Raw genomic sequence first — 54,188 nt, forward strand, 5'->3', positions numbered from 1 at the left:
TCGTACGCGAGTCTGTTGCCCAGGTCAACCGTTGACGAACACCCGGCGCCGATAGCGCGCGTCGTCCGGGCCTGGGCTCGCCCGTCCGGCCTGGGCTCGTCGTCCGGGCCGGGGTGCGGCCCGGACGACGGGTGCCGTTACCAGATGCGGACCCGGTCCTCGGGGGCGAGCCACATGGCGTCGGAGTCCGTTGTTTTGTAGGTGGTGTGGAACGCGTCGATGTTCTTCACCACCGCGTTGCAGCGGAACTCCGGCGGGGAGTGCGGGTCGATGGTGAGCCGGCGGGCGGCTTCTTCGGGGCGCGTCTTGGTGGCCCAGGCGTGCGCCCAGGCGGCGAAGAAGCGTTCGGCGCCGGCCTGTAGTTCTTCCGCGGACTCGGTGCCGTCGAGGGACAGCTGGTAGGCGACGTACGCGATGGACAGACCGCCCAGGTCGCCGATGTTCTCACCGAGCGTGAGTTTGCCGTTCACGTTCTGGCCGGGGACCTCGGCCGGTTCGAGGGCGTCGTACTGCGCGACGAGTTTGTCGGTGCGCTGCTCGAACGCGGCGCGGTCCTCGTCGGTCCACCAGTCGTTCAGGTTTCCGGCGGAGTCGTAGCGCGAGCCCTGGTCGTCGAAGCCGTGCCCGATCTCGTGGCCGATCACCGCTCCGATCGCGCCGTAGTTGGTGGCGTCGTCGGCGTCCAGGCCGAAGAACGGCGGCTGCAGGATGCCGGCCGGGAAGACGATCTCGTTCATCCGCGGGTTGTAGTACGCGTTCACGGTCTGCGGCGTCATCCGCCACTCGTTCCGGTCGACGGGCTTGCCGAGCTTGTCGAGGTCGCGCGCGGTCTCCACCGCGACCGAACGGCGGACGTTGCCGAACAGGTCGGCCGGGTCGATCTCGAGCGCCGAGTAGTCCTTCCACTCGTCCGGGTACCCGATCTTCGGCATGAACGTCCCGAGCTTCTCGAGCGCCCGCTGCCGGGTCTCCGGGCCCATCCAGTCCAGCGCCTCGATCCGCTGCCGGTAGGCGGCGACCAGGTTCTGCACGAGCTCGACCATCCGGGCCTTGGCGTCCGGCGGGAAGTGCTCGGCGACGTACAGCTTGCCGAGCGCCTCGCCGAGCGCCGACTCGACCGCGCCGACGCCACGCTTCCAGCGCTCGCGCAGCTCCGGCGCACCGGTCAGCGTCTTGCCGTAGAAGGCGAAGTTCTCGTCGACGAAGGCCTGGCTCAGCAGCGGAGCGGCGCTGTGCACGATCCGCCAGCTCAGCCACTCCTTCCACCGGTCGACGTCGACCTCCTGCAGCGCGGCGGCCGCGGCGGTCAGGAAGTCCGGCTCGCGGACCACGACCTGCTCGAACGCGCTCTCCGGGACCCCGGCACCGGCCAGCCAGCTCGACCAGTCGAAGCCCGGCGTGAGCTTGTCCAGCCCGGCCCGGTCGAGCTTGTTGTAGGTGAGCTGGACGTCCCGCTCCTTCACCCGGTCCCAGTGCGCGCCGGCGACCCGGGTCTCCAGCTCGAGGATCCGCTCAGCGGCACCGGCCGGGTCGGCGATCCCGGCGAGCTCGAGCAGCTTCGCCACGTGCGCGACGTACGCCGTACGGATCTCGGCGAAGCTGTCCTCGCGGTAGTACGACTCGTCGGGCAGGCTGAGGCCGCCCTGGGTCAGGTGGACGATGTTCTGGTCGGACTGCTTGGCGTCGGCGTCGACCCAGTAGTGGAAGACGCCCGGCACGCCCTGCAGCTCGAGCTGCCCGAGCACGGACACCAGGCCGTCCGCGTCCGTCACGCCCTGCACCAGCGCGAGCTGGTCGGCGATCGGCTCCGCGCCGAGCCGCTCGATCGTCTCGGTGTCCAGGAAGCTGGTGTAGAGGTCGGCGATCTTCCGCGGCTCGCTGCCCTCCGGATGCCCGGCCGCGACGGTCTTCTCGACGATCGCGCGCACGTCCTGCTCGGCGGTGTCCCAGAGCGCGTGGAACGCGCCGTGGATCGCCTTGTCCGCGGGAATCTCGTGCTCCGCCAGCCACGCACCGTTCACGAACCGGTACAGATCGTCCTGCGGGCGCACCGCGGCCGACCCTTCGCTTCCTGCTGTCATCCCTGACCCCTTCTCCCAGATGGAGTTGCTGCCAGCGAACATACCCGTTCCGGGTTCGCGCCGGCCGGGGATATCCACAGGGAGCGGAACCGTTCCCACCTGCAGCTCGCAGATCTACGGTGGGCTCAGTGGAGGACTCATGAACATTCGTCGTGTCATCGCCATCCTCGCCCTGCCCGTCCTGATGCTCGGCCTCGTCACCACCTCGGCGGCCGCCGGCACCTCGTCACCGGCACCCGCGATGGTCAAGCACTCGGTCAAGCACTCGGTCGACCACGAACGCTGCGACCCGATCCGCTTCCTCCCCAAGCAGCCCTAGTTCACAGCCCGTCGCGGTCGTGCCAGTGGTGTTGCCAGCGGGCGTCTATCGCGGCGTCGGCGCGCTGGTAGCGGATGTCGGTCGAGAGCCGGAGGTCGTCGGAGACGTTGTCCAGTGCGGCGTGCACGGTGTGCGCGGTGTGTACGACGACGTCTCCGGCCCGGTAGTCCGTGACCAGCCAGTTGGCGTCGTACTCCTCGGCCAGTGCGGGCAGGTCGGCCGTGATGGACGCTGCAGGGCGCTTGAGCCGTCCAGCGGCCTCTTCGGCGAGCACCCGGTGGTGGCTGCGCTCGAGGTACGTCAGTCCGCCGCGACTGACCGGGCAGTCACCCAGGGGGATCCACGCGGACAGCACCTGGTCACTGCCCTCGCGTAGGTACACCAGGTCGTAGTGCGCCTGCGTCGCCGTACCAATGCCGTTCTCGCCCGGTGCGGTCTGCCGGATGATCTTCCGGCGATGCAGGAACGGCTCCCCGTCCAAGAACCACTCGAACCACCCCTTGAGCGCCGGCTGCCCGCAGAAGGCGGCGTACTCCGGTCCAGGCACGATCTCGTCGAACAGGACCTTCCTGTACGTCGCCCTGTCCGCAGCGGCACCCGTACGCCCGAAGTAGTACTCACGGAACGCCCACACCACTGCTGGGTCCAGCAGACCGCTTAGGTACAGGTATCCGTCCCGCTGCAGACGCGCCCGCAGTACACCCCGATCAGCCCGCTCCTCCTCAGGTACCGCGACCAGGTCCCCCAGCCGCCGCTCATCCAGTACGTATCCGTTCGACGTCAGCACCCGACCATTCCAACGGCAGCCGCCGGCGAACGGAATGGACGTCCGTGACCGGATTCTTGGACTCTCACCGGCGATCTGGTTCGCTCCGAGGGCCGATTTCCTCCCTTCGGAGGAGGCGCCCGCTACTTTCCGACGTGTAAAACCGTTCAGCGGGGTGACGTGTTCGGCGCCCGGCACCGATACGGTCGTGGCCATGAGTGAAACGCAGCCCATCGACCCGCGATACGCGAACCCGTCGCCGCGACGCCCCAAGAAGCGGCGCAACTGGTTCCTCCGGACCGTCGGACTGATCGTCCTGCTGTTCGTCCTCATGTTGATCGGTGTCCCGTTGTTCGCGTGGAGCCGGATCGACAAGATCGACGCGATGCCCACCGGCGACCGGCCGGCCAAGACCGCCGGTACGACGTACCTGATGGTCGGGTCGGACGCCCGCGAGGACCTGTCCCGGGCCGAGCGCGCCCGGCTGCACACCGGCGGCCTCGCCGGGCCGGCGCGGACCGACTCGATCATGCTGATGCACGTCCCGAAGTCCGGGCCGACCGTCCTGATCAGCATCCCGCGGGACAGTGCGGTCAACATCCCGGGCGTGTCCGGCAAGCAGAAGATCAACGCCGCGTTCGGCAAGAGCCCGGCGCTGCTCATCGAGACCATCGAGAACGTGACCGGGCTGCACATCGACCACTACGTCGAGGTCGGCTTCGGCGGGTTCGCCTCGGTCATCGACAGCATCGGCGGGATCAAGATGTGCTTGCCGAAGGCAATGAGCGACCCCAAGGCGCACATCAACCTGCCGGCCGGGTGCCAGAAACTGGACGGCGTGAACGCGCTCGGGTACGTCCGCTCCCGGCACGCCGACAACCAGAACGATTTCGGCCGGGTGGAGCGGCAGCGGCAGATGGTCGGCGCGATCGCGAAGAAGGCCAGTTCGCCGTCGACGTTCCTGAACCCGTTCCGCTACTACAACGTCGCGACCAAGGGCGTCGACGCGCTCACGGTCGACAAGGACATGAGCCTGTTCGACTTCGTCCGGTTCGCGCGCGGCATGCGGGCGATCTCGGGCAGCGGCGGCGTCACCCTGACAGTGCCGATCAGCGACGACAACTACCAGCTCGGCCACAACCGCGGCGTAGCGGTCAAGTGGGACACCGCGAAGGCCAAGGCGCTCTTCGACGCGATCAAGAACGACAACACGAGCGGCCTGAAGAGCAGTTGATGGTGCCGGCGGGGAGCGTGTCTTGAAGCTGGACGACTTGGCCGAGTTGGGGTTCACGTACGACGACGTGGGCTGTACCCGGTACGACGAGACGCCTGAGGGGTTTCACCGGCTCGAGCACAGCGAGCGGATCGGCCGTGGGGACGAGGTGTTTCAGCGGGCTGCGGATGCGTTGCTCGCGTGGCGGATGCAGCGGGCGGCCGGGCTGCCGATGACCGCTACGGACACACCACCTGAGGTCGGCACCGACGTACTGGGCCTGCTGGGTGCCGGCATCCTCAGCAAGCGGCTGCGGACCCGGCTGGGCGTACCTGTCCCCTGCCGGATCGTCTGGACCGTCAACGAGCAGAACCGCATCGGCTTCGCGTACGGAACCCTTGAAGGCCACCCCGAGTCCGGCGAAGAGTCCTTCCTCGTCACGCGCGACGGTGACGACGTGTACGCCACCATCCGCGCCTACAGCCGCGGTGCCAGCTGGTACGCACGCCTTGGCGGCCCTGTCACCCGCAAGGCCCAGCACTACGCAGCAAAGCGCTACGTCGCCGCCCTCCGCCGACTGGCGACATAGCAAAGGCCCCGCAAGCTCATACCTTTGCGGGGCCGCGACCTTTTTACCTCGGGCGTGGGAACCCCGGGTTGAGCGACACGCGAACAGTGGTCGACAACCCGGGGCGGCACGTCACTCGGTGATCTTGAACGGGCCGGCGCAGGTGCTGCTGTCGACGGCGGTGCTGCTCTTCTTCGTCAGGCACACCGTGACGTACAGGAACTGACCGGGCTTCAGATCCGGCAGGTACTGGTAGGTGTCCTTGCCGGAGCCCTTCATGTTCCTGACCGTGTAGCGGCCGCTCGGGTGCTCGATGCGCACGTAGACACCCCGCTTGTCCGCCTTGGTGTCCCACACGTCGATATCGTCGGCGTCCTCGTAGCCGCCCTCGCCCGCGGGCCGCTGCTTGATGTCGAACCACTGGGCATAACCGCCGCCGCCCTTGGCGTAGAACTTCTTCAGGTACGGCGTACCGGCCGCGTCGGCCGTGACGGCCCCGGAGACGGCCAGACCGAGGGCAAGAGGCAGGACGAGCGCAGCTCGTCTCAACAGCGACATAGTGCACCTTTCGTGATGGTGAAAAACGCTGGAAAGACTACTGGCCCGACAGGGGCAGTACCTGTCCGTGAGCGTGTGCGAGACTGTGGCGGGTGAGTCCTAAGACGTTGGCGGATCTGGTAGCGCCGGACTGGGCTGAGGCGTTGGCTCCGGTTGAGGACACTGTCGCGCGGATGGGTGAGTTCCTGCGCGGGGAGATCGCTGCAGGCCGCGCTTACCTTCCAGCCGGCGAGAACGTACTGCGTGCGTTCCACCGGCCGCTCTCACAGGTGAAGGTGCTCGTGGTCGGCCAGGACCCGTACCCCACACCCGGCCACCCGGTAGGGCTGAGCTTCTCGGTCGCTCCCGACGTACGGCCGATCCCGCGCAGCCTGCAGAACATCTACCGCGAGCTGATGGCGGACGTTGGCGTACCGGCGCCGTCGAACGGCGACCTGACCCCGTGGGCAGACCAGGGCGTGCTGATGCTCAACAGAGTGCTCACCGTGCAGCCCGGGAAGTCCGGCGCGCACCGCGGCAAGGGCTGGGAGTCCGTCACCGAACAGGCGATCCGCGCCCTGGTGAACCGCGGCGGCCCGCTGGTCGCGATCCTGTGGGGCCGCGACGCGCAGACCCTCAAGCCGATGCTGGGCAGTACGCCGTACGTCGAAAGCGCCCACCCGAGCCCGATGTCCGCGGACCGCGGCTTCTTCGGCTCCCGCCCCTTCAGCCGCGTCAACGCACTACTGGCCGAGCAGGGCGCGGCTCCAGTGGACTGGCGCCTGCCCTAACCCCCTCCACCGAAGCGCCGGGAGCCGAGCGATCCCGGCGCTTCGTCATGTTCAGGTGGAATTTGTTCGAATGATCCATTGCAGGATCGTTCAACAATCTCCTATGGTGAGCGGAATCGCCCTGTTCCCCCGGGAGGAACCATGTGGGTTCTGCTCGCCATCGCGGTGGTGGTCGTCGGGTTCGCGCTCCGGATCAACTCGATGCTGGTCGTCACGGCGGCCGGGATCGTGGCCGGCCTGATCGGCGGCCTGTCTCCGGTCAAGATCCTGGACGCGTTCGGCAACGGCTTCGCCGGCAGCCGGTCCGTCACCGTCTTCATCGTCACCCTGCCTGTCATCGGACTGATCGAGCGCTACGGCCTGCAGCACCAGGCCCGCAAGCTGATCAGCAGACTCAAGGTCCTCACGACCGGCCGCCTGCTCGCGCTCTACATGGTGATCCGGCAGGGCACCGCCGCGGTCGGCCTGACCAGCATCGGCGGGTACGCGCAGGCGGTCCGGCCGCTGATCCACCCGATGGCCGCCGGCGCCGCCGAGCGCAAGTACGGCAAGCTGCCGGAGAAGATGCAGGAGAAGATCAAGGGCTTCGCGGCCAGCGCCGACACGGTCGGGGTCTTCTTCGGTGAGGACATCTTCGTCGCGATCGGCTCGATCCTGCTGATCACCGGCTTCGTGGACACGACGTACGGCCTGAAGCTCGAGGCGATCGACATCGCCGTCTGGGCGATCCCGACCGGCATCTGCGCGCTGCTCATCCACGGCACCCGGTTGTGGCTGCTGGACCGCCAGCTGGACAAGCTCGCGGCCGAGGCGGACCTCGAGGCGAAGGAGACCGCGCGATGATCAAGGTCGAGTGGTTCTACTGGCTGTGCGGGATCCTGTTCGTGCTGATCGCGCTGCAGGCCGGCAACGACCGCGGCAACCCCAAACGCCTCGGCAGTGCCGCGTTCTGGGGGCTGCTCGGACTGTCCTTCGGCTACGGCACGTTCGTCGTCCACAAGCAGGCCCCGGCCTGGGTGCTCGGCATCGCGGTGATCGTGATCGCGATCCTGGCCGGCGCCGGTTTCCCGGCCCGCGGTCAGGAACGGACGACGACCCCGGCCGAGCGCGAGCACTTCGCGAACAAGTTCGGCAACAAACTGTTCCTGCCGGCGCTGGTGATCCCGGTGGTCGCCGCGATCTTCGGCGCCTGGCTCGCCAAGGTGAAGCTGGGTAGCGGCAAACCGCTGCTGGAGACCGGTTCGGCGACGATCATCGGTCTCGGCGTGGCGTCGATCCTGGCGCTCGTCGTCGGCATGGTGCTGTTCCGGCCGAAGTCCCCGGCGGTCCCGCTGCACGAGGGCCGGCGGCTGCTCGAACACATCGGCTGGGCCGCGATCCTGCCGCAGATGCTGGCCACGCTCGGGCTGCTGTTCACCGCGTCCGGCGTCGGCAAGGCGGTCGGCAACGTCACGAACCACCTGATCCCGAAGGGCTCGCTGATCGCGGCCGTCGCGCTGTACTGCATCGGTATGGCGCTCTTCACGATCATCATGGGCAACGCGTTCGCGGCGTTCCCGGTGATGACGGCCGCGGTCGGCTGGCCGCTGCTGGTGCAGCAGTTCCACGGCACCCCGGCGGTGGTCTTCGCGATCGGGATGCTGGCCGGCTTCTGCGGCACGCTGTGCACACCGATGGCCGCCAACTTCAACCTGGTCCCGGCGGCGCTGCTCGAGATGAAGGACCAGTACGGCCCGATCAAGGCGCAGATCCCGACCGCGATCCCCTTGCTGGCCTGCAACATCGTCCTGATGTACGTCTTCGCGTTCTAGAAGGAGTCCTGATGAAGTACGCCGCCGCGTGGGCCGACATCGCCTGTCAGGTACTCGACACCACCTACCCGTACGCCACCCAGCACGCGTCGGCCGGTCCGGACGACGTCGACGTGACGCCGGACCGCCTGCACCCGGCGTTCCACGGGTCGTACGACTGGCACTCCAGTGCGCACATGCAGTGGTCCCTGGTCCGGTTGCTGACCCTGGCGCCGGAGGAGGTCGGGCAGCGTCCTGTCGACCTGCTGGACCAGCGGCTGACGCCGGAGGCGATCGCCGTCGAGGCGGCGTACCTGCGCGAGCGGCCGTCGTACGAACGCCCGTACGGGTGGGCGTGGGCGGCCATGCTCGTCGCAGCGACCCGCAAGACGCAGTGGGCGGATGCGCTCGCACCGCTCGGTGACGTGATCGCGGACCTCGTCCTTGCCTGGCTACCGAAGCAGGCGTACCCGGTGCGGCACGGCGTACATCTCAACTCCGCCTTTGCCCTGGCGTTGTTGCACGAGGCGTACGGCGAGCTCGGCCGGCCGGATGTGGTCGAGGCGATCCGCCTGCGGGCGCTGGAGTGGTACGGCGCGGACACGGCGTACGACACGCGCTTCGAGCCGTCCGGTACCGATTTCCTGTCGCCTGCGCTGACAGAGGCGGAGTTGATGCGGCGGGTGCTGCCTTCTACTGAGTTCGGCGACTGGTTGACGTCGTTCCTGCCGGGGCTTGGCGCAGACGCACATCAGCACCTGTTGGAGGTGCCGGTGACGGACGACTCGGGTGATGGCCAGCTGGCGCACCTGGCCGGGCTGGCGTTGTCACGGGCCTGGCAGCTGCGGACGATCGCTCCGGCGCTGCCGTACGTTGCTGACGTACTGCGAGCCGGTGCGGATCGCCAGGTGGACGCCGTACTGCCAACGGTCACCGACGGGGACTTCATGTCGACGCACTGGCTCGTGTCGTTCGCGCTCCTTGCCTCGGAGGCGTAGCGATTGACACCTTCGCCCGTCCGCCGTACGGTCTCGCGTTAATAGGAAGCTTTCCTAACAATCGTGAGATTCAGCGCGGCGAGTACCCGCGGGCGGCGAAGGGAGGCAGGGTTGGCTCATGGCAACGACACCCGGAACGCCGCGCCTGCTGCGAGCGATGAACGACCGCGCCGCCCTGGACCTGCTGCTCAGCCAGGGCCCGCTCTCCCGTACCACGCTGGGCAACCTGACCGGGCTGTCCAAACCGACCGCGTCGCAGCTGCTGGCCCGGCTGGAGGCGGCTCACCTCGTGCGCCCGAGCGGGACCAGCGCGGGCCGTCCGGGGCCGAACGCGCAGCTGTACGAGATCAACGGCGAGATCGCGTACGTCGCCGGACTGGACGTCACGCCGGCGCGGATCCGGGCCGCGGTGGCGGACCTGACCGGGAAGGTAGTCGGCCGGTACGAGATGGCCACCCCGGGCCGGAGCGCCAAGGGCACGGTCGACCGGGTGGTCAAGGCGATCGAGGGCGCGGCCGGCGAGGCGGGCCTGAGCCGGGACCGCCTGCGCCGGGTCTCGATCGGTACGCCGGGCGGTTTCGACCCGACGACCGGCCGGCTGCGGTACGCGACCCATCTGCCGGGCTGGCACGCGCCGCGCCTGCTGGAGGAGCTGGCCGCAGCGATCGCCGTACCGCTCGAGGTGGAGAACGACGTCAACCTGGCCGCGATCGCCGAGCAGCGGATCGGCCACGCCCAGGAGTACGAGAACTTCGTGCTGCTCTGGGGCGAGGAGGGCATCGGCGCGGCGATCGTCATCAACGGCCGGCTGCACCGCGGCGCGACCGGTGGCGCCGGCGAGGTCGCGTTCCTGCCGCTTCCGGGTACGCCGCTGATCCGCAACGTCGGCCGGAACAACGCCGGCGGCTTCCAGGAGCTGGCCGGTGGCGAACCGGTCCTCGAGCTGGCCCGGGAACACGGCCTCAAGGCCCGTACGGCGGAGGCCGCGATCACCCTCGCGCTGCAGACCGAGGGCGCGGGTGACTCCGTACTGAACGAGTTCGCGCACCGGCTCGCGGTCGGTCTGGCCGCGATCGTCGCGGTCGTCGACCCGGAGCTGATCGTGCTGGCCGGTGGCGTGATCACCGCGGGCGGCGAACGCCTGCGGGGGCTGGTCCAGGACGAGCTGGCGGATCTCGCCGTACCGAGGCCGCAGCTGTTGATGACCGCGATCAGCACCGACCCCGTGCTCTCCGGGGCACTGCAGTCCGCACTGAGCACCACCCGCGACGAGGTCTTCGACACCGCGGGTCCACCCATCACGTAGGAGACAAAGGTGAAACTCGCAGTCGTCGGTGGCGGATCCACCTATACGCCCGAGCTGGTTGACGGGTTCGCTCGGTTGCGGGACACGTTGCCGGTGACGGAGCTGGTGCTGGTCGATCCTGCCGCTGACCGGCTGGAGTTGGTTGGTGGGTTGGCGCGGCGGATCTTCGCCAAACAAGGGCATGCGGGTCGGGTGATCACCACGTCCGACCTGGACGCCGGCATCGACGGTGCGGACGCGGTACTGCTACAGCTGCGGGTCGGTGGGCAGGCTGCACGCAACGAGGACGAGACGTGGCCACTGGAGTGCGGGTGCGTCGGCCAGGAAACCACAGGTGCCGGCGGTCTCGCCAAGGCGCTGCGGACGGTTCCGGTCGTGCTGGACATCGCGGAGCGCGTACGGCGTACCAACCCGGACGCGTGGATCATCGACTTCACCAACCCGGTCGGCATCGTGACGCGGGCTTTGCTGTCACGCGGGCACAAGGCCGTCGGGCTGTGCAACGTGGCCATCGGGTTCCAACGGCGGTTCGCCGCGCTCCTGGGCGTCACGCCCGAGGAGGTGTCGCTGGATCACGTCGGACTGAACCACCTCACCTGGGAGCGCGCAGTACGCGTCAACGGCGAGGACGTGCTGCCTCAACTGCTCTCCAAGCACCTGAGCGACATCTCGGACGACCTGCACCTCCCTGCGGACGTAGTGCAGCAGCTGGGCGTCGTGCCGTCGTACTACCTGCGCTACTACTACCAGCACGACGCTGTGGTGCAAGAGCTGCTCCACAAGCCGTCCAGGGCAGCTGAGGTCGCCGCGCTCGAGAAGGAACTGCTGGAGATGTACGCGAACCCGCAGCTGGACGAGAAGCCTGCGCTGCTGGAACAGCGCGGCGGCGCGTACTACTCCGAAGCTGCCGTAGCGCTCGCGTCTTCGCTCTTGAACGACACGGGCGATGTACAGGTCGTCAACACCCTCAACAACGGCACCTTCCCGTTCTTGGCCGACGACGCCGTGATCGAAGTACCGGCGACGGTCAGCGGTGAGGGCGCTAAGCCGCTGCCGGTGTCCCCGCTCGAGCCCTTGTACGCCGGACTGGTCGCACACGTGACCGCGTACGAGGACCTCGCACTGCAGGCCGCCGTACACGGTGGAGCAGAGCGGGTGTTCCAGGCCTTGCTGGCGCATCCGCTGGTCGGGCAGATCTCCACAGCACAAGAGCTGACGGACAAGCTGCTCGCACACAACAAGGCGTACCTCTCGTGGGCGCGCTAGTCCCGGGCGGCGTACTCGCGTTCGACGCCGGTAACAGCAAGACCGACGTCGCACTGGTCGCCGCAGACGGCACAGTGCTCGGTACGGCACGTGGTGGCGGGTTCGAGCCGCACAAGATCGGTGCGGACGCCGCGGTCGACGCACTCGAACCACTGGTCGTGGCTGCGGCCGCAGCAGCCGGATTGCCGGTTGGCGACGTACCGCTCGTACAGCAGGTGTCGGCGTGCCTGGCGAACGCCGACCTCCCCGCCGAGGTCGAACAGCTGACCACGGTCTTCCAAGAACGCGGCTGGGCGGAGTCCGTGTACGTCACCAACGACACGTTCGCGCTGCTGCGGTCAGGGGTGGACGAGCCTCGTGGTGTGGCCGTGGTGTGCGGTGCGGGCATCAACTGCTCAGGCATGCTGCCCGACGGACGTACGGCGCGGTTCCCGGCGCTGGGGAAGGTGACCGGCGACTGGGGAGGTGGTGCACAGCTGGCGGAGGAGGCGTTCTGGTCGGCGTCGCGTGCGGAGGACGGTCGTGGTCCGGCGACCGCGTTGGTGACTGCGCTGCCGGCGCACTACGGTCTCGAGTCCTTGGACGCGGTCATCGAGGCGTTTCATTTCGGAGAGCTGGCGAGTGAACGGCAGCTCGAAGCCGGACCGGTGCTGTTCCAGGTCGCGGCGGCCGGCGATACCGTTGCCTTGGGCATCGTTCAGCAGCAGGCCGAGGAGATCGTCGCGATGGCGGCGAGCGCGTTGCGGCGTCTCGATCTGCTCGGCGAGCGGGTCACCGTCGTACTCGGCGGCGGGGTGCTGACGGCAGGGCACTCGGTACTGCTCGACCGGGTCTGCCGGTTGCTCGCCGAGGTCGCTCCGAAGGCGGTACCGCGAGTCGTCGACGTACCGCCGGTGGTTGGTGCCGCGTTGCTCGGACTTGATCACACCGCAGCCGGAACGGCGGCGCAGGAGCGGTTACGCGCTGCGTTCGGACCACCATCAGCGGCTTGATATTGCAACCGTGTTGCGGCGGCAAACTCCCGGGGGCGATCCGGCGTCCCACCAGTAGGACCACATCCACTCGGGAGGTCGATGATGATTCGAAGGATCATAGGTCTCGGCGCCACCACCGCTCTCGCCGTGAGCGCGCCGATCGTGCTGACCGGAGCGGCCGCACCCGCCGCCGCAAGCACCACCAGCTGCGCCGGGCTCGCGTCTGCCGGCAGCGTTTCAGCGACGACGTACGCCGACCGGCTCGTCCGCGCGTGGGGCGGCGGAAACCGGGCGGCCACGAACTGCTACGCCTCGACGGCCACCGCACGCACGCTGTTCGGGCAGGCATGGCCGGGCGGGATCCACTGGCGGCGTGTCTCCACCGAAGGGGCCGCCGGGACGATCTATGTGACGTACCACGACGACGCGCGTGGCGGGAACCTCACGATCGGCGTACAGAACGTCGGTCTGCGCGCGGCCGGCGGCTGGCACGCGGCGTACACGGCCAGGTTCAGCCACGAGCCGAAGGCGTGGAACGCGGTGCAGTGGTCGGACAACCTGGTCCGGGCCTGGGGTCGCGGCGACACCAAGTGGACGGCGTACTACGCGACGCCGGCCGCGGTTCGGCAGCTGCATCACGTGGCGGCCGTGGGCGGCTCGCACTGGACGCGGATCGCGTCGGAGGGCGCTGCCGGTACGACGTACGTGACGTACCGGAACACCGTCACCCGGCACACGCTGGTGATCGGCGTGTCCAACGTCGGCCTGTCGCAGGGCGACGCGCACGCGGCGTACACCGTGCAGTACCACTGACCGCTTGAGCTCGAACTGCTTGGGTGTAATCATGATTACATGAGTACACAGACCGAGCACGAGAAGGTGCGGGGCTGGCTGACCGGGCGGTTGCCGGGCGACTGGTTCGAGGGTGAGACCGAGCTGTCGATCGACCGGGACGAGATCCTGATCGTCGGCCGGATCCCCGCACCCGAGCAGAACCAGGACGTGAGCGCCGCCGAGCGCTCCGCCGCCGAGGAAGGCCGGATCAAGCAGTTCCGCGAGGACACCCGCGAACGCCGGATCGAGATCGCCCGCGAACTCGAGCACGCCGCCCGCCGCAAGGTCGCCTGGGGCGTCCACTGCGGCGACACCAGGACCGTCTTCACGTCGCTGTCCGCCCCCGTGATGACCCGCCTCCGCCAACCCGAACGCCAGGTCCTCGACACCCTCGTCGACGCCGGCGTGGCCCGCTCCCGCAGCGACGCCCTCGGCTGGTGCGTCAAACTCGTCGCCCAACACAGCGAAACCTGGCTGGCCGACCTCCGCGCCGCCATGACCAAAGTAGAAGACGTCCGCCGCGCCGGCCCCGACACCGACCAGGACTGAACACAGGTGACGGGCGGCAACCGGTTGGATTGCCGCCCGCCTGTTGGAAGGGTTACTGGCCTTGTTGCCAGTTGCCGTTCTGGTTGCCGTTGGACCAAGTGCCGGCGCTGTGGGCTGCGGGGTGTTGTTCGGGCTGGGTCGGCTGCTGGTAGCCGCCTTCGTAGTTGCCCTGCGGCTGGCCCTGGTAGTTGCCCTGGGTCGGGTAGGTGGTCGTACCGTCCATGGTGCCGTTCTGGGTGGTCGGCTTGACCATCTTGTCCTTGTCGAACAGGTTGGCCAGTGCGCGGCCGGCCATCTCGCGGCCCCCGAGACCGAAAGCGAGGCCGAGAGCGAGCGCTGCGCCCGCGAGGACGATCAGCAGGGTGTTACCGGTCAGCTGAACCGCCACACCGAGCTGGGTCAGCGCGGCGAACGCGGCGTACACGAGAACGGCGTACCGGGCCACCTTGGCCAGGGTCTCGTTGCCGGTGGCACCGCGGATGATCGCGGCCAGGAAGTTCGCGAACAGCGCCGCCAGGCAGACGATCACGATCGCGGCGAAGATCCGCGGGATGTACGCGAGCATGTCGCTCATGAAGTTCGAGATCTCCGGCACGCCGAGCGCCGAGGCGAACATCGTGAAGCTGATCAGGAACACGAACCAGAACACGACCTTGCCGAGTACTGCCGAAGCGGTCAGCCCCGTGCCCGACCGTTGCAGGATGCCGGACACACCGGCGCGTTCCATCCAGTGGTCGAAGCCGACCCGGCCGAGCAGCTTGCCGACGAGTTTGCCGAGCACCTTCGCGACGAAGTACCCGATCACCAGGATGACCAGGCCGCCCAGCAGGTTCGGGATGAACGACAGCAGCTTGCTGAAGGCGTCCTCGAACGGCTGGGTGAAATCGATAGCTAACGCTGACATCGGATGAACCCTTTCAGGACTGGCCCGCATCCGCTGTCGGCGCACATGACTGCCCCAACCCCGGCACGGGCGGATGCAGTGGTGTCCAGTATGACTCGTACCCGTTGATGCCTGAGGCAAACAACGCAACCCGGCGAGGCGCGCAACGAAAGGTGTTTGCGTAAGGCAATCACCTTCGCGGCACTTCGCTCATTACCCCCGGTGGACTGAACCGCTTCAGGTGTTTGCGATCCTGTGCACATGAACGATCTCGTCATCCGCCGCGCCACCGCCGCCGACGTCGGCCCGATCGTCGCGATGATCGCCGACGACCAGCTCGGCGCGACCCGTGAGTCCACCGCCGACCTGACGCCGTACCTGGCCGCCTTCGAGCAGATCGACGGTGACCCCAACCAGCTCCTCGTGGTTGCCGAACGCAACGACGAGGTGATCGGCACGCTGCAGCTGACGATCATCCCCGGCCTGTCCCGGCGCGGCTCCACCCGCGGCCTGATCGAGGCCGTCCGGGTCGCCGCCCCCGCCCGCGGCTCCGGCCTCGGCACCACGCTGATCGACTGGGCCGTCGAGGAGTCCCGCACCCGCGGCTGCACCCTCGTCCAACTCACCTCGGACAAGTCCCGCACCGAAGCCCACCGCTTCTACACCAACCTGGGCTTCGAAAACACCCACGAGGGCTTCAAACTCAAGCTCAGCTGACCTTGGCGGGGGTGGCTGTGAAGGTGTTGCAGGAGGCCGGGGTTGCTGATGTGAAGGCGCGGGTTGTCCAGTAGCCGTGGTTCTTGCGGGAGCCGTGGTCGCGGACTTTGCTGTACTCGTCGCCTACGTGGTTGACGATGTAGCGCCAAACGCTGAGGCGTTCGCCGGACAGGCCGAAGAGCTGCTTGTTCGCGCCGAGGAACGCGGCACCCAGGCAGCTCGCCTGCAACTCCTTGCGCCGCATCACCTCGTACTGCCCGGCCACGGACTTTCCGCGCATGAGCTCGTCGTACAGGGTCAGGATCCCGACCGCGTACTGGACGTGATGCCCGTACTCGTGGGCGATCAGCTGCTCGAAGTCGACCAGGTTGAACTCCTGGTCGCGCGTATCCAGGAAGACGTCCGCGTCGAAGCAGATCTTCCCCGTGAACCCGCCGAAGTAGTAGAACGCGTCGGCACTGGCCGGCGGATCCGTGCACGCCGGCGTGGCCTTCGGGTGCCGTGCGCTGTACGCGATCAGCTCGACGTCGGTCAGGTAGGCGTCCGACTTCTCCACCAGCGGCGCCCACGCCTTGCCCATGCAGGCCACGAGCACCCTGCCGTACGCCAGCAGACCGGCCTTCGTCGTCAACTGCGGCCGCGGCAGCGCGCACTTCGTCACCGGCACCTTGCCGGCCGTGTAGAGCTTGCTGTGCAGGACGCCGCCCGTCATGTCGAACGTGATCGGATCCGACGGCGTCGTCACCTTCCCCGAAGTCGGAGCCGCTGACGGAGTGGAGGTCGGAGTGGAGGTCGGAGTGGAGGTCGGCGTCAGTGACGAAGCGACCGGCACCCGCGGCGTGTCCACCGCGACCAGCGCCGCACGGCCGCAAGCTGTTGCGGCCAGCACGACGAGCAGCCCCACCGCGCCCCAGCGCACTATCAACTCACCTTCGCAGCCGGGGCCGTGAAGGTGTTGCAGGACTTGGGGTTGGCGGTGGAGAACGCCGGCGCGGACCAGGCCCAGTTGTTCTTGCGGGAGCCGTGGTCGCGGATCTTCTTCGGGTTGTACTCGTCGCCGGTGTGCTGGGCTTCCCACTGCCAGATCTTCAGCTTGTTGCCGGACAGGCCCAGCGACTTCTTGTTCGCCCCGAGGAACGCCGCACCGAAACAGGTCGCCTGCAGTTCCTTACGGCGGGTCCAGTCGAGTTCCTCGGCCTTGGTCTTCGCCCAGCCTTCGCGCGACCAGGCCGCGGTGAGCATCTCGGTCATCTCCTGCACGTGATGGCCGTACTCGTGCGCCATCGTGTCCATCATCCACACCCGTGCCGCGAGCGGCTCGCTCTTGTAGTACTTGAGGTCGTTCTTCCAGCTGATGTTGATGCTCTCGTCGACGCTGCAGTAGTAGGCAACGTTCTCCTCGCCGGTGCACCCGGTGTTGGCCCCGGCCTGGTTCGACTGCAGTACTACCTTCGGCGAACGGAAGGTGTACCCGGCGCGCTTGATGACCGGCGCCCACGCGTTGTCCAGGCAGGGCAGCAAAGCCTTGTAGTACCGCAGAATCGCCGACTGTGAATTCGGCTTGATCGCCGGCTCTTTGCAGCTGACGGCCGCCACCTGACCAGCGGCGTAGATCTCGTTCTGACGCAGGCGCTGCACATCCGGAGTGGTGGTCGCCGTCACCGTGACCGTCGGGTCGGGGGGTGTCGGGAGTGGGGCCTCGGACGGCTTGACCGAGGGCTGGGAGAGGGGGCGTTCGACGCCGTACGAGTTGACCAGTTTGAAGCCGCCGATGGTGGCAGCCGTCAGCATCACGACTACCAGGACGGACAGGCCGGCGATGACGGCGCGGGAGATTTGGCGGGGTGGTTTGAGGGGCGGGGGTTCGGAGGTGAACTGGGCGCCGGCCCGGGACGGGTTCGCATGCCAGCCGGACGTACGGGGGCCGCCGGGGCGGCGGGTGCCGGTCAGCAGCGTCGGCGGCGGGGCGGCGAGGGGTGCGACGGGTGGGCCACTGTACTCGCTCTCGGTGCCCGGGTCGGTCGGTAGCGGCCGCGCCTTCCGGCGTACGGACGAGTCGTCGAACGTCACCGAGCGCGCCTTGCCGAGGCGGGCGGGCTGGGCGGTGCGCAGAGTCAGCGGACGGGTACCTGGCGCGGGTTCGCCGGTGCTGAAGTGGCCCGGCTTCGGTACGCCCTCGTCGGAGTCAGGCATCGATCGTTCCCATCTGGCTCAGCTCACCTTGGCGGATGCGGCGACGAAAGTGTTGCAGGCGCCGGGGTTGGTTGTCGCGAAGCCCTGGTTCATCCACAGCGTGACGCTTCTGCCGGAGCCGTGGTCGCGGGTCTTGTCCTTGGACTTCTCGTCACCGCTGCGGCTGATCAGGGCGTTCCACTGCGCCAGCAGTTCGCCGCGCAGCGGGAAGCTGGTCCGCGCCGCGCCGAAGAACACCGCGCCGAAGCAGGACGCCTGCAGCGCGGCCCGCCGGTGTACCTCGAGCTCGGCGGTCTTGTTCGCGGCGGTGTCGGCGAGGTTGTCGGCGGCCTCGGCCATCCCGGTCAGGTTCTGCACGTGGACGCCGTACACGAAGCCGAAGGTCTGCGCCATCTCCGCGCGGGTCTCGGCCTTGTGCTTCGGGTAGTCCTCGACGATCTTCTGCCACGGCATCGTGACGCTGCCGCCCTGGTCGTCCTGACAGTACAGCGCGAGGTTCTGCTGTACGCCGCACGCCGTCTCCTCGCCGTCGTCGAAGACGATCAGCCGCGGCGAGCGGAAAGCGAACCCCGCCTTGGTGACGACCGGCTCCCAGGCCTTGTCCATACATGCGGTCAGCGCCTGGTAGTACGACCGGACGTTCTCCTTGGAGGTCGGCCGGAACGCCGGCTCCGGGCAGTTCGCGACCGGCAGCTTCCCGGCGGTGTAGATCGCGTTCTTGCCGACGACGTCCGCGTCCGGCGTCCCCTTCGCGGCCGGGGCGGTGGTGGCCGGTCCGTCGGTCGGCTTCACCGACGGCGAGCCCATCGGATTCGTGACGTAGTCGTCGAACTTCGGCAGAACCTTGAGTACGAACGTCACGCCGCCGCCGACGAGCAGCAGCGCCGCGACGACGATCAGCGCGACGAGGCCCTTCGAGCGCTTCTTCGGTACGAACGGGATCGGCTCCGGGTGGAACACCTCGCGGTACGCCGCGGCCGCCCGGTCGTCCGCGGGCTGGCCGAGCCGGGTGCCGGACAGGGTCGTTCGACGGGAGTCGAGCCGGCTGCCGGCGAGCTGCGGCTGGACCGGTTCCCGGTCGCCGCTGAGCCGTGGTGTGGGTGCCGCCAACGGCGCCGACGACGTCACGGGTGCTGACGGTGCCGCCGCGCCAGGTGTCCCTTGGTCCGCCGTCGCCTGGTCGCCGTCGCCGCCGGGCAGGAAATGACCAGGCTTGGGTACCGGCTTGTCCGCCATAGTGTTCCGCTTCTCCCCAGTACCGGACGAACGCCGGTCCCCAACAGAATGGCCGGAACACCCCCAGTGCCGGCCGCCGGCTGATATTACGGCCTGGACCGCCATCCGGAGAACCGGATTGCAGCTTTTGACATCGTTTCGCGACCGCCGCTACGGAACGCGGTCAGCCGGCTACCGGCATCCGGTGTCATTCTGAACAGATGAGCCGCTTGGAACCCGGGGAAGCACTGGCTCTGTGGGACCGCTTCCCGATCGAGCGCCGGCCCCGCCCGATCATCCTGATGAGCTTCACCCACGGCCCAGGAGGCCACCCGACGCTCGAGGATCGGGCGTCGGTACTGCGGCACGCGGCCGTCGTGTCGGACGTGGAGATGCCGCCATGGCTGCTGGAGGCACTGCAGCCGGATCCCGCACCGCACTGGCACGTTGAGCCGGTGCGGGTCCGATCGGTACGCCGGGTGTCCCCGGAGTTCCGTACCGATCGTGGGTACCGCCCGTTACCGGCGTACCGGGTCGAGTTCGTGGGACCGCGCTACCCGCCGGGGAAGGCGCCGAATCCGAAGGCCGAAGGCATCGGGTACCCGCCGATGCTCGCCATCGATCCGGCCGTCGACCTCTGGTGGCCGGCTGAGCTGAGTACGAGCTATCGGGGCGGGTTGAGTGGGATGCCGCCGGCGGTACTGGTGGATCGCGGCCGTACGGTGCGGTGGATGGTTATGGGGTCGCCGCCCGAGTACACCGACATGTGGGTGGAGGAGGTGCGCGAGTCGCGGACCGCTGTGGCGATTGTCGTCGCGAGCAGGATCCGGCCGGGAGTCACCGCGGTTCCGTTGGTAGGAGTCGGCCGGCTGATCGTCGCCCACCTGGCCGCGCCGTTGGGCGATCGGGTGCTGTTGCAGGCGGACGGGATTCCGATCGAGGTGCTGCCGGGTTAGCGGCGTCCGTACGCGAGGAAGTGCGGGCTGGCGGCGCGGAGGTTCGGGTCGGATTCGACAAGGCGCGCGAACAGGACTGCGGACGGGAGGAGGTCGTCGATCCGCTCCGGGGCGGCGTTCTGGAGAATGTTCGCGGCAGGGCCTTCCACGCCGAGTACGTCAACGTCCTGTAGCCCGGCGGTGGTCAGTTCGCCGCTCAGCTCGTCGGCGTGATGGAAGTACGCGACAGTGAACCCGTACGACCCGTCGATCGCGCCGGACGCGAACGCCTCGGTGAACAGGTGCAGGTTCTCGTCGGTCAGCGTTCCGTTGCTCCCGGCTTCGAGCAGACCGCCGTACCGGTTGATGCCCGCCGCAACCACGAATCCACCCGGCCGTGTCACCCGTACCGCCTCCGCCAGCGCCTGCGCGCGGTCGGCCGCGTCCACCAGGTGGTAGAGCGGCCCGAGCAGCAAGGTCACGTCGACGCTCGCATCGGCCTGCCGCAACGCCCGCGCATCGCCGACCTCGGCCGCGAAACCCCCGACCTCAGCCGCCGCCGAGACATGCTCCGGCACCGCATCCACCAACGTCACCCGATGCCCGTCGGCAGCCAGCCACCGCGCATGGACGCCGGTCGCCCCGCCGACGTCCAGTACGACGGCCGCCGGCGGCAGCCACCGCCGCAGCAACTCCTGCGTCCGCACTAACTCGAGCCGCCCGTGCCCGGAGACGACCAGCCGCTGGTCCTCGAGGTACCGATCGCGATAGAAGGCCCGGATCACCGGATCAAGTTCAACCATGCACCCACCCTGCCCGGCCAAAATCCCGGGCACATCGCGTTTTCGCGCCGTTACCCTGGCATGCTGGGGGCATGAGTTGGGCTGTGTATGCGATGCGTGGGCCAGGAGGCGTACGGCGCCTCGACGACATGCCGGTCGACTACGAGCCGCCGTCGGTCGGGACTGCCACCGAAGTGGTGGCCGCGGTCCGCGAGGTGGTGCCGGACGTCGACACCAGCAAACCGTCGTGGCTGGCGCTGCGAAGTGCGGACTTCGACGTCGAGATGACGATCGGCAAGGGGGTCGAGGTCCGCGACATCACGTTCTACCTGAACGACGGGCCGCGGTCGATCCCGATCGTGATGGAGATCAGCCGCAAGCTCGGCGTCACGCCGTACGACACCGAGTCGGGCAACTTCCTCACCGAGGAGTCGCGCCCGCCGGTGCCGCCGCCGATGGAGCCGGACGAGATCAAGATGAACAAGCCGAAGTGGTGGAAGTTCGGCCGCAAGTAGGGCTCCAGGTGCACAAGGACAGGAGGTGTCCGAGCATCACCTAGTGCACCTCAGCCGGATCGGGCTCGCGCGTACAACGTCTCACCGGTGCACTACCTGTTCTTCGGTACCCGTCTCAGTCGAGAACAGTCAGCTCGGCCGGGCCGAGACGGAGGGTGCCGGACGTCAGGGGTGTGGCTCGGATTCCACCGCGGTTGCGGAGGGCCTTCATGGCACCCGGGGCCAGGACTTTGTCCATCCAGGCGCACGGGTTCGCGGGGCGGTTCGCCTGGAAGGTGATGCCGTCGAGGGTGAAGCGGCGGCCTTCCAGGCGGGTGCCGTCCGCGGCGCGGCGTGCGGCGAGTTCGTCGATCGGGAAGCCGCGCAGGGCGATGTTGCGGCGGGTCAGGTGCGGGTCCAGCGGGCCGGGAAGGCCGAGTACGCGGACCACTTCGTCGAGGGAGGCTTCGTCGATGAACGTGACGGCGGCGTTCCGGTGGACCGCCTGGCCGTAGTACCGGTCGCCGACGATGCCGAGGCCGGCCCGGACCTCGATCTCGGTACGCGCGACCGGCTCCGGGTCCGGCCGCGGACCGCCGTCGGGCCGTCCCTCGAACGCGTGCTGCCGGGAGACGACAAGCGCGACGATCTCGACTGCGGTCATGTCAGCCCCAGGTGAGTGGGTCGAGCAGGCGGAAGAAGTGTAGGCGGCGCGTGTCCGGGGCGCAGCATTTCGCGTACACGTTTCCTCGGCGGTGGACGGTCGTGTCGGACTCGCCGGCGTCGACCGGCGACCAGCCTTCACCCGGTGGCTTGAGCAATTCTTTCCCTTGTGTGGTTGAGGATCGGAGTGACCGGCCGACCGGTGACCAGCTCGCCGTCGGCGACGAAGCCCTCCTCGCGACCGGTCAGGTCCTGGACGAGACGCGACCGCCACAGGTCAAGCAGTTCGGGCCGGGACGGCACCAGGTTGTGCAGCTCACCCGGATCGGCCTCGAGGTCGAACAGTTGCTCCACGCCCCGTTCCGATCCCCACACGTACTTGATCTTCCCGTCGGTCACCCACTGCAGGGACTGATCGAAGTGCAGATGCTCACCGTGCAACCACTCCCGCACCGCAGGGGCATCCCCACGCAGGAACGGCGCCAGCGACACCCCGTCCACCGACGGCGGCACCGGTACGCCGGCAAGGTCGAGCAACGTCGGCATCACGTCCCGCAACTCCACCACCTGATCTACGACGCCTCCCCGGACCGAAGAAGCCGAGGCACGGTCGGCGACAATGAACGGCACCCGCGCCGACCCTTCGTACGGTACCGACTTCCGGAACATCCGGTGGTCGCCCATCATCTCGCCGTGGTCGGACGTGAACGCGATGATCGTGTCGTCGTACACCCCGAAGTCGACGAGCGCCTCGCGGATCCGGTTGACCTGCAGGTCGAGCTGCGCCATCAACCCGTAGTACCCGGCCCGCGCCCGATGCACCACCCGGTCCGGCAGATCCCCGATCGACGCCTGGTAGTCCCCGTCCCGCCGAAAGGAGTCCCAGTCGCCTTCCCAGTCCCCCAGCTCACGCTCGTACGGCGGCAACGCGTCGTACCGGTCGAACGCCCACGCCGGCGGGTCGTACGGCGGATGCGGCCGATGGAACGACAGGTACAGGAAGAACGGCCGGGTCGGATCCCGCCGGTACAGCCACTCGATCGTCTGCGTACCCACCCAGGACGTCGGGTGCAGCTCCTCCGCCTTGTCCCACGGCCGCGCCACCACCGAGTTGCAGTTCACCCCGTGGTCGAAGTACTCCGCGTCCGGCGACACCCCCGGCTGCCGCCGCAACCACGGCACGTAGTCGTCGAAGAACCCGAACTGCTGCCGATACGAACGCCGCGAGTGATGCAGGAACCCGTCGTGCAGTACGACATCGTCGAACCCGAGCCGCGCCCGCTCCGGCCAGACATGCATCTTCCCGATCGCCTGCGTGTGGTACCCCGCCCGCCGGAACTCGCCCTGCATCGTCACCGGATGCGCGACGCCGAACGGCACGCCGTCGGTGTACCCGACCCGCCCGTGCCGCTCCTGCGACTGCCCGGTGAACAACGCGACTCGAGCCGGTACGCACGTCGGCGTCGCGGAGTACCCGCGGCTGAACCGGATCCCGTTGCGCGCCAGCTCGTCAAGATGCGGCGTCTCGACGTACGGGTGACCGGCGCACGACAACGCGTCGCCCCGCCACTCGTCGACACAGATCAGTACGACGTTGGGCCTCAAGAAGACTCCCGCACGATCAGTTGCCAGGGGAAATCGAATACCTCGCCAGGTGCGCCCTCACGGTCGGTCAGCCGGCCGACGATGATGTTGGCGAGCGCCTCGTTGAAGCCGACCGGCCCGACCGTGGACAGCGACGGGTCCAGCGTCTCGCCCTCGGGCGTGTTCCCGACGCCGACGATCGCCAGGTCCCGCGGTACGTCGATCCGCAGCCGGTGCGCCGCCCGGACCGCGGCGATCGCGGCGAAGTCGGTCGTGCAGTACAGCGCGGTCGGCCGATCGGGCTTGGACAGCAGCGCCATCGCGGCCCGGTACGCGCCCTCCGGGTGCTGCTCGAAGACCTCGATGTGGTCGCTGTCGATCGGCTTACCGGCCGCGCGGAGCGTGTTGACGTACGCGTCGAAGCGGGCGAATCCCGTCGTCCGGGAGGTGAGCGCGCCGACCCGGTCGTGGTGTTCGAGCAGGTGCTCGACCGCGAGGTGGCAGCGCGGCTCGGCGCCGGACCGGATCACGTCGAAACCCTGCGGCTCCAGGGTTTCGCTGAACACGACGATCTGCACGCCCTGTGCGGCGAACGCGGCGAGCTCCTCGGCCTGCGACGGGTCCGGCTTGATGCTGTCGATGAAGATCACGTCCGGCGTCCGGTTCGACAGCACGGTCCGCCAGTCGCCGTCCGCGACGATCAGCGCGGTCTTGCCGAGCGGGGTGACCGCCGTACTCACCGTGGCCGCGACCGCCTGCGACCACGGGTCCGCGAGGTAGCTCAACGAGAGCAGTACCAGGTCCGACTTGCCGGTCCGGATCGCGCGGGCCGCGTCGTTGCGCCGGTAGCCCAGGCGCGACGCGGCCTCGCGGACCCGGTCCGCGGTCGAGTCCTTGATCGTGTGGCTGCGGTGCCGTCCGGACAGCACGTACGACACGGTCGCGACCGAGACACCAGCCTCCTTCGCCACCATCCGCAGCGTCGGCCGTTCGGCCAAAGGTGAGGACATGAACCGAGCTTATGCCCTAGCCCTTGACGGCGCCGGTGATGACGCCCTTGGTGAAGTGCCGTTGGAGGAACGGGTACACCATCGCGATCGGTACCAGGGCGACGACCACGACGGCCATCTGCAGGGACTGGGGCTGCGGCGGCGGGTGCACGCCGAGCTGGTCCGCGGACAGCGACTTGCCCTGCAGGACGTACGTCCGCAGGATCACCTGGACCGGCCACTTCGACGTGTCGTTCAGGTAGAGCAGCGCGTTGAAGAACGCGTTCCAGAACCCGACCGCGTAGAACAGCCCGACGACCGCGATCACCGCCTTCGACAGCGGCATGATGATCCGGCGCAGGATGGTGAAGTCGCTGGCGCCGTCGATCCGGGCGCTCTCCAGCAGCTCACCCGGTACGTTCATGAAGAAGGTGCGCAGGACAACGAAGTTGAAGGCACCGAGGGCGCCCGGGAGGATCAGCGACCACAGGCTGTCCAGCAACCCGAGTTGCTTCACCACCAGGAACATCGGGATGATGCCGGGCGCGAACAGCAACGTGAACAACACCATCAACAACACCGGCCGCCCGAACAGCACCGGCCGCGAGGTCGCGTACGCGAGTGCGATCGTCACCGCCAGCGCGATCGCCGTACCGACGATGGTGACGAAGACACTCACGAGAATCGCCCGGCCCATCAGTCCGCCGGAGAACAGCGTCTGGTACGCCTTGAACGTCGGATGCGACGGCCACAGCACGTAGCCACCCGCGTTGATGATGTCCTTGTCACTCGCGAGCGAGGTGGAGATCACGACCAGGATCGGGATCACGATCGCCAGCGCGAACCCGCCGAGGATGACGGCCTTGATCGCGTTGTAGCCAGGCGACGGGTTCTCTTTCCACACCGGTCTCATGAAACGCCCCGTTTCTGGAAGATTCCGGGTTCGCCGAGGCGGTGTGCGAGTGAGTTCGCACCCCACAACAGGAGCGCGCCGACAACACCCTTCGCCAGGCCGGCCGCGGCGCCGCTGCTCCAGTCACCACCGACCACACCCGCGTAGTACGTGAACGTATCCAGTACTTCGGCGGCGCCCGGGCCGACCGAATCGCGTTGCAGGATGAACTGTTCGAACCCGACGCTGAGGATGTCGCCGATCCGCAGGATCAGCAGCAGCACGATGACGGTCCGCAGCGACGGCAGCGTGATGTGCCACATCCGCCGCCAGCGCCCGGCGCCGTCCGCCGCAGCGGCTTCGTACAAAGACACATCCACAGTGGTCAGCGCCGCGAGGAAGATGATCATCGCCCAGCCGGCGTCCTTCCAGATCAGCTGCGCTACCACGAGCAGCGGGAAGGTGTCCGGGTTGGTCATGAACGGGATCGGGCTCAGCCCAGCGTGCCGGAGCAGGTTGTTGATGAACCCTGCCCCGCCGAGCGACTGCTGGAACAGGGTCACGACCAGCACCCAGGACAGGAAGTGCGGCAGGTACGCGATCGTCTGGAACCATTTCCGGAAACGGTTGCTGACCAGCGAGTCGACGATCAGCGCGAGTCCGATCGGTACCGGGAAGAACAGCAGCAACTGCACACCGGCCAGCAGAAGCGTGTTCCGCAACGCGTCCCAGAAGTCCGGGTTGTCGTAGAGGTTGACGAAGTTCTGCAGGCCGTTCCACTCGCTGTGCATGATCCCGAGGTACGGCTGGAAGTCCTGGAACGCGACCACGTTGCCGATCACCGGCAGGTAGAAGAACACCAGCAGGAACACGACGCCGGGGATCATCAGCAGCACCATCTGCCAGTCCCGCGCCCATTTCGCCTTCAGCGGCAGGCCGTTCCTGGCCTGCCGCTTGTAGGAGTTGGCCTTCAGCATCGATCAGGACCCGGTGACCGGAACGCTCGCCGGCAGTACGGCCGCGAACTCGTCGCGCATCTTGTCACCGCCGCCGGACTTCCAGCGCTTCAGCGCCGCGTCGTACGCGTCCATCTTCTGCCGGCCGGTGACGATGTCGACGATGGTGTCGCGGAACGCCGACGTCAGCTTCGGGCCGACCTTCGAGCTGGTGTCGGAGTACGTGCGCGCGGTCGGGTTCCGCATCGCGAACTTCAGCAGCTTCTGCTCGGTCTCGTAGATCTTCTGGGTGTCGTCCGGGAACGCCGGGTTGAAGATCACGCTTTCCGGCGAATTCATGATCTGCAGCGCGCTGACCAGGCCGGGCGCCTGCTGGTTGCCGGCCTTGGTCAGTACCGGGTTCTTCTGCGCGTCCAAGGTGTACTGCTGGCCCTCGACGCCGAAGTTCTTGATCAGGTACTCCTTGGTGCCGAACGGCGCCGACAGGTAGTCCATCAGCGCGAGCAGCTCGCGGATCCGGCCCTCGTCGGTCTTCTTGAACGGCGTGAACCCGACCGTGCCGTAGCCCATGTCGTAGACCGGCTTCGCCTTGCCGTCGTGGCCGAACGGGATCATCGTGTCCACGAACAGCGTCGGGTCGAGGTTGCGGAAGTCGGCGGTCGCCCGCGGCCCGACCACGACCTGCGCGGCGATCTGGCCGTTCACGGTCTTCGGTGTCGCGTCGGCGAGGTTGAGGTCCGGGTAGAACACCTTCGCGGCCCACAGTTTGGCGGCGTACTGGACGGCGGCCTTGTAGTTGTCGGTCTCGTACATGTGGGTGAGCGACCGGTCCTGGTTCACCCGCCAGCTGGTCGGGGCCCCGAACCACTCGCCGAACATGTGCAGCATGTTGATGATGGCCGGCTCGAGCGCATAGTTCGTACCGTTGGACAGCTCCTTGCACTTGGCAAAGAACTCGTCGGCCGTGGAGCACTGCAGTCCACCGACCTTCTGCCACGTGCGGGGGTTGCCCATCATCACCTGGCCGAACGGCGTGGAAGGGATGGGCGCGCCCCAGATCTTGCCGTTGACAACGGCTGTCCGCCAGGACGCCGGCTTCAGCGCGGCCAGGTTCGGGTACTCCAGCACGGCGTCGCCGGACAGGTACTTGGTCAGGTCCTGGAACTTCGCCTCGAGCATCGGGCCGACGTTCGGGATGCCCTGGTTCGGCGGCAGCCACATCAGGTCCGGCAGCGAGTCGCTCGCCAGCAGCGTGGCGAACTTCTCCGGGTAGCCCGGGTCGGTGCCGATGGTGAGCCTGAGCTCGGCGCCGAGCGCCTGGTTCAGCGCCTGCCACATCGGGTTGCTGCCCATCGGCGGCGGCGGAGTCGCGAACGTCTCCGTGAGCGCGGTCACCGCGTTCTTGAGCGGCGGCGCCTTCACGCTCGACACCGCGTCCGCCGGGAACTTCAGGAACCCGGGCTCGAGGCCTGACTCGGCCCCCGGGAGGTCCGGGTGCAGCCCTTCGAACGGCTTGTACGTCGGCAGCTTGAGCTCGCTCGACGCCTTCGCACCCCCGCTCGAGGCTCCACCGTCCCCGCAGGCTGCCAGCGTCGAGGCGCCGATGGCTGCCCCGGTTACCTGCAGAAACCGCCGCCGACTGATCATAGTTGCTCCAAGTTTCGAAGAAGTGCTCACTAACACTCACTTAAACGTTAACCCGGACCGTAAACCTCACCGCCCCCTCGATGCAAGGCCGTAAGCAACAAACAGCCGGCGACCGCGGGACTCGAGAACCCGCGGCCGCCGGCCGTCGTCGGTGAATCAGTTGGTTGTCAGCAGCGCACGATCAGCCCGGTCAGCGCCGAGCAGGTCTTGCTGGCCTTGTCGTTCGTCGCCACCGGGTCGTCCGGCGAGCTGGCCGTCCGCTGCGCGGTCGCGGTCAGCGAACCGACCGTGAGCAGGGTGGTGTCGGCCGACAAGGTACGAGTCGTACTCGCGCCGACCGCCAGCGACGCGATGTCACAGTTGACCGATCGCGTCGTACCGACCCGTGTACAGGTCGAGCTCGCATAGACCAGTCCGGCCGGATAGGTGCCGACGACCCGGATCCCGGACGCGTCGCGCGGCCCGTTGTTCTTGACCGTGATCGTGTACGTGATCCTCGCGGTCACCAGGTTCCGTACCGACGCGGTCAGCGACACCGCGACGTCTGCCGCCAGCGGCGTGATCGAGATCGTCGGGCCGGCGATCCCCATGAACGCGTAGTTGTCACCGATGAACGCGTGCGCCAGCACGAAGGACCCCGGCGCCGGGCTGTCCTTCGCCCGCAACGTCCACACCACCGTCCGGCTCTCCCCCGGCTGTACGTCGCCGAAGCCTGCGCGGAACTCCTCCCCGTTGTAGACCCCGCATCCCGCCGATGCCCCGGTGCAACCAACCAGCTCGAGCCAGTCGGTCAGGTTGGCCCCGACGGCGTACAGCGCCGCCTTACCGGCCAGGAGCGGGACGGTGGCCGCGTTGTAGACCGTCTGCGTGACGGTGAACGTCTCCCCCGGGCTCGGTGTCGTCGTACTGACGTCGACCGCGCTGGTGGGCGGATCGTCGGCCATCGCCGTCGCCGGTACCGCCAGCGACGTACCGAGAATCCCCGTGATCAGCGCAGCACGTATCAACTTCCAGGCATGCACAGCGTGCCCCCCTCGTTCCCCATGAATCCCCAGCTGCCCCCACAGCCCGCCGACTGGCGGTGGAAGCAGTATGAAGTTCACAACTGTCCGTGGTCAACAACTCGGAAGTCGTACTCAACCTTTCGCCGCTCCAGGGAGTCTCAACGGATGCGCTGCCCAACGGGGGGCCGCGCTGAACTTGGGGGAAACACATGATGAAGCGAATCCTGACCGGTATGGCGGCGCTGGCGGGTGCGGGCGCACTCGTCGTCGGCGGAGCGCTGCCGAGCCACGCGGCCACGCAGTCCGTTGCGACCAGCAACAGCTCGGCCGTGACCTACAAGGTGCGGTATTTCAACCACACCACCGAGGGCAACCACGCGTGGGCCCTCCTGCCGTCGACCTGGCGGCTCGTCCAGCTGTCCACGTGGCACGCGCGTTTCGACGACGCTGCGCACAACCGGATGATCCGGATCGACACGGCGTACAACGGGAACATCGGGACGATCACCGCCCTCAACCAGAAGATCAAGTCGCTCAAGGGCACCCGCGGCCTGCGCATCCTCGGTACGTCGACAGTGACGACGAAGTCGACCACCGAGCAGGGCCCGCTGCGGGAGAGCACGGTCGTCTACACGTACCGCAGCGGCAGCACGACCCGCTGGGTCGCCACCCGGTACGTCGGCTTCGCCGGCCGGAACGCCGCCGACGTCGAGTTCTCGGTGGCCGGATCGCTCCAGGACAGCAAGGTGCTCGGGGCAACGATCAACAAGGCGACCGGCACGCTCACGCTCGCGGGCTGAGTCCGCCGTGTCCGGGCCGCGACCTCAACTCGAGGCGATTCCGGCGACCAGGTTGACGGTCGCGGCCAGGATGACCGTCGAGAACACGTACGCAAGCGCGCCGTTGTGCGCAACACTGGTACGGGGTCCGGCAACGATCGACGAGAGGGTGCGCCATGGACAGCAAGGCGAAGCTGCGGGTCAAGGATGCGCTGCTGGCGCACCTCGAGGCGCACCTGCGCGCGACCGGCGCCGCGGTCGGCCGCGAGGACTCGGCCGCCCGGCTCGACCCCGACACCGTCTTCTCGGTCGACGACCAGTCCCAGTCCGACGAGGCCGCTGACCTCGGTGGGCTGTTCGAACACGTCGAGGAGCGGGAGCACAACACCGTCGCGGTCGCCGAGCAGCTCGACTTCGGTCCGGCGGACGAGGTCCGGCCGGGCGCGATCGTCGTACTGGACGACAACCACTACGTCGTCGGCGTGGTCAGCTCGACGTTCGAGTGCGACGGCGTGACGTACGAGGGGATGACCACGGACGCGCCGCTGTACGACGCGATCAAGGGCCTGCGCGCCGGCGACAGCTTCACCTTCGACGCCACGGAGCACCGCATCAGCTCGGTGGACTGACCGAGATCAACACCCGGGTGACGGCCGGTTTGGGTGAACCGGGACACTGGGTTGCGTGGCAACGACGACCCACGTGGCAGCCAGGCCTGCCAGTGAGCGGTTTGCGGCTTTCACCGGTGCTGTGGTTCGGCGACTCCCTGGGCAGCTGCCACCGAGTCTCGTCGGGTTCGCGCTGATCAACGGGTTCACGTTCTGCGTCGATCTCGGGCTGTTGACGGTGTTGCGGTCGTGGGTGCACTTGCCGTTGTGGTTGGCGATCACGATCGCGTACAGCTCGGCGTTCGCGTTGAGCTACGTGCTCAACCGGGCGTTCAACTTCCGGTCGCACGCTCCGGTCGGGCCGCAGTTCGCGAAGTACGTGGTCGTTGTCGTGGTCAACTACGTCGTCCTGATCCTCGGCCTCGGGACCGGCCTGTCGGCGCTCGGCGTCGAGTACCACCTCGCGCGGATCGCGGCCGGCCTCAGCGAGGGCGTTTTCATGTACTGCGCCCTACGCTGGGTGGTCTTCCGGCAGCGCGGACCTGTTCACTGAATCGGCCGCGATCTGCTCGTGGTGGCGGATGACCTCGCTGATGATGAACCCGAGCAGCTTCTCCGCGAACGCCGGATCGAGCTTCGCGTCCTCCGCGAGCCGGCGCAGCCGCGCGATCTGACTTGCCTCGCGCTCGGCATCGGCCGGCGGCAGTACGTGCTCGGCCTTGAGTCGCCCGACCTGCTGCGTGTACTTGAACCGCTCGGCCAGGATGTAGACGATCGCCGCGTCGATGTTGTCGATGCTGCCCCGAAGCCGCTCGAGCTCGGCCCGAACATCTTCCCTGCTCGTGATCATGACGGCCAGCATAAGGCGGACCCGCTACCAGGCGACCTCGTAGTTGAGGTTCGCAATCCCCTCGCCGATGGTGCGGGTGTCGACGAGGTGCAGCGGCACCTCGGCACCCGTTCCGTCGAACAGGCGCTTCCCCTCGCCGAGTACGACCGGGAGGACGAACAACCGCAGCTCGTCGACCAGGTGATGCTCGATGAGAGCACGTACCAGCTGATAGCTGGCGTAGACGATGATCTCCCCCTCGACCTCCTGCTTCACCTTCGAGACCGCCGCTACGACGTCGTCGTTCAGCACGATGCCGTTGCCCCAGCGCGGATGTTCGAGAGTCGAGGACACGACGTACTTCGGCATGCTGTTCAACTTGTCGGCCCACTCGCCGGTGCGGCTGAGCCACCGCGACGCGAACCACTCGTCGCTGCGCCGGCCGAGAAGCAACGCTTCCGCACCCAGCGCCTCCTCGGTGAGGATGTCGACCCACGGTCCACGGTCCGCTCCCGCGAACTGGTCGAACCAACCGCCGAGCCTGAAACCCTCCTGGCCGTCCGGATCCTGTACGACGCCGTCGAGTGAGACGTTCGTCGAGATCACGATCTTTCCCATGGCAGCTCTCCTTGTTTTCGGTTGCACTGCATGGCCAGACACCGGATCAACCAGGAAGTGAGCGCTGGGGCAGCGACAACGGCAGCCCGAACTGCTCGAAGACACCGTTCTCGAATCGGGCCATCGCGCTGATGTGCTCACCCGCGATCGTGATGACGAACAGCCCGGTCGCGTGACGGACGCCGTCGGCACCCAGAACGTACGCGCCGAAGGCAGGCTGTCCGTTGGCGCGCGTGCTCACCAGGCTGTACTGACGGCCGCTGCCGAACAGCAACTCCAGGAATCGGGCGGCGAGCTCCCGCCCCTCGTACTCGTACGGCATCGGCGGCATCGCCACGAAGACGTCGTCGGTGAACAAGTCCACCAGCGCATCGACATCGGCAGATTCGTACGCCCGGACGAACCGCGCCACGATCGCGTCTTCCGCCGGCGATCCCGAAGCCACCGGAGTCTCCTGCCGTTGCCAGCGCGTACGTTGCTCTTCCAAACTCGTTCGCGCCCGCCTGAGCGCGCTGTTGACCGACGGCAGCGTCGCATCCAGCATCTCGCCGACCTCACTCGCCCGGAACCCGAGGACGTCGCGAAGGATCAGTACCGCGAGCTGGCGCGGCGGCAACACCTGCAACGCCGCAACGAACGCCAACGAGATGGACTCGCTCTGCTCGTAACGGGCCTCCGGGCCGACAGGTAGACCCAGCGCCCCCTCCATCAGCGCATCGGGATACGGCCCGAGCCACACAACCTCGCCGAGCCGGGTCGGCTCAGGCGGCTCGACCCCAGGAATGTCCCACGCCTTCGCCGGGCGCCTCCGCGCCGCACGCAGCGCGTTGAGGCACTGGTTGGTCGCGATCCGGTACAGCCACGTCCGAATCGACGCCCGCTCCCCGAAGCCGTCGAGACCCCGCCACGCGGCCACCAGCGTCTCCTGTACGACGTCCTCCGCGTCCTGCACCGAGCCCAGCATGCGGTAGCAATGCACAGACAATTCGCGGCGGTGAGGTTCGGTCAACGCCCGAAACGCGTCGCCGTCACCACCTCGCGCCCTCGAGATCAAGTCGCCCGTCAACACATCCACCTTCCCGCATCCCGGTCTGGGCCTGCCCATCGTCGTACAGACACCGCGAACGCCGGGAACTAACCCCGCTCGAGCACGGCGACGGACGCCTTCCACCACGCCTGGCCGGGGATCGCATTCGTTTCATACGGGAGTTGTAGGCCGGATCGCCACGCCAGCAAGCGGATGCGTGAACCCGCATCGAGGGCGATCGCCAACCAGCGCCCGTCCGCCGAGAACGCCAGCCCAGGGGAACCCTTCGGAGGTAGCTCGATCCCCGGCACGATCTCCAGCCGACCGCTGTCGAGGTGCAGAACCGCGACGTCGCTCGGCCGCAGCGGGTGGCTCTGGTACCTCGGATCGTTCGCGGCGCGTTCGAGCAGGAAGGCGACCAGCTTTCCGTCGGGGCTGACAACGCCGGCCTCACCGCAGCACGTCGGGCGGGGCAAGCGGTACGTCGTAGTCAAGCCGCTGCCGAGCCAACGGCGGTGGAGATCGCAGGGACTGTCGCTGATCGGCTCGCAGCCGGTTGTCCAGACGACCTCGCCGATCCCGGTCGCGACCGGCTGCGCGTCCTGCCCGAGATCTGCGAGTGTCCGGCCGGTGATCGCGCTGACCAGCACCAATCGGCTGGGCGGCCCCGACTGACTCGGTTCCAGGAGGCCGACCAGCACGTCACCGCTCGCCACGTACGGAGAGAAGCCGACGGGCAGCCGCGTCCAGTGAGCTGAATCCAACCGCCTGACAAAACCGTCCCCATGATCGGTATCAGGAGGGAACGACACCACCCAGGCGCCGCCGACACCAGTCAGCAAACCCTCCAAGGACCCGAGCGAGCCGGCAACACCGACCCGCCGGCCGGCACCGAGCCGCAGGATCCTGGACCCTCCCGGCTCGCAGGTACTCGTCGCAACCAAGCCGCCATCACGAACCTCGCCGAACTCACCCGACCGCAGCCCGTCGACGGCTGCGACAGAGCCGCTGTCGAAGTCGACCGTACGGAGACGATCCCCGCCCAGAAGCACCCGGATCCCAGTTCGCTCCTTCACCGGCGTGCTCGACACGACCGCCAGGGCAGGCTCCGACGCGCAGGCTCCCTGCACCGTCGGCCACGGCGCCGCGGACGTCGGAGATTCGGCGACCGGTTGCGACGGGCCGACCGCGACATGGGGCGCCGTACGGTGCCCGCCCCGCACCCGGACAACGAGAAGCACCACGACCGCAACCGCCACCACCAACAGCCCACCGATCCGGCCCCAGCGCGGCAAACGCGGCCCACCGAACTCAAGGAACTCCTCATCACCCACAAACCCATGACAACACCCAACGACCACCGTGAATACAGCACCGAGGACCGCTGGCGTCGGTCGATGTCAAGGCCACCGGGTCGGCTCCGACCAGTGCGCGTCGGAACAACTTCCAGGGAGCACAACATGTCTGATCACAGGATCGTGGTTTCGGTCCAGGTTTCGCTGGACGGACGCACCGCCGGGCCGGACGGCGAGCTCGACTGGTTCGCCGTCAAGGACGAACTGCACGAACACTTCGTCACCGAGCACCGCGCGGCCGGGGCATTCTTGTACGGGCGCCGGACGTACGAGGGGATGGCGGCGTACTGGCCGACCGCGGACCAGGATCCGGGCAACCATCCCTGGCTGATCGAGTACGCGAAGGTCTGGAAGTCGATGCCGAAAGGCGTGTTCTCCAGGGCGTTGACGACGGCCGACCCGGACACCACCGTGCTGCGCGACCTCGGGGCCCTGGACGGGTTTCGCCGCGGCGTCACCGGTGACGTCTACCTGCTCGGTAGCGGCGAGGTGATCACGACCTTGACCAGCGCGAACCTCGTGGACGAGTTCCAGATCTATGTGCACCCGGCAGCGCTGGGTGGCGGTCGATCCCTGTTCGAAGGTCTTGCGCAGCGTCCCGCGCTGGAACTGGTGGACAGCCAGACCTTCGACCGGACCGTCGTGAAGCTGACCTACCAGCGCACCCAGTGACCCGAACAGGCGGAAGGTACGCGTGATTGACCGGCGCCCGGAATTCGCGTGCTGAGGCCGGAGGGCCGCTGGTATAGTCCAGCGGCTCAAGGATCGGCGGAAGGTTGGACGCACGCGTGACTCCCTGCGCTGGGCACGGCGACCTGCTCCGACAGGCGCGACCGTAATGCCTCCCATCATCGAGGTGTCCGGACTGACGAAGGAATTCTCCCGGCCCGACATCCGGCCCGGGCGTTTCGCGGGGACGCGGTCGCTGTTCGCGCGCACTCGCAAGATCACCAAGGCTGTCGACGGGATCAGTTTCGGCATCGACGAAGGCGAGCTGATCGGATTCCTCGGCCCGAACGGTGCCGGCAAGTCCACCACGATCAAGATGCTGACCGGAATCCTGGTCCCCACCGCCGGTACCGTCACGGTCGCCGGCCAGGTCCCCTGGCGCGACCGGCGCCGGAACGCCCGCAGCGTCGGCGTCGTCTTCGGGCAGCGAACCCAACTCTGGTACGACCTTCCGTTGCGGGCGTCGTTCGAGATCATCAGGGACCTCTACACGATGGATCCGGCGGTCTACCGGACCCGGCTGGGAGAGTTCAGCGAACTGCTGGACCTCGACGAGTTCATCGACACCCCGGTGCGATCGCTGTCCCTCGGTCAGCGGATGCGCGGCGACCTGGTCGCGGCGATGCTGTACGCCCCGCCGATCCTGTACCTCGACGAGCCGACCGTCGGACTCGATGTCGTTGCCAAGGGCAAGATCCGGGAGTTCGTCGCGGAGATCAACGCCGTCCGTGGTACGACCGTGATCCTGACCACCCACGACATGGACGACGTCGAGCGACTCTGCCGGCGCGTGGTGATCATCGACCACGGGAAGATCCTGTACGAGGGCGACGTCGAGACGCTCAAGGCGCAGTACGTGGCGAGCCGGGACATCGTCGTGCACTGCACCGATTTCGACGCGTCGACGATCACGTCACCGTTCGCGCGCGTGGTCTCGGCCGACACGGTCAAGGCGACGCTGCGGTTCGACCCCGGGGCGACGGCCGCACCGAAAGTCATCCACGACCTCACCTCGCGGTACCCGATCATCGATCTGTCCGTACTGGAGCCGGACCTGGAGGACGTGATCAGGTTGCTGTACACGGAGCGGACGTCCGATGCCGACTGACACGTTGGCGACGCGCGTCCGCGGGGTGCGCGGTTTCTACCGGGCGGGGTATCGATCGGTCCTCGTCTACCGTGCCGACCTGTTGTTCGGCGTGGTGGGCATGGTCATCCAGGTCGTGCTGACCGTCGTCGTGTGGCGCGTGCTGTACGACGGCCACGACCAGGTGGCCGGGGTCGGCAGCTCCACCGCGGTCGCGTACGCCGTACTGGCTGCCGCCGTCCAGGCCGTCGTGATGCCCTGGCAGTTCTCGTCGCTGCCGCTGCGCGTCATGCGGGGCCAGATCGGCGTGGACATCATGCGGCCGCGATCGCTGATCAGCCAGAACCTCGCTCAGGCCCTCGGCACGATGGTCGGCAGGCTTCCGATCGGCGCCGCGGGCCTGATCACCGGCCTCGCCCTCGGCGGGGTGAAGGGCCCGGACAACCTGCCCGATCTGCTGGCCTTCATCGTGTCGACGGTGCTCGGCGTCGGCAACATCATGACCATCAACCTGCTGGTGTCCATGACGGCCTTCTGGACCCTCGAGATCGGCGGCATCATGATCCTCTACAGGTTCGGGTCGGCGTTCCTCTCCGGGGCGCTGATTCCACTGTGGTTCATGCCCGGATGGCTGCAACCGATCATCAGCTGGTTGCCGTTCCAGGCGCAGATCTACGCGCCGCTGTCCATCTGGTTCGGGACCAGGGACGGGGCCGAGCTGCTCGGCACGCTGGCGATCCAGGCAGGCTGGGTGCTCGTACTCCTCCTGCTCCTGCAACTGGTCTGGGGACGCGCGGTCCACAAGGTCGTGGTTCTGGGTGGCTGAGGTGCTCACGACGCTCCGAGAGGATGTCCGCGCGAGCCGGATCCTGCTACGAGCAGCCTGGCGCGCCGCGATCTCGTACCGCGCGAGCTTCCTCTCGTCGATCGTCGGCGGACTGGCGCTCCAGGGTACGCAACTGTTGTTCATCGGCGTCCTGCTGTCGAAGTTCCAGGTCATTCACGGCTGGCGGCTCAACGACGTAGCGTTCCTCTTCGCGCTGCGACTGGCCGCGCACGCCGTCTACGTCGTGCCGTTCGGCCCGCTGGTGATGATCGATCAAGCAGTCCAGCAGGGCGATGTCGATCGCTTCCTGCTGCGCCCGGCCGGGGTCTACCTGCAGGTCGTGACCCGGTACGCGCCCCTGATGGCGCTCGGTGACGCGCTCCTCGGTTTCGGGGCGCTGGCGATCTTCGCCCCGCAGTCCGCGGTCTCCTGGACGCCGGGGAAAGTGGCCTTCCTGATCGCCGCGATCGTCGGTGGTGGACTGGTCGAGACCGGGATGCAGACCTTGCTGGCCGGGCTGTCCTTCCGCCTGACGTCCACCATTTCGCTGCGGGTCCTCGCCGACGACACCATCACGCGGTTCAGCGGCTATCCCTTGACGATGTTCAGCCGCTGGGGGTTCCTCTCCCTCACCTTCGTCTTCCCGATGGCCTTCATCGCCTACCTGCCCGCCGTCGTTCTCCTCGACCGCACCGACGAACTCCCGATCCCGGCATGGCCGGCCGAGCTCTCACCGTGCGCCGGCCTACTCGTCTTCACCATCGGCCTGGCCTTCTTCAACCGAATGACCCGCACCTACAACAGCCCCGGAAGCTGATGTGGAATGAGCGAATGGGTGAACGGGGCAACTCATCGGGTGGAGGTTGACTATCATCAGATGTTCTTTGCCCCGTTCGACACACTCACCCGGTGATGACACGGGGCGGGGAGGAAACGGGCGGTGACCGGCCGGAGCAGGTGCGCTGAGCAGCGAAGCGACGAAACAAGCGGCTGCGTAGCGCGCGTGGGTCTACCAGTCGCGTCAGGTGATCGGGGCTGCGGTCGCCGCTTCGAGTTCGGGCCGGGAGACGCCGGGTGCGAGCTCGACCAGGCGGAAGGTGCCGCCGGCTGGTTCCAGCACGGCCAGATCGGTGACGATGCGGTGAACAACGCGGCGGCCGGTGAGCGGCAGGGTGCACGTTCCGACGAGCTTGGCGGCGCCCGTGCGGGTGCGGTGTTCCATCAGGACGACGACGCGGCGGGCGCCGTTGACCAGGTCCATCGCGCCGCCCATCCCCTTCACCACGGCACCGGGGACGAGCCAGTTGGCGAGGTCGCCGTACGCCGAGACCTGCATGCCGCCGAGGATCGCGACGTCGATGTGGCCGCCGCGGATCATCGCGAAGCTGGTCGCGGAGTCGAAGTACGACGCCCCGGGGACGACCGTCACGGTCTGCTTGCCCGCGTCGATCAGGTCCGGGTCCACCTCGTCGTCGTGCGGGAACGGGCCGACGCCGAGGATCCCGTTCTCGGCCTGCAGCGTGACCGCCGAGCCGGGCGGGAGGTGATTGGGGACGAGCGTCGGCAAACCGATCCCGAGGTTCACGTACTCGCCGTCCCGCAGCTCGCCGGCCGCCCGGGCCGCCATCTCGTCGCGCGACCAGGCCATCTCAGGCCTCCGTCCGTGGCCGCGTGGTGCGCTTCTCGATGCTCTTGCGGGCAGCCTGTTCGGGAGTCAGCGGTACGACGCGTTGCACGAACACACCCGGCAGATGGATCGAGTCCGGAGCGAGCTCGCCGACGTCGACGACCTGCTCCGCCTCGACGATCGTCAGCCGGCCGGCCATTGCGGCGACCGGGTTGAAGTTGCGGGCCGCGGCATGGAAGACGCAGTTGCCCGCGCGGTCCGCGACGGCGGCCCGCACCAGCGCGATGTCCGTGACGATCGCCTCTTCGAGAACCATCTCCCGGCCGCCGATCGTCCGCACCTCTTTGGCCGGCGACTCCACCGCCACCGACCCATCGGGCCCGTACCGCCATGGCAGACCGCCCTCGGCGACCAGCGTGCCGACCCCGGTCGGCGTGAAGAACGCGCCGATCCCGGCACCGCCCGCCCGCAACCGCTCGGCCAGAGTGCCCTGCGGTGTCAGCTCGACGGTCAACTCTCCGGCGAGGTACTGGCGCGCGAATTCCTTGTTCTCCCCGACGTACGACGCGATCACCCGGCTGATCCGCCCTTGCTCGAGGAGCAGGCCGAGACCGGCGCCGTCGACGCCACAGTTGTTGGAGACGACGGTCAGCTCGCGCGCGCCCTGCTCGAGCAACTCCTCGATCAGGAACCACGGAATCCCCGCGAGCCCGAACCCACCGACCGCCACACTCGACCCGTCCGGAATGTCCGCGACCGCGTCCGCGGCTGTCGCGACAACCTTGTCGACACTCATCTGTCGCCCTCCTGCAGGTGCTCGATGACGGCCGGTGTGACCAGGTCGGGACGTTCGGCGGCAGCCAGGTGCGCAGCACCCGGGACAATCAACAGCTTGCCATGGGCAACCGAGCCGGCGATCCGCTCGAGTTGCCAGGGCGGGGTCGCCACGTCCTCGGCGCCGGCGATCGCGAGCGTGCGGGCGACGATCTTCGGCAGATCGTTGGTGAGGTCCATGGTCGCGATGACCTCGCAGCAAGCCGCGTACCCCTCGTCGTCGATCGAGGAGACCATGCGCTCCGCAGCGGCGCGGTGTGCCGCGAGGCCGGCGGAGGTGTACCAGCGCCGGGCCGACGCCTCGGCGACGGCCTCCGTTCCCTTCGCGCGGACGAGCTCGGCGCGGTCGGTCCATTGGGAGAGCGGGTCGAGGCGGGCGCCGGTGCACAGTACGACGACGCGGTCGATCCGCTCGGGATTGCGGGCAGCGAGCCGCAGGGCCGTCATGCCGCCCAGGGAGAGCCCGACGAAGTGCGTGCGATCGATGCCGAGCTCGTCGAGCAGGTCGATCACGTCGTCGGCCAGGTCGTCGATCGTGCACGGCCCCGGCGACACGGGAGAGCGGCCGTGTCCGCGGGTGTCGAACCGGACGACGCGGAAGTGCCGTTCCAGGTCCGCGAGGTTGGCGTCCCACATCTCCCATGTCGTACCGAGCGAGTTGGCGAGGACGACGTACGGCCCGTTGTCCCGTCCCGTGACGACGTGGGTGACGGTCATCGGACCGCCTCGAAGACGGCGGCGATGCCCTGGCCGCCGCCGATGCACAGCGTCTCGACGGCGTACCGGCCGTCGCGCCGGTGGAGTTCGTGGGCCAGGGTGGCGAGAATGCGGGCGCCGGTGGCGCCGACGGGATGACCGAGGGAGATGCCGGAGCCGTTCGGGTTCAGACGCTCGTCGGTAGGGTCGAGCTTCCACTCACGCAGGCAGGCCAGGACCTGGGACGCGAATGCCTCGTTGAGCTCGATCAGGTCGAGGTCGTCGAGCGTCACATCGGCGCGGGCCAGCGCGGCCGCGACGGCCGGGACCGGGCCGATGCCCATCACCTCGGGCCCGACACCCGACACCGCCCACGACTTCAGGGCGACCAGCGGGCGCAGGCTGTGGCGCTCGGCCTCGGCTCGCGTGGTGACGATACAGGCCGCGGCGCCGTCGTTCTGACCACTCGCGTTCCCGGCGGTCACGGTCGACTCCGGATCGCTCTTGAGCATCACCGGCTTCAGTCCGGCCAGGCTTTCGAGGGTCGTGTCGGGCCGCGGGTGCTCGTCGGCGCTGACCAGCCCGCGCTTCGGGACCTCCAGTGCAACCAGCTCGTCGGCGAACCGCCCCTCCGCCTGCGCGGCGACCGCGCGCTGGTGCGACCGCAGCGCGAACTCGTCCTGCTCTGCGCGGCTGATGCCGTACTCCCGCCGCACGTTCTCCGCGGTCTCCAGCATGCCGCCCGGGACCGGGTGGTACTTGCCACCGGCGGTCTCGCGAGCGCGGACCAGCCGGTCGTGCAGCTCGACGTTGCCGCGAACGCCCGTACGCAGGCCCAATGCGTAGTGTTCGACCTGCGACATGGATTCGGCGCCACCGGCAACAACCAGGCCGGCAGCGCCGGTGGCCACCATGCCGGCCGCGTAGAGCACCGCCTGCAGCCCCGAGCCGCAGCGACGGTCGATCTGTACGCCGGGCACCGACACCCCGAGCCCCGCGTCGAGCGCCGCGATCCGGCCGATCGCCGGCGCCTCGCCGTTCGGGTAGCACTGGCCGAGGATCACGTCGTCGACCTCGTCCTCCCCGAGACCGGTACGCCGGACCAGCTCGGTGATCACCGCGGTCGCGAGCTCCGCGGCCGACAGCGCGGACAGGGCGCCGCCGAAGCGGCCCACCGGGGTACGGATCGGTTCGCAGATCACGATGTCACGCTGATCGCTCATGCCCTCGACGGTAGGCCGCGGACATCGATAGGGAGAAGTACCCATTCGGGCTCGATCAAGACTCTGCGAATATGGATCGCATGGAGCTGCGTCACCTGCGGTACTTCGTCGCCGTCGCCGAGGAGCGGCACTTCGGCCGCGCCGCGGCCCGCCTGCACATGGCCCAGCCGCCGCTGTCGCAGCAGATCCGGCAGCTCGAGAGCGAGCTCGGCCTGCAGTTGCTCCGGCGTACGACGCGACGCGTCGAGCTCACGCCGGCGGGCGAGGCGTACCTGGTCCGCGCCCGGCAGATCATCACCGCGGTGTCCTCGGCCGCGGGCGAGGCGCAACGCGTGGCCGCTGGGCTGCAGGGCCGACTGGTGATCGGATGCGTCGGCTCGGCGACGTACAGCCTGCTGCCGCAGCTCGTGCGGACGTTGCGCGACGAGCTCCCGGACGTCGAGGTGGCGGTGCAGGGCGAGATGCTCGCGCCCGACCAGGTCAGCGCGTTGCTCGACGGACGGATCGACCTCGGACTCCTCCGGCGGCCGGTCGACGAGGACGCGCTCAGCCTCGACGTACTGCGCGCCGACCGGCTGATCGTCGCGCTGCCCGACGAGCACCCGCTGGCTCGACGGGAACGCCTCCGGTTGCAGGACCTCAGCAGCGAGGACTTCGTCATCCATGCCGGCGGTGGGCGATCGGTGATGCACGACGCCGTACTCGCGCGCTGCCGCGAGGCCGGCTTCGAGCCACGTGTGAGGCAGGAGGTCGCCGAGACCTCGACACTCGTCACCTTCGTCGCGGCCGGACTCGGCGTTGCCGTCGTACCAGCTCCCGTGGCCGAGCTCCTGGTGCCCGGCGTGGCCTACCGCCCGCTCACCGGCAAGGCCTCGGTCGAGCTGGCCGCCGCCGTCCGAGCCGACGACGAGGCACCGCAACTGCGACGGGCTCTCGACGTCGTGAAAGCGCTGGTCTAGAAGAACCCGTCGCGAGGACTGGCGGCGAGTCGGCGCGCGCCGCTGAGCAGCCGGAGGTCCTCCGCGATCGCTGCGGCGGCCTCCTGCATCAGCGGGATGACTTTCTCGACGATCTGGTCGGCGGTCCGGCGGCCGACGGTGGTCGAGTACGCGAGCGCCGCGAGTACGCCGCCGTCCGGCCGCCGGACCGGTACCGCCGCCGAGAGCAGCCCGTCCTCGAGCTCGGACTCGACCACGGCGTACCCGTCCTGACGGACCCGATGCAGTGCGTCGCGGAAGGCGGTCGCGTCGGTGATCGTGTGCGCTGCCAGCCGGCGCAGTCCGGCCGCGATCACCGCGTCGACGACGGAAGCGTCCGCCCACGCCATCAGCACCCGGCCCATCGAGGTCGCATGGGCCGGTACGCGACTGCCCACGTCGACCGAGACGGTCATGATGCGCCTGACCTGGACGCGGGCGACGTACACCACGTCCGTGCCGTCGAGCTGCGCGAGCGACGCGGACTCCTGCGTCTCCTCGGCCAGACGCAGGAGGTGCGGCTGCGCGGTCTCGACGAAGCTGTGCGTGGCCGCGTAGTGCTGGCCGATCGTGAGGACGCGTGGGGTCAACGTCCACCGGCTGCCCGTCGCGGCGACGTACCCCAGCCGTTGCAGGGTCAGCAGGATCCGCCGTACCGCCGGACGTGACAGGCCGGTGGCCGAGGCGAGCTCCGCGAGCGTGGGCGTCGGCCGGTCGGCGTCGAACGCCAGCAGTACGGCGAACCCGCGCTCGATGCTCTGGATGTAGTCACGCTCGCTGCCCTCGCCGGCCATGGCGGCATCCTTCCACGAAAACTGATTGAGCTCTTGACAGTCGGTCGCGAGCGCTCCATGGTCTTGTCGTACGCCAAGCGTACGAGCTGTACGCACAGCGTACATCCTGGAGGTGACGCAGAGATGGACCCGCGAGAACTCCGCAACGCGTTCGGTCAGTTCGCCACCGGCGTGACCGTGGTGACCTGCACCAGCGACGAGGGCCGCCCGCACGGCGCCACCGTCAACGCCTTCACCGCCGTGTCGCTCGACCCGCCCCTGGCGCAGGTGACGCTGACGCGGACCTCGAAGGCGTGTCAGTACCTCGACGGCAAGCCGTTCGCGATCAACGTGCTCGCCGACGACCAGCTCGACGTCGCCTGGCACTTCGCCGGGCGGCCCGCGGATCGAGCGCCCGGCTGGGTGGACGGTCCGCACGCTCCGCTGCTCGAGGGCGCGGCCACGACGATCTCGTGCCGGCCGTGGCGGACGTACGACGGCGGCGACCACCTGATCGTGATCGGTGAGGTGGCCGCGGTCGGCATCACCGCGCGGAACCCACTGCTCTTCCACGGCGGCCGCTTCCGCTACCTCGGACCCGACGAGACCCACTGGAACGCCTCGATCGACTGCCCCGCCCAGGGCTGGTTCCACGCAACTGCTGTCTTCACCCCGCTTGCCCTTGCCTGAAAGGACTTCCGATGACCACGACGGTCGAGCACCGGACCACCACCAAGCGCCCGATGACGGGTGCGGAGTACCTCGACTCGATCCGCGACGACCGCGAGATCTGGATCTACGGCGAACGCGTCAAGGACGTCACCGAGCACCCGGCGTTCCGGAACCCGGCCCGGATGACCGCCCGGCTGTACGACGCCTTGCACGACCCCGCGACCAAGGACGAGATCACCGTCCCGACCGACACCGGCAACGGCGGTTACACGCACCCGTTCTTCCGGACGCCGCACAGCTCGGCGGACCTGCAGAAGGACCGGATCGCGATCGAGCACTGGGCCCGCCAGACGTGGGGCTGGATGGGCCGCAGCCCCGACTACAAGGCCAGCTTCCTCGGCACGCTGGGCGGCAACACCGACTTCTACGCGCCGTACGAGGAGAACGCCAAACGCTGGTACAAGGAGTCGCAGGAGAAGGTCCTGTACTGGAACCACGCGATCATCAACCCGCCGGTCGACCGCAACCTGCCGCCCGACGAGGCCGGTGACATCTTCATGCGGGTCGAGAAGGAGACCGACGCCGGCGTGATCGTGTCCGGCGCGAAGGTGGTGGCGACCGGGTCGGCGATCACCAACTACAACTTCATCGCGCACTACGGCTTGCCGATCAAGAAGAAGGAGTACGCGCTGATCTGCACGGTCCCGATGAGCGCCCCTGGTGTGAAGCTCATCTGCCGGCCGTCGTACGCCATGCAGGCCGACGTGATGGGCAGCCCGTTCGACTACCCGCTGTCCAGCCGGATGGACGAGAACGACACGATCTTCGTCTTCGACAAGGTGCTGGTGCCGTGGGAGAACATCTTCCTGTACGGCGACGTGGACAAGATCAACGGGTTCTTCCCACAGTCCGGGTTCATCCCGCGCTTCACCTTCCACGGCTGCATCCGGCTCTCGGTGAAGCTCGACTTCATCGCCGGACTGTTACTCAAGGCCCTCGAATGCACGGGCAGCAAGGACTTCCGCGGCGTCCAGACCCGGGCCGGCGAGGTGATCGGGTGGCGGAACCTGTTCCGGGCGCTGGCCGACGCGATGGCGCTCAACCCGGACCCGGGACCGAACGGGACCGTGCTGCCGAAGCTCGACTACGGGCTGATCTACCGGCAGTTCATGATCACCGGCTACCCGCGGGTGAAGGAGATCATCCAGCAGGACGTCGCCTCCGGCCTGATCTACCTGAACAGCAACGCGATCGACTTCAAGACCCCCGAGGTCCGCCCGTACCTGGACCGCTTCGTGCGCGGGTCGAACGGGTACGACGCGGTCGAGCGGACCAAGCTGATGAAGGCGCTGTGGGACTCGGTCGGCACCGAGTTCGGCGGCCGGCACGAGCTGTACGAGCGCAACTACTCCGGCAACCACGAGAACGTGAAGGCCGAGATCCTGTTCGCGGCCGAGGCGCAGGGCGAGGCCGCAGCGATGAAGGGCTTCGCCGAGACCATGCTCGCCGAGTACGACCTGGACGGCTGGACCGTCCCGGACCTGATCAACCCGACCGACGTCAGCCGGATCCTGAACCGCTGAGGAGCGCGATCATGACAACTGTGCAGGACTCTCCTACTGCCGCGGGCTCGGGCGCGAACGCGAGCTCCAACTTCAGGTCCACCGCCAGGACCGGCGCCGGCGCGTCACCCGAGCGGGTGAGTGCGGTGGTGACCGCCGTGCTCCAGGGTGTGCACACGGCGATCAGGCAGCACGGCGTCACCTACCCGGAGTTCCAGGCCGCGAAGGCTTGGCTGATGGAGGTCGGTGAAGTCGGCGAGTGGCCGTTGTTCATGGACGTGTTCGTCGAGCACGTGGTCGAGGAGGTCGCGGCCGGCCAGCAGCACGGGACCAAGGGCTCGATCCTCGGCCCGTACTACCTTCCTGACCAGGTGCGGTTGTCGTCGTCGTGCGAGCTGCCGCACCGCGAGGACGAGAAGGGCGAACCGCTCGTGCTGAGCGGTCAGGTACGGGACCTTGACGGCACGCCGTTGGCCGGTGCCGAGGTGGACATCTGGCACGCGGACGCGGACGGCTACTACTCCGGGTTCGCGCCGCACATCCCGGCCGGCAACCTGCGCGGCGTCGTGGCGGCGGACTCCGACGGCCGGTTCGAGATCCGCACGGTGCAGCCCGCGCCGTACCAGATCCCGACCGACGGGCCGACCGGCAAGCTGATCGAGGCGGCCGGCTGGCACCCGTGGCGGCCGGCGCACCTGCACCTGATCGTGCGTGCCGCCGGGCACCGGACCGTGACCACGCAGCTGTACTTCGCGGGCGGTGAGTGGCTCGACTCCGACGTCGCCGAGGCGACCAAGCCGGAGCTGGTCCTGGCCCCGGTCGACGACGGCACCGGCGTACGGCGGGTCGCGTACGACTTCGAGCTCGAGCCGGCCTGATGGACCTCACCATCGACCGGCTGGAGACGGTCATCGTCGACGTACCCCTCCGGCGGCCGCACCGGTTCGCCCGCGTCACGATGACTGCCCAGCCGGTACTGCTCGCCTTCGTCCACACCCGCGACGGCGTCGTGGGTGTGGGCGAGGGCGTCGTACCCGGCGGGCCGTGGTGGGGCGGCGAATCGGTCGAGTCGATGAAGGTCACGCTCGACACGTACGTCGCCCCGCTGCTGCCCGGTCGCTCCGTGGCCGCGATCGCCGAGGTGTGGGACGACATCTCGGACCACGTCGGAGCGAACCTCTACGCGAAGTGCGCTGTCGAGGTCGCGCTGCACGACGCCTGGGCGCGGTCGTTGGGCGTACCAATCAACGTACTGCTGGGCGGCCCAGTCCGGACGTCGATCGACGTCACCTGGGCGCTCGGCGCCGAGCCCGAGGAGGTGGTGGTCGAGGAAGCGCTGACCAAACTCCGCGAGGGCCACCGCTCCTTCAAGCTGAAGATGGGCGCGTTGCCTCCCGAGGAGGACACCCGCCGGGTCGCCGCGATCGCCGAGAAGCTGTGCGACACGGCCGGCGTTCGGGTCGATCTCAACGCCCGCTGGGATCTGACGACCGCCCAGCGTTACCTCCCGCGGTTGGCTGCCGCGGGCGTCGAACTGATCGAGCAGCCTGTCCCCGGCGAACAGGTCGAGGCGCTGGCGGAGCTCAACCACCGGCTCCCGATCCCGGTCATGGCCGACGAGAGCCTCCGTACCCCCGTCGACGCGTTACGCCTGGCGAATCTCCGCGCCGCCGACATCTGGTCGATCAAGACCACCAAGCTGGGAGGCCTCCGCCGCTCCCGCGACATCACCGCCGTCGCGGCCGCGGCCGGCATCCCCTGCCATGCCGGCACCTCGATCGAAACGGGCATCGGCACCGCGGCGTCGCTGCACCTGGCCTGCGCGGCGCCCGGCGTCACCTGGGGCAGTGAGCTCTTCGGCCCCCTCCTCTTCGCCGAGGAGCTCCTTCGCACCCCGCTGACCTACACCGACGGAGCGCTGCACCTTCCCGAAGGTCCGGGCCTGGGGGTCGACCTGGATCTCGACGCGGTCGCCGCCCTCCGCCGTCCCTACCTGACCAGGGAGCCGTGATGCTCTTCCACGTCCGCATGGACGTCCACCTGCCACCTGACCTGGACCCGGCGATCCGGGCCGACCTGATCGCCCGCGAGCGCACCCGGGCCATCGAGCTCCAGCAGGCGGGGGTTTGGCCCGGCCTGTGGAGGATCGTCGGCGAGTACGCGAACTACAGCATCTTCGACGTGGACTCGAACGACACCCTTCACGACCTGCTGTCCAGCCTCCCGCTGTTCCCCTACCTACGGATCCAGGTCACCCCACTCGCCAGGCACCCGTCCAAGCTCTGACTGTCGCCGGTCGCACAGGGCTTCTTCGCCCGGCGCATGGGCGCGCACACCACCTCGATCGACGCATCGCACGCCGGATACACGACGAGTACACCCGGTGTCCTCGTGGTCATTCGAAGGTCGTGGCGGTTCCGGCGGGGCGTGGCGCGTTGACCTGTTTGCTGATGTTCCGGGGCGGTAGCGCGGCGCAGGCCGTCGCCAGGTCACGGCCCGCGTAGAGCGTCGTTCCGTCGGGGCGTACGACGGCAACCGTGGCGTGCCCCCGCAGCCAGTCGTACAGATCGTCGCCGGCACGGGCTTGGATCAGAACGGTGTCGCGTGCCTCGACCGCGACACGTTGCGGAAGCGACAGTGCGGTGGAGGTGACGATCGCGAACCGGCCCGCGGTCACCTCGTCGACGCGGCGGCCATCGGGCAGACAAGCGTTCGGGCACAGCTTGCCCGCCAGCCCTCGTCGCAGCCGGGACCGGACCACGAGACTGGAGCTTCGCAACGCAGGGGTCTCGCTGCTCAGGATCCGGTCCTTGATGCCGGGTACCAGATGCAGTCGGGGCGCCACGGCCCGCCTGACCCGGTTGCCGACGGTCCCGCCGTCGGCCATCGCATGGCCGATCAACTTCGCCATCCGGATCAAGGCTCGTGCATGGGGTGCTCGCTCGGCCTCGTAGGTGTCGAGCACCGCGTCGGGCAACGTTCCGTCGAGCACGCCCGCCAGCTTCCAGGCGAGATTCGCGGCATCCCGCAACCCAGAACCCATGCCTTGCCCGATGAACGGCGGGGTGAGGTGCGCCGCATCGCCGAGCAGGAAGACTCTGCCGTCGCGCCAGCGATCGGCGATCTTGGCGTGGAAGGTGTAGTCGGCGGTGCGCACGAGCTCCAGGTCGTCGATCGGGACATCCTTGGTCCACGGTTCGATCAGCGGACGGAGTTCGGCGATGTCGCGGTAGTCCTCCGCGGTCTCGCCCGGCGCGAGGCGGAACTCCCACCGGTACCGGCGGTCCCCGATCCTCATGTACGTCGCGGCGCGCCGGCGATCGCATACCTGATGTACGCCGTCCCACGCTCCCAGGTCGGCGTCGGTCGCGACATCCACGACCAACCACTGCTGGGCGAAACCGAGGTCGCGCATGGTCGCGCCGATGGACTCGCGGACCAGGCTGTTGGCGCCGTCGCAGCCGAGCAGGTACCGCGCGCGTACCGCCGACGACAGACCGCTCGCGCGGTCGGTGAACTCGACTCGCACCGACCCGGTGAACTGGTCGATCCCGGTGACCTCGACGTTGCCGCGCAGGGTGACGCCCGGCGGGAGGTCGGCGCGCAGCAGCTGCTCCAGTTCCGGCTGATCGAACATGTTGGCCTCGGGGCAGCCATGCCGGCCGTTCGTGGAGCCACGCCGGAATTCGGCCAGCACCCGCAGGTCCGAGTCGAGCAGGCGCAACCCACGGGTCGGTCGAGAGATGGCGGCGAACTTCTCGCCCAGTCCCACCCGGGCCAGAATTCGGTACACCTCGTCGTCGAGATGCACCGCCCGCGGCTGCGGATAGACCGACTCCCACCGATCGAGTACGAGGCATTCGACGCCGTACGACGCCAGCAGCCTCGCCGCGGTCAGGCCGGTCGGCCCGGCACCGACGATGACGACCGGGATCATCCCCTCGCTCCTACCAGAACAACCGCGTAGCTCACGACAAGTACCGCGCACAGCGCCGCCGGCACAATCTCGGCCGCACCGGCCCGCTTGCGCACATGCACGACGACAGCACCGGTCAGCAGGCACAGCAGTCCACCCGCGGCCAGCAAGCCGAAGAGCGGTACTGCCGGACCGAGCCCCACCCCCGTCGCGCCGGCCAACTCCAGCCCGCCGATGCGGCGATAGGCCGACGTCGTGAACCCTGCTTCCCTGGCGAGCGCTCGCATTCGGGGCACCGCCAGAACCTTGGCCGACCCGAGCAGCCCGAAGATCAGCCCTACGAGACTCGCCAGAACGATCGTCACTGCGCCCACCTCACGACCGTGCGTTGCGTGCCCGCGTCGATGGCGCCGTCATCGGTGCCGACCGAGGCCTCGATGACGTCCCCGTCCTGCAGGTAGTCCGGATTGCGACTCTGAGCCCTGAAGAACATCCTCCACTTCGTAGCCGTGGGCAACAGAGATGCGATGACCTCGACCGGCTTGGGCGGTGCGCTCAGCGCCGTACCGACCGGCGTACCGGTGAGCAGCAGATCACCGGGATCAAGGCGCTGGAACCTGGTGAGTGCCTGCAGTGCCTCGAGCGGCTGGTAGATCATGTCGGCGGCGGTCATGTCCTGCCGGACCTTGCCGTTGACGGACAGCCGCAGCCGGAGGTCGGTGAATCGCTTGAGCTCGTCGGCGTCGAACAGGACGAGCGCCGGCCCGACGGGGGTGAACGTCGGGTACGACTTCGACTCGTAGAACTGGGTTTTCGGTAGCTGTACGTCGCGAGCGGAGACATCGTTCGTCACCACGATGCCCGCGATGTAGTGAGCCATCGTGTCCTGCGTGACCTGAGCGCCGACCGGCAGCGGAGCGCCGATCACGAGCCCGATCTCCACCTCGTAGTCCAGCAGCCGGACGTGGGCAGGCTTCACGACGTCGTCGTACGGACCGCTGACCGATCCCGATGCCTTGCGGAAGAAGGTCAGCGGCACCGTGTCCGGGTTCATTCCGGCGTCCTTGACGTGCGAGACGAAGTTGGTCATCTGGGCGACAACCCGGCAGGGCGTGGTGACCGGCGAAACCAGCTCCAGCTCGTCGAGCGGTACCGGCTCACCGGCAGCCTCGTCGATCGCGCGGCGATCGGCGAGCAGCGCTCCGGTGGTCTCGGCATCGGTGGCGATGCGAACCGCGCCCGCCGGTGTGTGCACCCACCAGGCGTCGGCTGTGCGGAGAACGGAGGTGGTCATGAAGTGGCTACTTTCAGCAGACCGCGCAGGCGATCCAGGTCGAATTCGTTGTCCTCGCGCAGCGCGGTGAACATCGAGCGAAGTTCGTGCAGGGACTCCCGGTTGGGGGCGATGCCCAGGAAGTCTTTGGTTGCCGGTGGCCCCCACTGGGCCAGACCCGACGCGGTCATCGGCGACCAGCCGGGCTCGAGGGTGCAATCGAACAGGTCGCCGTCGGTGAAATGCTCGACCAGGAACCCGTCGGGATCACGCCAGTAGTCGAAGATCTGGCTGCCCTGGATGTGCCGGCCGATGCCCCACGACCGGTGGTAGCCGCGGTCGAGGAGGTGCTCGCCGCCGGCGGCCAGCGTGTCCAGATCCGCGACCTGGTACGCCGAATGCACGTACCGGTTGACCGGGCCCAGAGTCATCGCCACCGTGTGGTGATCGGTCGGCGTACTGCCCCGGTCGCAGCGGATGAAGCTCATCACCGGGCCCTTCTCCCGCTGACCGGCGTAGAACAGGAAGTCGCTGACGATGAGCCCGAGGTGCTTCAGGTACCAGTCCAGCGTCTCCCGGTACCGAGTCGTCTGCAGGACCACATGCCCCAGCCGCTGCACCTTCGCAGGCTCGCGAGGCGGCCGCTGTGTCGCGTTCGTACGAGCGACCCCGTGTCCGACGTTCATCACGAGCGGTTGTGGTGACGGCAGTGCGGGCAGCTGGTGCATGTCCGTGACGACCCGCACCCTCAGCCCGCTCGGATCCACGAGCTCGACACCCATCCCGCCGATGCTCTCCGGCAGCTTCGCGGCAACCGCACCAGTGGCATCAGCCAGCCGCAGTACGTCGCCGGCATCGGCGGCCTGGAACGCGGGGCCCACGAAGCGGGACCGCGGGCCGCGGCGGATCAGAACACACGGGGCGCCGGCGTCGGTTCCTCTGAGCTGCAGGTCCGCGGACGTCATCAGGACGGTCGTGAAGCCGAACGCATGCGCGAACGCCTCCGCACCGCGAAGGTCCGGCTTCTCGAACTCCAGCCAGGCGATGTCGTGCACCTTCACGACCGGGTTGGCGGATCGTCCGGGGTGTTCACCTCGCAGAGCGCCGTACTCGCTATGCAGCCCGGCATGAGGATCTCGGTGGTTCATCGGGCACTCCTTTCACAGACTGATGCAATGAGGGCGGCGACCTGCGGCAGCGGCCGACGGCAGAGCGCAGCCGCTTCGTCGGGCGGTAGACCGAACATCCGCAGCAGGTCCTCGGTCAGCTGATCGGCGGCCGCCTCGGCGTTGCGGTCTGCCTCGGTGTGGAGGAGCTGACCGAGCGCCAGCATCGATCCGGCGGCCGTCACGAGAGCCAGGTCGGTATCGGGGATGGTGAATCGTCCCGCAGCCGTCGCGGCCGTGATGTCGCGTAGCGCGCGCGGCACCAGGCCGCGATCGGACATCAGGACCCGAGCCCCGTTGTTGAGCAGGACCTGGCTTGCACCGGGGTAATGCCGGTGCAGGCGTCCGGTCAGCCGGAACGAGCGGGCGAAGCGTTCCGCTGGATCGTCGATGCCCTCGGCAGCCGCGTCCATGAGCCGGCCGTGCGCCTCGAGGATCTCCTGGATGGCGTGGTCGAACAAAGCCTGCTTGCTGTCGAAGTGGTTGTAGAAGGAGCCGAGGCCGACGTCCGCGGCATCGGTGATCTCCAGGATGCTGACCGCGGTACGGTCCTCGGCCAGGAACCGCCGGGCAGCCCCGACCAAGGCGGCCCGGGTGCGTGCCCGCCGACGATCAAGCCGGCAGTTCGTCGATGCTTGCCGGTTCATGCTTTTCGACTCCGTTGTAGCCGTGCCGGAAACCGCTCGACTGCGGGTACGCCCGGCGGCGCGAACGCATGATCGAACCGAGCGGCCGGTGCGCCTCGAGAGCGTGCCAGGGATTGAACGAGAGCACATCGTCCGCGTAGCGGCGGCGGGCGTCGCTGTAGGCGTCCTGGGCCGGAAGGTGCAGGGTTGCCACGACCTGGTGTGGCGACAGCTCTTCGGGCCAGAGCACCGAGGCGTTCTCCACCGGCATCTTCTCGACGTCGGCACACAACTGCGCCCGCAGTTCGTACTCGGCGCTCTGGGTGGCGAAGAACTCGCCGACCAGATCACGCAGTGCGGATTCGCCGGCCTTCTTCTCCACCCGCTGTGCGGTGAGCGCCCGCACGTTCTGCGAGAGCGGCGCGGCCGAGATCTTGGCGACGTAATCGCCGTACCGCAACGCGGCCATCGAGTGGAAGGTCTCACCGAGGATGTGGTTGTTGGCCGCGGCAAGGGTCTCGATCGCGGGTGGCAGCGGGCGGCCCAGGCGGGTGAGCGTTCTGGCGGCAACCCGTGCACTGAGGCCGGCGACCTTCAGCTGCTGATCGCTTTGCCCTGGTTGGCTTTCGAGCAGCTTCTGCAGGTTGGCGTAGTCGGCGATGGTGCCGAACGGCAGCGTCGGATGATTGACCAGCAGGAAGTCCTGGGTGTTGAACCCGTCCTCCACCGCGCGGGGTCCGGTCACGCCGATCACCTTGACGGCGAAGCCGCGCTGGACCGGCACCTGGTCGGAGCGCAGGTCACCCGGCGCGGTCGACAGCCGGACGATGACCGGATAGGTCCGCGGCTCGGCGAACAGACCTTGCGCCAGCTCTGCGGGAAGCCCGGACTTCACCCGCAACTCGCCGGCCAGGACGCCGTGGCTCTTGGCGTGTGCGTCGCGCAGGCCGTGGCGGTGCTTGGCTGCGACCTGCTCGTTGGCGCGTTGCATCGCGGCGACGACCTGGCGGGTGAGCTCCTCCTCATCCGGGAAGGGCTGCTCCAGGTCCGGGTCGTACTTGACGTACGTGGTCATGAGAATCTCCTGGTGGTACGGCGGTCAGCCGGCGAGCCAGCGGATCGCGGACAAGCTGGGCAGGAAGAAGTACTCGCCGCCCAGCAGCGTGTTGAAGCTCTGGATGTTGTGCACCCGGCGCGGCGGCGATCCGGGCACCGTGAAATAGGCGCCTTTGTCCTGCCGGGAGATGAGCGGGTCCTTCTCCTTGCCGAGCCCGGCGAAGCTGCCGGAGTTGACCCACTCGCTCTGCAGGAACTCGACGGTGTCGATGGCCCTGGCGCCGAGCGCGATGAAGTCCAGGCCGCGGGGCTTGCCGTCGTCACGCAACGCGTCCGCCGGCAACGCGTCGCCGTACGAGGTGCTGCGACGGATGATGCGCCGGATGTTCACATCGCTGAGAATCTCCAGCTTGGAATCGCGTGGATTCATCCGGCGGATGTGCGACCCGAGCGGCGTCCGTAGCCCGCGAGGGTCGTCGGCGTAGCTGAAGTTGTTGATCCGCCGCGGATCCTCGCCGATCGCCGGATCGTCACGCTCCGGCGCCAACGCGAGCGGAGCTCCGCTGCGCCAGCGTCCGACCAGCTTGGCGGCGAGCAGTTCCCGCTCGTCGGCCGTCCGCCCGTTGGCGTACAGGTACTGGTTGAAGGCCGAGACATGCGAGTGGTACTTGCGGAACACCACGTAGGAGCCGTTGCGCCCGAGCACGTCCGGAGCGAGCATCCCCAGCGGCTGGCCCGTCTCACTGGGATAGCCCAGGACGAACTCCCCCGCCTTGATCGCGCGCCCGTCTCCGGGCAACGACTCCGCGCCACTCCCTTCGATCAGCGGCTGTGAGAAGCCGTCGCGGTAGCCGAAGACGTTCCAGCCGGTGGCGCCGAAGTCTTGATGTGACAGCAGGTCCACGCCGGGCAGATCGTCGAGCTGACGCTGATATTCCGCGACCTCGCGGCGCCAGTCGTCCTCGTTGTCGGAGTAGACACTC

60 protein-coding genes (2 of these 60 cut by a window edge) are annotated in these 54,188 nt (G+C 68.2%); 29 read left to right on the forward strand and 31 right to left on the reverse strand.

All coding sequences use genetic code 11. From position 1 onward, the window contains the following. On the forward strand, window positions 1-35 hold the end of the coding sequence (locus tag ACZ5BU_RS18580; RefSeq protein WP_465700376.1) for a LacI family DNA-binding transcriptional regulator. Its footprint begins 1,030 nt before the window's first position; the window shows 35 of its 1,065 coding nt (coding positions 1,031-1,065); its start codon lies off the left edge, out of view; the stop codon is at window positions 33-35. Window positions 36-137: 102 nt separating this feature from the next. Here ACZ5BU_RS18580 and ACZ5BU_RS18585 read toward each other — a convergent pair whose 3' ends face one another. After that, complete coding sequence (locus ACZ5BU_RS18585; RefSeq protein WP_465700378.1) at window positions 138-2,081, reverse strand: M13 family metallopeptidase; 1,944 nt, start codon at window positions 2,079-2,081, stop codon at window positions 138-140. A 139-nt stretch (window positions 2,082-2,220) separates the two neighbouring features. Here ACZ5BU_RS18585 and ACZ5BU_RS18590 point away from each other — a divergent pair, with 139 nt between their 5' ends. Next, complete coding sequence (locus tag ACZ5BU_RS18590) at window positions 2,221-2,400, forward strand: hypothetical protein (protein WP_465700380.1); 180 nt, start codon at window positions 2,221-2,223, stop codon at window positions 2,398-2,400. Window position 2,401: 1 nt separating this feature from the next. On the opposite strand, the gene ACZ5BU_RS18595 is transcribed toward ACZ5BU_RS18590, so the two are convergent. Then, window positions 2,402-3,187: a phytanoyl-CoA dioxygenase family protein gene (locus ACZ5BU_RS18595; RefSeq protein WP_465700382.1), complete on the reverse strand. Its 786-nt coding sequence runs from the start codon at window positions 3,185-3,187 to the stop codon at window positions 2,402-2,404. Between the two features lie 193 nt (window positions 3,188-3,380). Between ACZ5BU_RS18595 and ACZ5BU_RS18600 the strand changes: the two genes are divergently transcribed. Beyond that, window positions 3,381-4,400 carry an LCP family protein gene (locus ACZ5BU_RS18600; RefSeq protein ID WP_465700384.1) on the forward strand — a complete coding sequence of 340 codons (1,020 nt, stop codon included), beginning with the start codon at window positions 3,381-3,383 and terminating at the stop codon, window positions 4,398-4,400. A 22-nt stretch (window positions 4,401-4,422) separates the two neighbouring features. Next, a complete protein-coding gene (locus tag ACZ5BU_RS18605) occupies window positions 4,423-4,968 on the forward strand; it encodes a DUF1990 family protein (RefSeq protein ID WP_465700386.1) in 546 nt (181 codons plus the stop codon). 111 nt (window positions 4,969-5,079) lie between these two features. Here the strand turns inward: ACZ5BU_RS18605 and ACZ5BU_RS18610 are convergent, their stop codons facing one another. Continuing rightward, on the reverse strand, window positions 5,080-5,496 hold the full coding sequence (locus tag ACZ5BU_RS18610; RefSeq protein ID WP_465700388.1) for a hypothetical protein: 417 nt from the start codon (window positions 5,494-5,496) through the stop codon (window positions 5,080-5,082). A gap of 101 nt (window positions 5,497-5,597) precedes the next feature. Between ACZ5BU_RS18610 and ACZ5BU_RS18615 the strand changes: the two genes are divergently transcribed. The 9 genes from ACZ5BU_RS18615 to ACZ5BU_RS18655 all read left to right on the forward strand — a co-directional run bounded on the left by ACZ5BU_RS18615 (window position 5,598) and on the right by ACZ5BU_RS18655 (window position 13,992). Next, on the forward strand, window positions 5,598-6,275 hold the full coding sequence (locus ACZ5BU_RS18615) for a uracil-DNA glycosylase (protein ID WP_465700390.1): 678 nt from the start codon (window positions 5,598-5,600) through the stop codon (window positions 6,273-6,275). A gap of 141 nt (window positions 6,276-6,416) precedes the next feature. Next, window positions 6,417-7,118 (forward strand): DUF969 domain-containing protein, encoded by a 702-nt coding sequence (locus ACZ5BU_RS18620; RefSeq protein WP_465700392.1) that lies wholly within the window; start codon window positions 6,417-6,419, stop codon window positions 7,116-7,118. Continuing rightward, window positions 7,115-8,086 carry a DUF979 domain-containing protein gene (locus tag ACZ5BU_RS18625; protein ID WP_465700394.1) on the forward strand — a complete coding sequence of 324 codons (972 nt, stop codon included), beginning with the start codon at window positions 7,115-7,117 and terminating at the stop codon, window positions 8,084-8,086. Before ACZ5BU_RS18620 ends, ACZ5BU_RS18625 begins: the two co-directional genes overlap by 4 nt. An 11-nt stretch (window positions 8,087-8,097) precedes the next feature. Further along, window positions 8,098-9,063: a DUF2891 domain-containing protein gene (locus ACZ5BU_RS18630; protein WP_465700396.1), complete on the forward strand. Its 966-nt coding sequence runs from the start codon at window positions 8,098-8,100 to the stop codon at window positions 9,061-9,063. Window positions 9,064-9,181: 118 nt separating this feature from the next. After that, window positions 9,182-10,369: an ROK family transcriptional regulator gene (locus tag ACZ5BU_RS18635; protein WP_465700398.1), complete on the forward strand. Its 1,188-nt coding sequence runs from the start codon at window positions 9,182-9,184 to the stop codon at window positions 10,367-10,369. A 9-nt stretch (window positions 10,370-10,378) separates the two neighbouring features. Continuing rightward, a complete protein-coding gene (locus ACZ5BU_RS18640) occupies window positions 10,379-11,635 on the forward strand; it encodes a 6-phospho-beta-glucosidase (RefSeq protein WP_465700400.1) in 1,257 nt (418 codons plus the stop codon). Continuing rightward, complete coding sequence (locus ACZ5BU_RS18645) at window positions 11,623-12,627, forward strand: N-acetylglucosamine kinase (RefSeq protein ID WP_465700402.1); 1,005 nt, start codon at window positions 11,623-11,625, stop codon at window positions 12,625-12,627. Before ACZ5BU_RS18640 ends, ACZ5BU_RS18645 begins: the two co-directional genes overlap by 13 nt. A gap of 84 nt (window positions 12,628-12,711) precedes the next feature. Then, complete coding sequence (locus ACZ5BU_RS18650) at window positions 12,712-13,422, forward strand: hypothetical protein (protein ID WP_465700404.1); 711 nt, start codon at window positions 12,712-12,714, stop codon at window positions 13,420-13,422. A 39-nt stretch (window positions 13,423-13,461) separates the two neighbouring features. Further along, on the forward strand, window positions 13,462-13,992 hold the full coding sequence (locus tag ACZ5BU_RS18655; protein WP_465700406.1) for a hypothetical protein: 531 nt from the start codon (window positions 13,462-13,464) through the stop codon (window positions 13,990-13,992). 52 nt (window positions 13,993-14,044) lie between these two features. On the opposite strand, the gene ACZ5BU_RS18660 is transcribed toward ACZ5BU_RS18655, so the two are convergent. Next, window positions 14,045-14,896 carry a membrane protein gene (locus tag ACZ5BU_RS18660; RefSeq protein ID WP_465700408.1) on the reverse strand — a complete coding sequence of 284 codons (852 nt, stop codon included), beginning with the start codon at window positions 14,894-14,896 and terminating at the stop codon, window positions 14,045-14,047. Window positions 14,897-15,136: 240 nt separating this feature from the next. Between ACZ5BU_RS18660 and ACZ5BU_RS18665 the strand changes: the two genes are divergently transcribed. After that, window positions 15,137-15,592, forward strand: a complete 456-nt coding sequence (locus tag ACZ5BU_RS18665; protein ID WP_465700410.1) for a GNAT family N-acetyltransferase — start codon at window positions 15,137-15,139, stop codon at window positions 15,590-15,592. On the opposite strand, the gene ACZ5BU_RS18670 is transcribed toward ACZ5BU_RS18665, so the two are convergent. Genes ACZ5BU_RS18670 through ACZ5BU_RS18680 form a run of 3 tightly spaced genes read right to left on the reverse strand, consistent with a single transcriptional unit; the run spans window position 15,585 to window position 19,021 of the window. Further along, a complete protein-coding gene (locus ACZ5BU_RS18670) occupies window positions 15,585-16,511 on the reverse strand; it encodes a neutral zinc metallopeptidase (protein WP_465700412.1) in 927 nt (308 codons plus the stop codon). The genes ACZ5BU_RS18665 and ACZ5BU_RS18670 overlap by 8 nt on opposite strands. Window positions 16,512-16,513: 2 nt before the next feature. After that, window positions 16,514-17,785: a neutral zinc metallopeptidase gene (locus tag ACZ5BU_RS18675; protein WP_465700414.1), complete on the reverse strand. Its 1,272-nt coding sequence runs from the start codon at window positions 17,783-17,785 to the stop codon at window positions 16,514-16,516. 18 nt (window positions 17,786-17,803) lie between these two features. Beyond that, the gene (locus ACZ5BU_RS18680; RefSeq protein WP_465700416.1) at window positions 17,804-19,021 is read right to left on the reverse strand and encodes a neutral zinc metallopeptidase; all 1,218 of its coding nucleotides are present in this window, start codon (window positions 19,019-19,021) and stop codon (window positions 17,804-17,806) included. 200 nt (window positions 19,022-19,221) lie between these two features. Between ACZ5BU_RS18680 and ACZ5BU_RS18685 the strand changes: the two genes are divergently transcribed. Further along, on the forward strand, window positions 19,222-19,956 hold the full coding sequence (locus ACZ5BU_RS18685; RefSeq protein ID WP_465700418.1) for a hypothetical protein: 735 nt from the start codon (window positions 19,222-19,224) through the stop codon (window positions 19,954-19,956). Here the strand turns inward: ACZ5BU_RS18685 and ACZ5BU_RS18690 are convergent. Continuing rightward, a complete protein-coding gene (locus tag ACZ5BU_RS18690; RefSeq protein WP_465700420.1) occupies window positions 19,953-20,738 on the reverse strand; it encodes a class I SAM-dependent methyltransferase in 786 nt (261 codons plus the stop codon). The genes ACZ5BU_RS18685 and ACZ5BU_RS18690 overlap by 4 nt on opposite strands. Window positions 20,739-20,809: 71 nt before the next feature. Here ACZ5BU_RS18690 and ACZ5BU_RS18695 point away from each other — a divergent pair, with 71 nt between their 5' ends. Continuing rightward, a complete protein-coding gene (locus ACZ5BU_RS18695) occupies window positions 20,810-21,232 on the forward strand; it encodes a hypothetical protein (RefSeq protein ID WP_465700422.1) in 423 nt (140 codons plus the stop codon). A 115-nt stretch (window positions 21,233-21,347) separates the two neighbouring features. Here ACZ5BU_RS18695 and ACZ5BU_RS18700 read toward each other — a convergent pair whose 3' ends face one another. The 7 genes from ACZ5BU_RS18700 to ACZ5BU_RS18730 all read right to left on the reverse strand — a co-directional run bounded on the left by ACZ5BU_RS18700 (window position 21,348) and on the right by ACZ5BU_RS18730 (window position 28,964). Then, on the reverse strand, window positions 21,348-21,875 hold the full coding sequence (locus ACZ5BU_RS18700) for an MOSC domain-containing protein (protein WP_465700424.1): 528 nt from the start codon (window positions 21,873-21,875) through the stop codon (window positions 21,348-21,350). Window positions 21,876-22,012: 137 nt separating this feature from the next. After that, a complete protein-coding gene (locus ACZ5BU_RS18705) occupies window positions 22,013-23,479 on the reverse strand; it encodes an arylsulfatase (RefSeq protein WP_465700425.1) in 1,467 nt (488 codons plus the stop codon). After that, on the reverse strand, window positions 23,476-24,468 hold the full coding sequence (locus ACZ5BU_RS18710) for a LacI family DNA-binding transcriptional regulator (protein ID WP_465700427.1): 993 nt from the start codon (window positions 24,466-24,468) through the stop codon (window positions 23,476-23,478). Before ACZ5BU_RS18710 ends, ACZ5BU_RS18705 begins: the two co-directional genes overlap by 4 nt. Before the next feature lie 16 nt (window positions 24,469-24,484). Next, complete coding sequence (locus tag ACZ5BU_RS18715) at window positions 24,485-25,360, reverse strand: carbohydrate ABC transporter permease (protein ID WP_465700429.1); 876 nt, start codon at window positions 25,358-25,360, stop codon at window positions 24,485-24,487. Then, complete coding sequence (locus ACZ5BU_RS18720; protein WP_465700430.1) at window positions 25,357-26,316, reverse strand: ABC transporter permease; 960 nt, start codon at window positions 26,314-26,316, stop codon at window positions 25,357-25,359. Before ACZ5BU_RS18720 ends, ACZ5BU_RS18715 begins: the two co-directional genes overlap by 4 nt. A gap of 3 nt (window positions 26,317-26,319) precedes the next feature. After that, a complete protein-coding gene (locus tag ACZ5BU_RS18725) occupies window positions 26,320-27,942 on the reverse strand; it encodes a type 2 periplasmic-binding domain-containing protein (protein ID WP_465700432.1) in 1,623 nt (540 codons plus the stop codon). A 167-nt stretch (window positions 27,943-28,109) separates the two neighbouring features. Continuing rightward, on the reverse strand, window positions 28,110-28,964 hold the full coding sequence (locus ACZ5BU_RS18730; RefSeq protein ID WP_465700434.1) for a hypothetical protein: 855 nt from the start codon (window positions 28,962-28,964) through the stop codon (window positions 28,110-28,112). 191 nt (window positions 28,965-29,155) lie between these two features. On the opposite strand from ACZ5BU_RS18730, the gene ACZ5BU_RS18735 reads away from it, so the two are divergent. From ACZ5BU_RS18735 to ACZ5BU_RS18745, 3 genes are all read left to right on the forward strand, one after another. Beyond that, window positions 29,156-29,746 carry a hypothetical protein gene (locus tag ACZ5BU_RS18735; RefSeq protein WP_465700436.1) on the forward strand — a complete coding sequence of 197 codons (591 nt, stop codon included), beginning with the start codon at window positions 29,156-29,158 and terminating at the stop codon, window positions 29,744-29,746. A 155-nt stretch (window positions 29,747-29,901) separates the two neighbouring features. Continuing rightward, window positions 29,902-30,354, forward strand: coding sequence for a hypothetical protein (locus ACZ5BU_RS18740; RefSeq protein ID WP_465700437.1), 453 nt, complete (start codon window positions 29,902-29,904; stop codon window positions 30,352-30,354). Window positions 30,355-30,409: 55 nt separating this feature from the next. Continuing rightward, window positions 30,410-30,886 (forward strand): GtrA family protein, encoded by a 477-nt coding sequence (locus ACZ5BU_RS18745; RefSeq protein ID WP_465700439.1) that lies wholly within the window; start codon window positions 30,410-30,412, stop codon window positions 30,884-30,886. Here ACZ5BU_RS18745 and ACZ5BU_RS18750 read toward each other — a convergent pair. From ACZ5BU_RS18750 to ACZ5BU_RS18765, 4 genes are read right to left on the reverse strand one after another with little or no spacing between them, the layout of a single operon-like run. Further along, window positions 30,845-31,183 carry a chorismate mutase gene (locus ACZ5BU_RS18750; RefSeq protein WP_465700440.1) on the reverse strand — a complete coding sequence of 113 codons (339 nt, stop codon included), beginning with the start codon at window positions 31,181-31,183 and terminating at the stop codon, window positions 30,845-30,847. The genes ACZ5BU_RS18745 and ACZ5BU_RS18750 overlap by 42 nt on opposite strands. Before the next feature lie 24 nt (window positions 31,184-31,207). Next, window positions 31,208-31,780, reverse strand: coding sequence for a dihydrofolate reductase family protein (locus tag ACZ5BU_RS18755; protein WP_465700441.1), 573 nt, complete (start codon window positions 31,778-31,780; stop codon window positions 31,208-31,210). A 46-nt stretch (window positions 31,781-31,826) separates the two neighbouring features. Beyond that, entirely contained in the window at window positions 31,827-32,885 is a 1,059-nt protein-coding gene (locus ACZ5BU_RS18760; protein ID WP_465700443.1) for a sigma-70 family RNA polymerase sigma factor, read from the reverse strand. Window positions 32,886-32,914: 29 nt separating this feature from the next. Continuing rightward, window positions 32,915-34,141, reverse strand: coding sequence for a TolB-like translocation protein (locus tag ACZ5BU_RS18765; protein WP_465700445.1), 1,227 nt, complete (start codon window positions 34,139-34,141; stop codon window positions 32,915-32,917). 126 nt (window positions 34,142-34,267) lie between these two features. On the opposite strand from ACZ5BU_RS18765, the gene ACZ5BU_RS18770 reads away from it, so the two are divergent. The 4 genes from ACZ5BU_RS18770 to ACZ5BU_RS18785 all read left to right on the forward strand — a co-directional run bounded on the left by ACZ5BU_RS18770 (window position 34,268) and on the right by ACZ5BU_RS18785 (window position 37,621). Beyond that, window positions 34,268-34,834, forward strand: a complete 567-nt coding sequence (locus tag ACZ5BU_RS18770) for a dihydrofolate reductase family protein (RefSeq protein ID WP_465700447.1) — start codon at window positions 34,268-34,270, stop codon at window positions 34,832-34,834. A gap of 166 nt (window positions 34,835-35,000) precedes the next feature. Further along, a complete protein-coding gene (locus tag ACZ5BU_RS18775; RefSeq protein WP_465700449.1) occupies window positions 35,001-35,999 on the forward strand; it encodes an ABC transporter ATP-binding protein in 999 nt (332 codons plus the stop codon). Then, a complete protein-coding gene (locus ACZ5BU_RS18780) occupies window positions 35,989-36,804 on the forward strand; it encodes an ABC transporter permease (protein ID WP_465700451.1) in 816 nt (271 codons plus the stop codon). Before ACZ5BU_RS18775 ends, ACZ5BU_RS18780 begins: the two co-directional genes overlap by 11 nt. Then, window positions 36,797-37,621 (forward strand): ABC transporter permease, encoded by an 825-nt coding sequence (locus tag ACZ5BU_RS18785; protein WP_465700453.1) that lies wholly within the window; start codon window positions 36,797-36,799, stop codon window positions 37,619-37,621. Before ACZ5BU_RS18780 ends, ACZ5BU_RS18785 begins: the two co-directional genes overlap by 8 nt. A 204-nt stretch (window positions 37,622-37,825) precedes the next feature. Here the strand turns inward: ACZ5BU_RS18785 and ACZ5BU_RS18790 are convergent, their stop codons facing one another. From ACZ5BU_RS18790 to ACZ5BU_RS18805, 4 genes are read right to left on the reverse strand one after another with little or no spacing between them, the layout of a single operon-like run. Continuing rightward, on the reverse strand, window positions 37,826-38,452 hold the full coding sequence (locus ACZ5BU_RS18790; RefSeq protein ID WP_465700455.1) for a 3-oxoacid CoA-transferase subunit B: 627 nt from the start codon (window positions 38,450-38,452) through the stop codon (window positions 37,826-37,828). Between the two features lies 1 nt (window position 38,453). Beyond that, on the reverse strand, window positions 38,454-39,227 hold the full coding sequence (locus tag ACZ5BU_RS18795) for a CoA transferase subunit A (protein ID WP_465700457.1): 774 nt from the start codon (window positions 39,225-39,227) through the stop codon (window positions 38,454-38,456). Then, window positions 39,224-39,982, reverse strand: a complete 759-nt coding sequence (gene pcaD, locus ACZ5BU_RS18800) for a 3-oxoadipate enol-lactonase (protein WP_465700459.1) — start codon at window positions 39,980-39,982, stop codon at window positions 39,224-39,226. The genes ACZ5BU_RS18795 and pcaD overlap by 4 nt, the downstream gene beginning before the upstream one ends. After that, on the reverse strand, window positions 39,979-41,184 hold the full coding sequence (locus ACZ5BU_RS18805) for an acetyl-CoA C-acetyltransferase (RefSeq protein WP_465700461.1): 1,206 nt from the start codon (window positions 41,182-41,184) through the stop codon (window positions 39,979-39,981). The genes pcaD and ACZ5BU_RS18805 overlap by 4 nt, the downstream gene beginning before the upstream one ends. Window positions 41,185-41,255: 71 nt before the next feature. Here ACZ5BU_RS18805 and ACZ5BU_RS18810 point away from each other — a divergent pair, with 71 nt between their 5' ends. Beyond that, window positions 41,256-42,143, forward strand: a complete 888-nt coding sequence (locus ACZ5BU_RS18810; protein ID WP_465700463.1) for a LysR substrate-binding domain-containing protein — start codon at window positions 41,256-41,258, stop codon at window positions 42,141-42,143. Here the strand turns inward: ACZ5BU_RS18810 and ACZ5BU_RS18815 are convergent. Beyond that, window positions 42,140-42,955: an IclR family transcriptional regulator domain-containing protein gene (locus tag ACZ5BU_RS18815; protein ID WP_465700465.1), complete on the reverse strand. Its 816-nt coding sequence runs from the start codon at window positions 42,953-42,955 to the stop codon at window positions 42,140-42,142. The two genes, ACZ5BU_RS18810 and ACZ5BU_RS18815, sit on opposite strands and share 4 nt — an antisense overlap. Before the next feature lie 123 nt (window positions 42,956-43,078). Here ACZ5BU_RS18815 and ACZ5BU_RS18820 point away from each other — a divergent pair, with 123 nt between their 5' ends. The 5 genes from ACZ5BU_RS18820 to catC are packed head-to-tail and all read left to right on the forward strand — an operon-like array spanning window position 43,079 to window position 47,454. After that, entirely contained in the window at window positions 43,079-43,624 is a 546-nt protein-coding gene (locus ACZ5BU_RS18820; protein ID WP_465700467.1) for a flavin reductase family protein, read from the forward strand. A gap of 11 nt (window positions 43,625-43,635) precedes the next feature. After that, window positions 43,636-45,189: a 4-hydroxyphenylacetate 3-hydroxylase family protein gene (locus ACZ5BU_RS18825; RefSeq protein WP_465700468.1), complete on the forward strand. Its 1,554-nt coding sequence runs from the start codon at window positions 43,636-43,638 to the stop codon at window positions 45,187-45,189. An 11-nt stretch (window positions 45,190-45,200) separates the two neighbouring features. Further along, a complete protein-coding gene (gene catA, locus ACZ5BU_RS18830; RefSeq protein ID WP_465700470.1) occupies window positions 45,201-46,046 on the forward strand; it encodes a catechol 1,2-dioxygenase in 846 nt (281 codons plus the stop codon). Continuing rightward, the gene (locus ACZ5BU_RS18835; RefSeq protein WP_465700471.1) at window positions 46,046-47,179 is read left to right on the forward strand and encodes a muconate/chloromuconate family cycloisomerase; all 1,134 of its coding nucleotides are present in this window, start codon (window positions 46,046-46,048) and stop codon (window positions 47,177-47,179) included. Before catA ends, ACZ5BU_RS18835 begins: the two co-directional genes overlap by 1 nt. Then, a complete protein-coding gene (gene catC / locus ACZ5BU_RS18840; protein ID WP_465700473.1) occupies window positions 47,179-47,454 on the forward strand; it encodes a muconolactone Delta-isomerase in 276 nt (91 codons plus the stop codon). Before ACZ5BU_RS18835 ends, catC begins: the two co-directional genes overlap by 1 nt. A 109-nt stretch (window positions 47,455-47,563) precedes the next feature. Here the strand turns inward: catC and mhpA are convergent, their stop codons facing one another. The 7 genes in view from mhpA to ACZ5BU_RS18875 are tightly spaced (at most 24 nt apart) and all read right to left on the reverse strand, a layout consistent with a single transcriptional unit that may run on beyond the window. Then, window positions 47,564-49,105 carry a bifunctional 3-(3-hydroxy-phenyl)propionate/3-hydroxycinnamic acid hydroxylase MhpA gene (gene mhpA / locus ACZ5BU_RS18845; RefSeq protein WP_465700474.1) on the reverse strand — a complete coding sequence of 514 codons (1,542 nt, stop codon included), beginning with the start codon at window positions 49,103-49,105 and terminating at the stop codon, window positions 47,564-47,566. Then, complete coding sequence (locus tag ACZ5BU_RS18850; RefSeq protein ID WP_465700475.1) at window positions 49,102-49,449, reverse strand: DoxX family protein; 348 nt, start codon at window positions 49,447-49,449, stop codon at window positions 49,102-49,104. The genes mhpA and ACZ5BU_RS18850 overlap by 4 nt, the downstream gene beginning before the upstream one ends. Then, window positions 49,446-50,378 (reverse strand): fumarylacetoacetate hydrolase family protein, encoded by a 933-nt coding sequence (locus ACZ5BU_RS18855; protein ID WP_465700477.1) that lies wholly within the window; start codon window positions 50,376-50,378, stop codon window positions 49,446-49,448. The genes ACZ5BU_RS18850 and ACZ5BU_RS18855 overlap by 4 nt, the downstream gene beginning before the upstream one ends. Then, on the reverse strand, window positions 50,375-51,505 hold the full coding sequence (locus ACZ5BU_RS18860) for a VOC family protein (protein WP_465700478.1): 1,131 nt from the start codon (window positions 51,503-51,505) through the stop codon (window positions 50,375-50,377). The genes ACZ5BU_RS18855 and ACZ5BU_RS18860 overlap by 4 nt, the downstream gene beginning before the upstream one ends. Next, window positions 51,502-52,170, reverse strand: a complete 669-nt coding sequence (locus ACZ5BU_RS18865) for a TetR/AcrR family transcriptional regulator (RefSeq protein ID WP_465700479.1) — start codon at window positions 52,168-52,170, stop codon at window positions 51,502-51,504. Before ACZ5BU_RS18865 ends, ACZ5BU_RS18860 begins: the two co-directional genes overlap by 4 nt. After that, the gene (locus ACZ5BU_RS18870; RefSeq protein WP_465700481.1) at window positions 52,136-53,224 is read right to left on the reverse strand and encodes a catalase family protein; all 1,089 of its coding nucleotides are present in this window, start codon (window positions 53,222-53,224) and stop codon (window positions 52,136-52,138) included. The genes ACZ5BU_RS18865 and ACZ5BU_RS18870 overlap by 35 nt, the downstream gene beginning before the upstream one ends. 24 nt (window positions 53,225-53,248) lie before the next feature. Next, window positions 53,249-54,188, reverse strand: partial view of a Dyp-type peroxidase gene (locus ACZ5BU_RS18875; protein ID WP_465700482.1) — the 3' portion only. It continues 392 nt past the right edge of the window; only the last 940 of its 1,332 coding nucleotides appear in the window; its start codon lies off the right edge, out of view; it ends in the stop codon at window positions 53,249-53,251.

Source organism: Kribbella sp. NPDC031520 (assembly GCF_055580825.1).

Excerpts from the sequence above, each read along its gene's own strand:
- ACZ5BU_RS18585 (WP_465700378.1), bottom strand. The coding sequence starts at position 2,081 with ATGACAGCAGGAAGCGAAGGGTCGGCCGCGGTGCGCCCGCAGGACGAT.
- ACZ5BU_RS18590 (WP_465700380.1), top strand. The coding sequence starts at position 2,221 with ATGAACATTCGTCGTGTCATCGCCATCCTCGCCCTGCCCGTCCTGATG.
- ACZ5BU_RS18600 (WP_465700384.1), top strand. The coding sequence starts at position 3,381 with ATGAGTGAAACGCAGCCCATCGACCCGCGATACGCGAACCCGTCGCCG.
- ACZ5BU_RS18620 (WP_465700392.1), top strand. The coding sequence starts at position 6,417 with ATGTGGGTTCTGCTCGCCATCGCGGTGGTGGTCGTCGGGTTCGCGCTC.
- ACZ5BU_RS18625 (WP_465700394.1), top strand. The coding sequence starts at position 7,115 with ATGATCAAGGTCGAGTGGTTCTACTGGCTGTGCGGGATCCTGTTCGTG.
- ACZ5BU_RS18630 (WP_465700396.1), top strand. The coding sequence starts at position 8,098 with ATGAAGTACGCCGCCGCGTGGGCCGACATCGCCTGTCAGGTACTCGAC.
- ACZ5BU_RS18635 (WP_465700398.1), top strand. The coding sequence starts at position 9,182 with ATGGCAACGACACCCGGAACGCCGCGCCTGCTGCGAGCGATGAACGAC.
- ACZ5BU_RS18650 (WP_465700404.1), top strand. The coding sequence starts at position 12,712 with ATGATTCGAAGGATCATAGGTCTCGGCGCCACCACCGCTCTCGCCGTG.
- ACZ5BU_RS18655 (WP_465700406.1), top strand. The coding sequence starts at position 13,462 with ATGAGTACACAGACCGAGCACGAGAAGGTGCGGGGCTGGCTGACCGGG.
- ACZ5BU_RS18660 (WP_465700408.1), bottom strand. The coding sequence starts at position 14,896 with ATGTCAGCGTTAGCTATCGATTTCACCCAGCCGTTCGAGGACGCCTTC.
- ACZ5BU_RS18665 (WP_465700410.1), top strand. The coding sequence starts at position 15,137 with ATGAACGATCTCGTCATCCGCCGCGCCACCGCCGCCGACGTCGGCCCG.
- ACZ5BU_RS18675 (WP_465700414.1), bottom strand. The coding sequence starts at position 17,785 with ATGCCTGACTCCGACGAGGGCGTACCGAAGCCGGGCCACTTCAGCACC.
- ACZ5BU_RS18680 (WP_465700416.1), bottom strand. The coding sequence starts at position 19,021 with ATGGCGGACAAGCCGGTACCCAAGCCTGGTCATTTCCTGCCCGGCGGC.
- ACZ5BU_RS18685 (WP_465700418.1), top strand. The coding sequence starts at position 19,222 with ATGAGCCGCTTGGAACCCGGGGAAGCACTGGCTCTGTGGGACCGCTTC.
- ACZ5BU_RS18690 (WP_465700420.1), bottom strand. The coding sequence starts at position 20,738 with ATGGTTGAACTTGATCCGGTGATCCGGGCCTTCTATCGCGATCGGTAC.
- ACZ5BU_RS18695 (WP_465700422.1), top strand. The coding sequence starts at position 20,810 with ATGAGTTGGGCTGTGTATGCGATGCGTGGGCCAGGAGGCGTACGGCGC.
- ACZ5BU_RS18700 (WP_465700424.1), bottom strand. The coding sequence starts at position 21,875 with ATGACCGCAGTCGAGATCGTCGCGCTTGTCGTCTCCCGGCAGCACGCG.
- ACZ5BU_RS18710 (WP_465700427.1), bottom strand. The coding sequence starts at position 24,468 with ATGTCCTCACCTTTGGCCGAACGGCCGACGCTGCGGATGGTGGCGAAG.
- ACZ5BU_RS18715 (WP_465700429.1), bottom strand. The coding sequence starts at position 25,360 with ATGAGACCGGTGTGGAAAGAGAACCCGTCGCCTGGCTACAACGCGATC.
- ACZ5BU_RS18720 (WP_465700430.1), bottom strand. The coding sequence starts at position 26,316 with ATGCTGAAGGCCAACTCCTACAAGCGGCAGGCCAGGAACGGCCTGCCG.
- ACZ5BU_RS18725 (WP_465700432.1), bottom strand. The coding sequence starts at position 27,942 with ATGATCAGTCGGCGGCGGTTTCTGCAGGTAACCGGGGCAGCCATCGGC.
- ACZ5BU_RS18735 (WP_465700436.1), top strand. The coding sequence starts at position 29,156 with ATGATGAAGCGAATCCTGACCGGTATGGCGGCGCTGGCGGGTGCGGGC.
- ACZ5BU_RS18740 (WP_465700437.1), top strand. The coding sequence starts at position 29,902 with ATGGACAGCAAGGCGAAGCTGCGGGTCAAGGATGCGCTGCTGGCGCAC.
- ACZ5BU_RS18750 (WP_465700440.1), bottom strand. The coding sequence starts at position 31,183 with ATGATCACGAGCAGGGAAGATGTTCGGGCCGAGCTCGAGCGGCTTCGG.
- ACZ5BU_RS18755 (WP_465700441.1), bottom strand. The coding sequence starts at position 31,780 with ATGGGAAAGATCGTGATCTCGACGAACGTCTCACTCGACGGCGTCGTA.
- ACZ5BU_RS18760 (WP_465700443.1), bottom strand. The coding sequence starts at position 32,885 with ATGGGCAGGCCCAGACCGGGATGCGGGAAGGTGGATGTGTTGACGGGC.
- ACZ5BU_RS18770 (WP_465700447.1), top strand. The coding sequence starts at position 34,268 with ATGTCTGATCACAGGATCGTGGTTTCGGTCCAGGTTTCGCTGGACGGA.
- ACZ5BU_RS18775 (WP_465700449.1), top strand. The coding sequence starts at position 35,001 with ATGCCTCCCATCATCGAGGTGTCCGGACTGACGAAGGAATTCTCCCGG.
- ACZ5BU_RS18780 (WP_465700451.1), top strand. The coding sequence starts at position 35,989 with ATGCCGACTGACACGTTGGCGACGCGCGTCCGCGGGGTGCGCGGTTTC.
- ACZ5BU_RS18790 (WP_465700455.1), bottom strand. The coding sequence starts at position 38,452 with ATGGCCTGGTCGCGCGACGAGATGGCGGCCCGGGCGGCCGGCGAGCTG.
- ACZ5BU_RS18795 (WP_465700457.1), bottom strand. The coding sequence starts at position 39,227 with ATGAGTGTCGACAAGGTTGTCGCGACAGCCGCGGACGCGGTCGCGGAC.
- pcaD (WP_465700459.1), bottom strand. The coding sequence starts at position 39,982 with ATGACCGTCACCCACGTCGTCACGGGACGGGACAACGGGCCGTACGTC.
- ACZ5BU_RS18805 (WP_465700461.1), bottom strand. The coding sequence starts at position 41,184 with ATGAGCGATCAGCGTGACATCGTGATCTGCGAACCGATCCGTACCCCG.
- ACZ5BU_RS18810 (WP_465700463.1), top strand. The coding sequence starts at position 41,256 with ATGGATCGCATGGAGCTGCGTCACCTGCGGTACTTCGTCGCCGTCGCC.
- ACZ5BU_RS18815 (WP_465700465.1), bottom strand. The coding sequence starts at position 42,955 with ATGGCCGGCGAGGGCAGCGAGCGTGACTACATCCAGAGCATCGAGCGC.
- ACZ5BU_RS18820 (WP_465700467.1), top strand. The coding sequence starts at position 43,079 with ATGGACCCGCGAGAACTCCGCAACGCGTTCGGTCAGTTCGCCACCGGC.
- ACZ5BU_RS18825 (WP_465700468.1), top strand. The coding sequence starts at position 43,636 with ATGACCACGACGGTCGAGCACCGGACCACCACCAAGCGCCCGATGACG.
- catA (WP_465700470.1), top strand. The coding sequence starts at position 45,201 with ATGACAACTGTGCAGGACTCTCCTACTGCCGCGGGCTCGGGCGCGAAC.
- ACZ5BU_RS18835 (WP_465700471.1), top strand. The coding sequence starts at position 46,046 with ATGGACCTCACCATCGACCGGCTGGAGACGGTCATCGTCGACGTACCC.
- catC (WP_465700473.1), top strand. The coding sequence starts at position 47,179 with ATGCTCTTCCACGTCCGCATGGACGTCCACCTGCCACCTGACCTGGAC.
- mhpA (WP_465700474.1), bottom strand. The coding sequence starts at position 49,105 with ATGATCCCGGTCGTCATCGTCGGTGCCGGGCCGACCGGCCTGACCGCG.
- ACZ5BU_RS18855 (WP_465700477.1), bottom strand. The coding sequence starts at position 50,378 with ATGACCACCTCCGTTCTCCGCACAGCCGACGCCTGGTGGGTGCACACA.
- ACZ5BU_RS18860 (WP_465700478.1), bottom strand. The coding sequence starts at position 51,505 with ATGAACCACCGAGATCCTCATGCCGGGCTGCATAGCGAGTACGGCGCT.
- ACZ5BU_RS18865 (WP_465700479.1), bottom strand. The coding sequence starts at position 52,170 with ATGAACCGGCAAGCATCGACGAACTGCCGGCTTGATCGTCGGCGGGCA.
- ACZ5BU_RS18870 (WP_465700481.1), bottom strand. The coding sequence starts at position 53,224 with ATGACCACGTACGTCAAGTACGACCCGGACCTGGAGCAGCCCTTCCCG.